At 64.2% G+C, this 56,317-nt stretch carries 52 protein-coding genes and 5 pseudogenes (2 of these 57 only partly in view); 16 read left to right on the forward strand and 41 right to left on the reverse strand.

The genetic code is table 11. From position 1 onward, the window contains the following. Positions 1-55, reverse strand: the beginning of a protein-coding gene (locus tag ACZ1JY_RS19975; RefSeq protein ID WP_004212701.1) for a group III truncated hemoglobin. The gene continues 383 nt to the left of window position 1, outside the view; the window shows 55 of its 438 coding nt (coding positions 1-55); its start codon is at positions 53-55; its stop codon lies off the left edge, out of view. 109 nt (positions 56-164) lie between these two features. On the opposite strand from ACZ1JY_RS19975, the gene ACZ1JY_RS19980 reads away from it, so the two are divergent. The 3 genes from ACZ1JY_RS19980 (at position 165) to ACZ1JY_RS19990 (ending at position 3,691) form a co-directional block, all read left to right on the forward strand. Then, the gene (locus ACZ1JY_RS19980; protein ID WP_004212699.1) at positions 165-623 is read left to right on the forward strand and encodes an Rrf2 family transcriptional regulator; all 459 of its coding nucleotides are present in this window, start codon (positions 165-167) and stop codon (positions 621-623) included. A 257-nt stretch (positions 624-880) separates the two neighbouring features. Then, a complete protein-coding gene (locus ACZ1JY_RS19985; RefSeq protein WP_004212697.1) occupies positions 881-1,345 on the forward strand; it encodes a cupin domain-containing protein in 465 nt (154 codons plus the stop codon). A 78-nt stretch (positions 1,346-1,423) separates the two neighbouring features. Then, positions 1,424-3,691, forward strand: a complete 2,268-nt coding sequence (locus ACZ1JY_RS19990) for a nitric-oxide reductase large subunit (protein ID WP_025549136.1) — start codon at positions 1,424-1,426, stop codon at positions 3,689-3,691. A 709-nt stretch (positions 3,692-4,400) separates the two neighbouring features. Here the strand turns inward: ACZ1JY_RS19990 and ACZ1JY_RS19995 are convergent. The 24 genes and pseudogenes from ACZ1JY_RS19995 to ACZ1JY_RS20110 form a co-directional block, all read right to left on the reverse strand. Continuing rightward, complete coding sequence (locus ACZ1JY_RS19995) at positions 4,401-4,859, reverse strand: TonB-dependent receptor domain-containing protein (RefSeq protein WP_162274424.1); 459 nt, start codon at positions 4,857-4,859, stop codon at positions 4,401-4,403. A gap of 171 nt (positions 4,860-5,030) precedes the next feature. Continuing rightward, positions 5,031-5,759, reverse strand: coding sequence for an IS21-like element helper ATPase IstB (istB, locus tag ACZ1JY_RS20000; protein WP_025549137.1), 729 nt, complete (start codon positions 5,757-5,759; stop codon positions 5,031-5,033). Further along, positions 5,746-6,440, reverse strand: a pseudogene (locus ACZ1JY_RS20005) (Mu transposase domain-containing protein); the annotation flags it as partial. The pseudogene ACZ1JY_RS20005 and the gene istB, both read right to left, overlap by 14 nt. 401 nt (positions 6,441-6,841) lie before the next feature. Further along, entirely contained in the window at positions 6,842-7,123 is a 282-nt protein-coding gene (locus ACZ1JY_RS20010) for a type II toxin-antitoxin system YafQ family toxin (protein WP_004212690.1), read from the reverse strand. Next, on the reverse strand, positions 7,110-7,373 hold the full coding sequence (locus tag ACZ1JY_RS20015; protein ID WP_004212689.1) for a type II toxin-antitoxin system RelB/DinJ family antitoxin: 264 nt from the start codon (positions 7,371-7,373) through the stop codon (positions 7,110-7,112). The genes ACZ1JY_RS20010 and ACZ1JY_RS20015 overlap by 14 nt, the downstream gene beginning before the upstream one ends. 383 nt (positions 7,374-7,756) lie before the next feature. Beyond that, positions 7,757-8,194: a DUF411 domain-containing protein gene (locus ACZ1JY_RS20020; protein ID WP_007683347.1), complete on the reverse strand. Its 438-nt coding sequence runs from the start codon at positions 8,192-8,194 to the stop codon at positions 7,757-7,759. Between the two features lie 79 nt (positions 8,195-8,273). Beyond that, positions 8,274-9,515: an MFS transporter gene (locus ACZ1JY_RS20025; RefSeq protein WP_007683345.1), complete on the reverse strand. Its 1,242-nt coding sequence runs from the start codon at positions 9,513-9,515 to the stop codon at positions 8,274-8,276. Then, positions 9,509-10,495 carry a copper resistance protein B gene (locus ACZ1JY_RS20030; RefSeq protein ID WP_004212678.1) on the reverse strand — a complete coding sequence of 329 codons (987 nt, stop codon included), beginning with the start codon at positions 10,493-10,495 and terminating at the stop codon, positions 9,509-9,511. Before ACZ1JY_RS20030 ends, ACZ1JY_RS20025 begins: the two co-directional genes overlap by 7 nt. Beyond that, positions 10,492-12,198: a copper resistance system multicopper oxidase gene (locus ACZ1JY_RS20035; protein ID WP_062343367.1), complete on the reverse strand. Its 1,707-nt coding sequence runs from the start codon at positions 12,196-12,198 to the stop codon at positions 10,492-10,494. Before ACZ1JY_RS20035 ends, ACZ1JY_RS20030 begins: the two co-directional genes overlap by 4 nt. A gap of 25 nt (positions 12,199-12,223) precedes the next feature. After that, the gene (gene adhP / locus ACZ1JY_RS20040; RefSeq protein WP_004212676.1) at positions 12,224-13,249 is read right to left on the reverse strand and encodes an alcohol dehydrogenase AdhP; all 1,026 of its coding nucleotides are present in this window, start codon (positions 13,247-13,249) and stop codon (positions 12,224-12,226) included. A gap of 25 nt (positions 13,250-13,274) precedes the next feature. After that, positions 13,275-14,795: an aldehyde dehydrogenase family protein gene (locus tag ACZ1JY_RS20045; protein WP_015449264.1), complete on the reverse strand. Its 1,521-nt coding sequence runs from the start codon at positions 14,793-14,795 to the stop codon at positions 13,275-13,277. A gap of 252 nt (positions 14,796-15,047) precedes the next feature. After that, positions 15,048-15,376: pseudogene (locus ACZ1JY_RS20050) on the reverse strand (hypothetical protein). 147 nt (positions 15,377-15,523) lie between these two features. Continuing rightward, positions 15,524-15,925: a hypothetical protein gene (locus ACZ1JY_RS20055; protein WP_015449265.1), complete on the reverse strand. Its 402-nt coding sequence runs from the start codon at positions 15,923-15,925 to the stop codon at positions 15,524-15,526. A 318-nt stretch (positions 15,926-16,243) separates the two neighbouring features. Next, positions 16,244-16,534, reverse strand: a complete 291-nt coding sequence (locus tag ACZ1JY_RS20060; protein WP_007406388.1) for a hypothetical protein — start codon at positions 16,532-16,534, stop codon at positions 16,244-16,246. A 228-nt stretch (positions 16,535-16,762) separates the two neighbouring features. Next, a complete protein-coding gene (locus ACZ1JY_RS20065) occupies positions 16,763-18,064 on the reverse strand; it encodes a glycoside hydrolase family 130 protein (RefSeq protein ID WP_438830636.1) in 1,302 nt (433 codons plus the stop codon). Positions 18,065-18,318: 254 nt separating this feature from the next. Continuing rightward, positions 18,319-18,759: a four-helix bundle copper-binding protein gene (locus ACZ1JY_RS20070; RefSeq protein ID WP_015449267.1), complete on the reverse strand. Its 441-nt coding sequence runs from the start codon at positions 18,757-18,759 to the stop codon at positions 18,319-18,321. A gap of 14 nt (positions 18,760-18,773) precedes the next feature. Then, positions 18,774-19,217 carry a DUF1622 domain-containing protein gene (locus ACZ1JY_RS20075; protein ID WP_007406411.1) on the reverse strand — a complete coding sequence of 148 codons (444 nt, stop codon included), beginning with the start codon at positions 19,215-19,217 and terminating at the stop codon, positions 18,774-18,776. Then, positions 19,204-19,926 carry a hypothetical protein gene (locus tag ACZ1JY_RS20080; RefSeq protein ID WP_007406380.1) on the reverse strand — a complete coding sequence of 241 codons (723 nt, stop codon included), beginning with the start codon at positions 19,924-19,926 and terminating at the stop codon, positions 19,204-19,206. Before ACZ1JY_RS20080 ends, ACZ1JY_RS20075 begins: the two co-directional genes overlap by 14 nt. Next, complete coding sequence (locus ACZ1JY_RS20085) at positions 19,923-20,651, reverse strand: hypothetical protein (protein ID WP_126001929.1); 729 nt, start codon at positions 20,649-20,651, stop codon at positions 19,923-19,925. The genes ACZ1JY_RS20080 and ACZ1JY_RS20085 overlap by 4 nt, the downstream gene beginning before the upstream one ends. Further along, on the reverse strand, positions 20,651-22,561 hold the full coding sequence (locus tag ACZ1JY_RS20090; RefSeq protein WP_030089529.1) for a 2Fe-2S iron-sulfur cluster-binding protein: 1,911 nt from the start codon (positions 22,559-22,561) through the stop codon (positions 20,651-20,653). Before ACZ1JY_RS20090 ends, ACZ1JY_RS20085 begins: the two co-directional genes overlap by 1 nt. Before the next feature lie 23 nt (positions 22,562-22,584). Then, on the reverse strand, positions 22,585-22,905 hold the full coding sequence (locus tag ACZ1JY_RS20095) for a hypothetical protein (RefSeq protein ID WP_007406382.1): 321 nt from the start codon (positions 22,903-22,905) through the stop codon (positions 22,585-22,587). A 59-nt stretch (positions 22,906-22,964) separates the two neighbouring features. Then, the gene (locus ACZ1JY_RS20100; RefSeq protein WP_007406426.1) at positions 22,965-23,186 is read right to left on the reverse strand and encodes a hypothetical protein; all 222 of its coding nucleotides are present in this window, start codon (positions 23,184-23,186) and stop codon (positions 22,965-22,967) included. Next, positions 23,183-23,662 (reverse strand): heavy metal-responsive transcriptional regulator, encoded by a 480-nt coding sequence (locus ACZ1JY_RS20105; protein WP_007406417.1) that lies wholly within the window; start codon positions 23,660-23,662, stop codon positions 23,183-23,185. The genes ACZ1JY_RS20100 and ACZ1JY_RS20105 overlap by 4 nt, the downstream gene beginning before the upstream one ends. A gap of 140 nt (positions 23,663-23,802) precedes the next feature. Beyond that, positions 23,803-24,159 (reverse strand): hypothetical protein, encoded by a 357-nt coding sequence (locus ACZ1JY_RS20110; protein WP_004212653.1) that lies wholly within the window; start codon positions 24,157-24,159, stop codon positions 23,803-23,805. A 243-nt stretch (positions 24,160-24,402) separates the two neighbouring features. Here ACZ1JY_RS20110 and ACZ1JY_RS20115 point away from each other — a divergent pair, with 243 nt between their 5' ends. From ACZ1JY_RS20115 to ACZ1JY_RS20145, 7 genes and pseudogenes are all read left to right on the forward strand, one after another. Then, positions 24,403-24,765 (forward strand): hypothetical protein, encoded by a 363-nt coding sequence (locus ACZ1JY_RS20115; RefSeq protein WP_007406428.1) that lies wholly within the window; start codon positions 24,403-24,405, stop codon positions 24,763-24,765. A 77-nt stretch (positions 24,766-24,842) separates the two neighbouring features. After that, positions 24,843-25,100: a hypothetical protein gene (locus ACZ1JY_RS20120; RefSeq protein ID WP_007683334.1), complete on the forward strand. Its 258-nt coding sequence runs from the start codon at positions 24,843-24,845 to the stop codon at positions 25,098-25,100. A 63-nt stretch (positions 25,101-25,163) separates the two neighbouring features. After that, a complete protein-coding gene (locus tag ACZ1JY_RS20125; protein WP_013039107.1) occupies positions 25,164-26,426 on the forward strand; it encodes a TolC family protein in 1,263 nt (420 codons plus the stop codon). Further along, a pseudogene (locus ACZ1JY_RS20130) lies at positions 26,423-27,912 on the forward strand (efflux RND transporter periplasmic adaptor subunit). The gene ACZ1JY_RS20125 and the pseudogene ACZ1JY_RS20130 overlap by 4 nt, the downstream one beginning before the upstream one ends. Further along, positions 27,909-31,052, forward strand: a complete 3,144-nt coding sequence (locus ACZ1JY_RS20135) for an efflux RND transporter permease subunit (protein WP_007406408.1) — start codon at positions 27,909-27,911, stop codon at positions 31,050-31,052. The pseudogene ACZ1JY_RS20130 and the gene ACZ1JY_RS20135 overlap by 4 nt, the downstream one beginning before the upstream one ends. Before the next feature lie 11 nt (positions 31,053-31,063). Beyond that, positions 31,064-31,453, forward strand: a complete 390-nt coding sequence (locus ACZ1JY_RS20140; RefSeq protein WP_007683329.1) for a copper-binding protein — start codon at positions 31,064-31,066, stop codon at positions 31,451-31,453. A 248-nt stretch (positions 31,454-31,701) separates the two neighbouring features. Continuing rightward, positions 31,702-32,997 carry a hypothetical protein gene (locus ACZ1JY_RS20145; RefSeq protein WP_013039108.1) on the forward strand — a complete coding sequence of 432 codons (1,296 nt, stop codon included), beginning with the start codon at positions 31,702-31,704 and terminating at the stop codon, positions 32,995-32,997. A 66-nt stretch (positions 32,998-33,063) separates the two neighbouring features. Here ACZ1JY_RS20145 and ACZ1JY_RS20150 read toward each other — a convergent pair whose 3' ends face one another. Further along, on the reverse strand, positions 33,064-33,594 hold the full coding sequence (locus tag ACZ1JY_RS20150) for an N-acetyltransferase family protein (protein WP_465131592.1): 531 nt from the start codon (positions 33,592-33,594) through the stop codon (positions 33,064-33,066). Continuing rightward, on the reverse strand, positions 33,591-34,211 hold the full coding sequence (locus tag ACZ1JY_RS20155) for a recombinase family protein (RefSeq protein ID WP_008832583.1): 621 nt from the start codon (positions 34,209-34,211) through the stop codon (positions 33,591-33,593). Before ACZ1JY_RS20155 ends, ACZ1JY_RS20150 begins: the two co-directional genes overlap by 4 nt. 125 nt (positions 34,212-34,336) lie before the next feature. Between ACZ1JY_RS20155 and ACZ1JY_RS20160 the strand changes: the two are divergent. After that, positions 34,337-36,838 (forward strand): annotated as a pseudogene (locus tag ACZ1JY_RS20160) (Tn3 family transposase); the annotation flags it as partial. Between the two features lie 62 nt (positions 36,839-36,900). On the opposite strand, the gene ACZ1JY_RS20165 reads toward ACZ1JY_RS20160, so the two are convergent. Beyond that, positions 36,901-37,461 carry a recombinase family protein gene (locus tag ACZ1JY_RS20165; protein ID WP_004213255.1) on the reverse strand — a complete coding sequence of 187 codons (561 nt, stop codon included), beginning with the start codon at positions 37,459-37,461 and terminating at the stop codon, positions 36,901-36,903. A 170-nt stretch (positions 37,462-37,631) separates the two neighbouring features. Next, positions 37,632-38,054 (reverse strand): MerR family transcriptional regulator, encoded by a 423-nt coding sequence (locus tag ACZ1JY_RS20170; RefSeq protein ID WP_014072603.1) that lies wholly within the window; start codon positions 38,052-38,054, stop codon positions 37,632-37,634. 76 nt (positions 38,055-38,130) lie between these two features. Here ACZ1JY_RS20170 and ACZ1JY_RS20175 point away from each other — a divergent pair, with 76 nt between their 5' ends. The 5 genes and pseudogenes from ACZ1JY_RS20175 to ACZ1JY_RS20195 form a co-directional block, all read left to right on the forward strand. Further along, positions 38,131-38,526 (forward strand): mercuric transporter MerT family protein, encoded by a 396-nt coding sequence (locus ACZ1JY_RS20175; RefSeq protein WP_014072602.1) that lies wholly within the window; start codon positions 38,131-38,133, stop codon positions 38,524-38,526. A gap of 12 nt (positions 38,527-38,538) precedes the next feature. Then, complete coding sequence (locus ACZ1JY_RS20180) at positions 38,539-38,868, forward strand: heavy-metal-associated domain-containing protein (RefSeq protein ID WP_004213249.1); 330 nt, start codon at positions 38,539-38,541, stop codon at positions 38,866-38,868. A gap of 37 nt (positions 38,869-38,905) precedes the next feature. Further along, complete coding sequence (merA, locus tag ACZ1JY_RS20185; RefSeq protein WP_465131575.1) at positions 38,906-40,324, forward strand: mercury(II) reductase; 1,419 nt, start codon at positions 38,906-38,908, stop codon at positions 40,322-40,324. 91 nt (positions 40,325-40,415) lie between these two features. Beyond that, the gene (locus ACZ1JY_RS20190) at positions 40,416-43,385 is read left to right on the forward strand and encodes a Tn3 family transposase (RefSeq protein ID WP_014072601.1); all 2,970 of its coding nucleotides are present in this window, start codon (positions 40,416-40,418) and stop codon (positions 43,383-43,385) included. A gap of 56 nt (positions 43,386-43,441) precedes the next feature. Further along, positions 43,442-43,840: pseudogene (locus tag ACZ1JY_RS20195) on the forward strand (Tn3 family transposase); the annotation flags it as partial. A gap of 196 nt (positions 43,841-44,036) precedes the next feature. Here the strand turns inward: ACZ1JY_RS20195 and ACZ1JY_RS20200 are convergent. The 12 genes from ACZ1JY_RS20200 to ACZ1JY_RS20255 form a co-directional block, all read right to left on the reverse strand. Beyond that, positions 44,037-44,786, reverse strand: coding sequence for an HAD-IIB family hydrolase (locus tag ACZ1JY_RS20200; protein ID WP_004212890.1), 750 nt, complete (start codon positions 44,784-44,786; stop codon positions 44,037-44,039). Beyond that, a complete protein-coding gene (locus ACZ1JY_RS20205; RefSeq protein WP_004212886.1) occupies positions 44,783-47,284 on the reverse strand; it encodes a heavy metal translocating P-type ATPase in 2,502 nt (833 codons plus the stop codon). Before ACZ1JY_RS20205 ends, ACZ1JY_RS20200 begins: the two co-directional genes overlap by 4 nt. Further along, positions 47,281-47,889 carry a cation efflux transmembrane domain-containing protein gene (locus ACZ1JY_RS20210; RefSeq protein ID WP_004212885.1) on the reverse strand — a complete coding sequence of 203 codons (609 nt, stop codon included), beginning with the start codon at positions 47,887-47,889 and terminating at the stop codon, positions 47,281-47,283. Before ACZ1JY_RS20210 ends, ACZ1JY_RS20205 begins: the two co-directional genes overlap by 4 nt. After that, positions 47,886-48,572: a ZIP family metal transporter gene (locus ACZ1JY_RS20215; protein WP_004212882.1), complete on the reverse strand. Its 687-nt coding sequence runs from the start codon at positions 48,570-48,572 to the stop codon at positions 47,886-47,888. Before ACZ1JY_RS20215 ends, ACZ1JY_RS20210 begins: the two co-directional genes overlap by 4 nt. Before the next feature lie 3 nt (positions 48,573-48,575). Then, positions 48,576-48,989: a hypothetical protein gene (locus ACZ1JY_RS20220; RefSeq protein ID WP_004212881.1), complete on the reverse strand. Its 414-nt coding sequence runs from the start codon at positions 48,987-48,989 to the stop codon at positions 48,576-48,578. Positions 48,990-49,036: 47 nt separating this feature from the next. Next, positions 49,037-49,414, reverse strand: coding sequence for a hypothetical protein (locus tag ACZ1JY_RS20225; protein ID WP_009824022.1), 378 nt, complete (start codon positions 49,412-49,414; stop codon positions 49,037-49,039). Next, a complete protein-coding gene (locus tag ACZ1JY_RS20230) occupies positions 49,411-49,899 on the reverse strand; it encodes an SRPBCC domain-containing protein (RefSeq protein ID WP_004212879.1) in 489 nt (162 codons plus the stop codon). The genes ACZ1JY_RS20225 and ACZ1JY_RS20230 overlap by 4 nt, the downstream gene beginning before the upstream one ends. Positions 49,900-49,952: 53 nt before the next feature. Then, the gene (locus ACZ1JY_RS20235) at positions 49,953-53,198 is read right to left on the reverse strand and encodes an efflux RND transporter permease subunit (RefSeq protein ID WP_004212878.1); all 3,246 of its coding nucleotides are present in this window, start codon (positions 53,196-53,198) and stop codon (positions 49,953-49,955) included. A 3-nt stretch (positions 53,199-53,201) separates the two neighbouring features. Further along, complete coding sequence (locus ACZ1JY_RS20240; RefSeq protein ID WP_004212877.1) at positions 53,202-54,380, reverse strand: efflux RND transporter periplasmic adaptor subunit; 1,179 nt, start codon at positions 54,378-54,380, stop codon at positions 53,202-53,204. Then, a complete protein-coding gene (locus tag ACZ1JY_RS20245; RefSeq protein WP_037486870.1) occupies positions 54,380-55,657 on the reverse strand; it encodes a TolC family protein in 1,278 nt (425 codons plus the stop codon). Before ACZ1JY_RS20245 ends, ACZ1JY_RS20240 begins: the two co-directional genes overlap by 1 nt. 60 nt (positions 55,658-55,717) lie before the next feature. Beyond that, positions 55,718-56,014: a hypothetical protein gene (locus tag ACZ1JY_RS20250; protein WP_007406840.1), complete on the reverse strand. Its 297-nt coding sequence runs from the start codon at positions 56,012-56,014 to the stop codon at positions 55,718-55,720. Between the two features lie 73 nt (positions 56,015-56,087). Beyond that, a protein-coding gene (locus ACZ1JY_RS20255) for a cytochrome c/FTR1 family iron permease (RefSeq protein WP_004212871.1) crosses the window boundary here: on the reverse strand, positions 56,088-56,317 show its 3' end. Its footprint extends 1,738 nt past the window's final position; 230 of the gene's 1,968 nt are visible here — the last part of the coding sequence; its start codon lies beyond the right edge, outside the window; it ends in the stop codon at positions 56,088-56,090.

Genomic DNA, 56,317 nt, shown 5'->3' on the forward strand with positions numbered 1-56,317 from the left:
AGAAGGCGTCGACAAGCTGCTTGAGCGCCTCATCCTTCAGTTCCAGCTCGGTCATTCGCCCGACTCCAATCATGTATCCCGAATGCATCTATACTTTTCCCTGAAAACATGCAAGATGAATACATCTTAATGCGACGAGCTGAGGAAGAGAGTGGGAACGCCCCATGAAACTGACCCTGTTCACCGACTATTCGATGCGCGTGCTGCTCTATCTGGGCGCGCGGCCTGACCGCCTGTGCTCGATCGGTGAGGTCGCGCAGGCCTACGGAATCTCGCAGAATCACTTGATGAAGGTGGTGAACCAACTCGCACGCAGTGGTGATGTGGAGAGTGTGCGTGGACGGTCGGGCGGCATCCGCCTGGGGCGGCCGCCCGAAGAGATCAACATCGGCGCACTCATACGCCAGACCGAGGACGGCTTCGATCTCGTTGACTGCGGCGGATGCGTGGTCGCGCCTGCATGTGGGCTGACGGGCGTGCTGAAGGAGGCGCTCGGCGCGTTCCTGGCGGTACTTGACCGCTATACGCTTGCCGACCTGCTGACGAAGCGGCGAGATCTCGCGTCGCTCTTCGAGCGTAACGCGGCCGATCGGTTCGAAACCCCTGCGGCGCCAGATGGATGATTGACGTCTTGGCGCATCGAAGCCGAAAAGGAGGAACGTGACATGTTCTGTCCAGAATGTGGTGAACCGGTCGATCCCGCTCCCTTTGACGGTCGTCGCCGCGCGTCGCGGTCATGGATCGCCGCAGGACTCCAAATCGGCGCGCGATGGGTAAAGGTATTGCGCGCTGGACGCTCCAAGCCGGACCGCACGCGGCAGTCCGCTTGCCCGTCTTGCTCCAATCATAAAACCACGAACACGGAAAGGAATTGAACGATATGGCCCTTCACCACGCAGCGCCCGGAGAAGTCGTCGATCTCTTGCCCGAGAACGTGACGACACATGAAGAACATTCCACAGCGATCGTGAAGGCGGACCATTTCGAAACCATCCGGCTGGTGATCCCGAGCGGCACCGAAATGCGCCAGCATCAGGTGCCGGGCAGCATCATGCTGCATTGCCTCGAGGGCCATGTGAAAGTCGAGCTCAGCGCAAGCTCGATCGAACTGCGGCGTAACCAGTGGGTCTATCTCGAAGGAGGCGCGCCGCACTCGGTCAAGGGCGCGGAAAACTCTGTGCTGCTTCTGACGATCCTCTTTCCGCCTGTAGAAGGATCACAGGCAAAAGCCGGCGCCGAGACCTTGGCGGTCGATGCCTATGACGATTGCGACTGTGTCGACCGGTGGGAAGCGGAAGGCGGTCCGGTCGTTCAATCGGATCAGCCTGCCCCCAGGAAGAATTGATCACGGGCGGCATGATGGCACGGCGCGCAGCGCGCTAGTCGCTTTGCTGTACCGCCTCGTAGCCCATAGGGGAGAACCATGGATCGAACACGTCAGCTCTGGATTTGGCTTCTATCATTGCTGGCAGTCTCTTTTGCCGTCCTGCTTCTGGTTGGCCGCGACATCAGCATTCAGGCGCCGCCGCTTCCCGCCAAGGTCGTGACCGCAAACGGCGAAACCGTCTTCACCCGTGCCGAGATGCAGCGTGGCCGCCAGGTCTGGCAATCTATGGGCGGCATGCAACTGGGCTCGATCTGGGGACACGGCGGCTACGTAGCGCCCGATTGGTCAGCCGACTGGTTGCACCGGGAATCACTGGCACTTCTCGATCTCTGGGCACAGCGGGATCTGGGCGGCGCCTTTGAGAGTTTAAACGAGGAACACAAGGCGCTCCTCCAGCGGCGGCTGCAAACGGAAATGCGCCGAAACACGTTTGAAGCGAGCACGGATACCATCACGATCAGCAACGATCGCGCGGTGGCAATCGAGCGGGTGGCAAAGCACTACGTCAATCTGTTCGGCAACGACCCCGCCACGGCCGAGCTGCGCGAAAACTATGCCATGAAGAACGATACGGTCCCCGACGCAGGGCACCGAGCCGCCATGACCTCCTTCTTCTGGTGGACGGCCTGGGCGGCCACAACGGAACGACAAGGGCGGACGACAACGTATACGAACAACTGGCCGAGCGAGCCGCTGGTCGGGAATCGCCCACCATCAAGTACATTCATCTGGTCGGCCTTCAGCGTCACCTTCCTGCTTGCCGGCATCGCGCTGTTGGGTTGGCACCATGCGGTGACGCACGGACGAAGGGAGAAGGAGCACGACCTCCCCGCGAAAGATCCGCTGCGCGAGATCGCGGTGACGCCTTCGATGCGGGCGACAGCCAAATATTTCTGGGTCGTTCTCGCACTGTTTCTCGCGCAGATCATGCTGGGTGCAATGACGGCCCACTATCAGGTCGAGGGGCAGCTGGTTTATGGCTATGAAGCGGCCGAGATCCTGCCCTATTCGATCACCCGCACCTGGCACACGCAGCTTGCCGTGCTGTGGATCGCGACAGCCTGGCTGGGAACGGGCCTCTACATAGCTCCTGCGATCTCGGGCCATGAACCGAGGTTCCAGGCTCTGGGTGCCAACATCCTCTGGGCCTGCCTCCTGATTATCGTCGTGGGCTCCTTTGCCGGGCAATGGCTCGCGGTGATGCAGAAACTGGGACTGGAGAGGAACTTCTGGTTCGGACACCAGGGCTGGGAATATGTCGATATGGGGCGCTTCTGGCAGTGGTTTCTCTTCATCGGCCTGATGCTCTGGCTTGTGCTCGTCGGCCGGGCGCTCTGGCCTGCGCTCAAAGAGAAGTCCGAATCCCGCCACATCACGATGCTGTTTTTCCTATCCGCCGTAGCCATCGGACTCTTCTACGGTGCCGGGCTGTTCTGGAATGAGCATACAGCGCTCTCCATGATTGAATATTGGCGTTGGTGGGTGGTCCATCTGTGGGTCGAAGGCTTTTTCGAGGTGTTCGCCACCGCGGTCATCGCCTTCCTCTTCACGCGCCTCGGCCTCATTCCGACACCCACCGCCACGGTCGCCGTCTTGTTTGCCACGATCATCTTCATGGCAGGCGGAGTGCTGGGAACGTTGCACCATCTCTACTTCGCGGGAACCTCGATCGCGGTGCTGGCGCTTGGCGCGAGCTTCTCAGCGCTCGAGGTCGTGCCGCTCGCCTATATTGGCTTCGAAGCTTATGAACACTGGAAGCTGAGCAGCGCGACACCCTGGATGCAGCGTTATAAATGGCCCGTCATGTTCTTCCTGGCGGTATCCTTCTGGAATCTCGTCGGAGCAGGCCTGTTCGGCTTCCTCATCAATCCGCCGCTGTCGCTCTATTACATGCAGGGTCTCAATCTGACGCCGCTGCACGGACACACCGCATTGTTCGGCGTATACGGCATGTTGGGCGTCGGGCTCGTCCTGTTCTGCCTGCGTGGCATGTTGCCGAACCTGATCTGGAACGAAGGCGTGCTGAAGACGAGCTTTTGGTGCTTCAACATCGGCCTTGCGTTGATGGCGCTCCTGACCTTGCTGCCACTTGGTACGCTTCAGCTGACCGCCGCGATTGACAAGGGCTACTGGTACGCTCGCTCGGCCGAGTTCATGCAGCAACCGGTGGTCGATCTGCTGGTGTGGCTGAGGGTTCCTGGAGATATCGTCTTTTCTGCCGGGGCGGTAGCGCTCGCCTGGTTTGTCGCCAGTCTTTGGCTCAGACCCCGGTCTGACGACAGCGAGGCGCAAATTGCACAGTGATCGATCGAGGAGTCCGATGCCGCGCAGTCCCAGCCAACCCTTGCTCGTGGGCTAGCCACGTTCTGTCGACAAACGCCACACTTGGATGCGAGTTTCGGTGAACCTTTTGTCCATGCGCACCAAACTTCTGTTCGCAGGTCTGGCAGCCGGGTCGATGGCTGCTCTATCCTCGCCCGCGATTGCTCAGATGCCGCCCGGCTCACGGGACTGTTCATTCCAGTCGCTATCGCCGGAGGAAAAGTCTCGGTACCAATCCCGTTACCGGCGCCGCGTGCGCGTCGATGGGCAAGCTTTTGCCGATAATGGCTGTATGAACAGGTGTGCATGACAGCCTCTGAGCGCAAAGCCCTCCGGCGTCCCCGCAAGGGCAAAAACTGCCGCGCCGTTTCGCGCCCCGTCACCAGCTTGGACGGATCCATGACAGTTGGCATCGGGCGCAAATGCGACTGACGCGCTCGATGCCGCACATGGCGATCATGGTGCGTTTCCAGGAGGGGACCAAATCCTACGCTAAGAATTTTGGCCAGCGATATTCTTCGCCGGTCAGGGTTATGTGCTCCCACCCCGCTCCTTACGGAGATCGAATCCACTGATCACTGAATTCTGACTTTAGAAACGTTTCTTGAATCGGGATCCATGGATGAAAAGGGGCCGACTCTCTGCATTCAGCGAATATTCGAACGCGAAGGCAGAAGGCCGGCCTGATCGATCAGAAGCTGATCGTTGCCGTGCCCCAAAAGCGGCGCCCTTCATCGAGCATCCAGCTGCCGTCGAGACCATCAAACCGGCCGCGGTCATCGACCGGCACGATCTTGTCGGTGACGTTGAGCACCGCCGCCCTCAGCGCGAAATTCTCATTGATCGTGAAATTGATGCCGACATCGAAGGTCGTGCTCCCTTCACGGGTGCGGGTGTTGAGCGCGCCGTTGCGGAACCCGCTGAAAGTCTGCTTGCCCGAGTAGTAGCCGAGCACATAGGCCGCGATCTGCTCGGTCGCTTGCCAGTCCAGGCGAACGTTGGCCATGTGCCTGGGCGTCTTGTCGAGCGGCGTTCCGTCAAGCGAACTGCCGTCGAAAGCGGGCTCGCCGCCACCCTTCCGGACGGAATCGGTGTAGGTATAATTCGCGGTCAGCAGCAATGCCGGGGTGATCGGCAGTCTGCCATTCACTTTGTCAAACGGCGCGCAAACGGGACCCCGTATAGGCGTTGAAGGGGGACCCCCTTTTCGAGATTGAGCGGAGGGTTGATGCCCTGCGCTGTGTGCGGCGGAGGTCGGGCGTAGCCCGGCCGGAGGCGTACACAGCGCAAGTTCGTTTTGAAGCTGGGGTGAGAGTGGCGGCTAACTGCGGTTTTTGAAGCGCCAGCTGTCGTTGCCGGTCTCGACGATATCGCAGTGATGAGTGACGCGGTCGAGCAGAGCCGTGGTCATTTTGGGATCCCCGAACACGGTAGGCCATTCGCCGAAGGCGAGGTTGGTCGTGATAACGACGCTGGTGCGTTCGTAGAGCTTGCTGATCAGGTGGAACAGGAGCTGGCCACCAGAGCGCGCGAACGGCAGATATCCCAACTCATCGAGCACCACCAGGTCGAGCCGTGAGAGCTGTCCCGCCAGGGTCCCGCCCTTGCCGATCCGGGCCTCCTCTTCGAGGCGTGTCACCAGATCGACGGTGTTGAAGTATCGTGCCCGAGCCCCTTTGCGCACGACGTTGGCGGTAATCGCGATGGCGAGGTGGGTCTTGCCGGTGCCCGTGCCGCCGACGAGCACGATGTTGCGACGCGCCGGTAGGAAGGAGCCATCATGCAGGGAGCGGATCAGTCCCTCGTTGATCGGCGTCCCTTCGAAGCTGAACCGCTCCAGGTCCTTCACCACCGGCAGCCGCGCGGCCGTCATGCGATATCGGATCGAGGCGGCGTCGCGATGGGTGGCTTCCGCGCGGAGCAGATCGGTCAGGATCTCCATGGTGGTGCGCTGGCGCTGGAGGCCGGTGGTGACGGCCTCGTCGAACGCGGCCACCATGCCCTTGAGGCCCAGGCCGCGCATTGTGTCGATCATCTCATGCCGCTGCATCATAGCCTCGCAGTCGGTCATAGCTGGCACAGTCGGCGATCGGCGGGTGACTCAGCATCCGGTCTTCCGAAGTGACGATGCTATGGGGCGTCGCGGGCTCGCGGCGACGGGAGAGGATGTTGAGGATCAGGTCGTCGCTGACCGTTCCGCTCGCCAGCGCTTCGCGCACCGCCGCCTCGACCTGCTCCAGCCATCGGTGAGCACGGCCGAGAGCACCCGCACGAACCTGCGATCCGCCTCATCCCCGTGCCCCAGCCTGCGTCGCAGGCGATGGAGGGATGGCGGCAACTCCCAGTCCTGGAACGGCGCGCCGTTGCGCAGGGCACCGGGCTTGTGGGCCAGAACCGGCAGATAATGCCAGGGATCGTAAATGGTGCGGTTCCGCCCGAAGTGACGCTCATGTTCCCCGACGATCTCTTCGCCGCAGCGGATGACGATCCGGCCCGCATAGGCGCGCACCTGCACCGTGCGCCGCGCCGCCCTGGACATGACCGAGTAGCGGTTGCGGTCGAAGCTGATGAGGCAGGTGCCGGTGACGGCATGCTCGCTCTCATGGAAGCCATCGAAGGGCGCCAGGATCGGCTGCAGGACAGGCCGCTCCATCTCCAGCGCCTAGGCCACGGTGATATCGCCGCGCTCGGGATGGGTGTGGTGCTCGGCCCAGCGCCGGCACTCCGCCTTCCTTCTCACGATCTGGCTTTTGAGCCATTCGAGCATGGAATCTTTTGCCATCATGGGCGTCGTCGTCGCTCTCGGCAGCATCGTCTACCGGGCCAGCATCCGCCGGTCATCAACGTAGGGGTCACGACGGTGGAGCGAGCGGTCGGCTCTTCAAGCCCAACGCGATCGGCTCATTTCTCGCTCACCAGTCGTGAACTAACGGCAAATTTGTCAGAATTTGAGGGTGAAAGTGATTTATGGCCCTCATTTTTGTTTCAAGCAGCGCCTGCCGAATGCATCTCTGCGATTGATGTCTTCTGCAAAAGCTTGTTGGCATCGGATGCTCGCTGATCACACCTAACCCGTAATCGTGCCTCTGGCTGACATACCCGACAAACGTATAAGCTCGCCATGCGCGGGCGTCACCAACCCAATTCCGCGTGCGATCCCAAGCGCACAAGCTGCAAGGTGTCGTCATCGGGCTTGCGGTAAATCAGCACGAGGTCGGGCTTTATGTGGCAATCGCGATGGTCGCGCCAGTCGCCGGTCAGCGCATGGTCGCGGTGGCGCGGTTCAAGCGGCTCGTCGGATGCCAGCGCCTCGATGATCGGGATCAGGTCAGCGTCCAGCGTCTTGGCGTGCTGCCCCTTCTTCTCCCGCTTGTAGTCGCGCTTGAACCGCCCGAAGCGTTCAATCGTCCGCATTGAGGTCGGCCATCAGGTCGACCACCGTGGCGAACCGCTTGCCCTTTCCCTCGCGCGCTTCCTTCATGGCCTCGATCGTCTCGGCATTGGGCACCAGCGGTTCAAACGGCAAGGCCTTGTCGCGGGCAACGCGGGTCAGCATCAGGCGCACGGCATCGGAGACGGTCAGCCCCATAGCAGCCAGCACGGTCGCGGCTTCCTCCTTCACCGCTCCGTCGATCCGGGTCTGCACAAGAGCGTTTGCGGCCATGTCGATTTCCTTTCTGCATGACGATGTAATGCAAGCGAACGCAAAGTGCAATCAGGCAAAGCCCCGGCTATCGACATGGCGACCGGGCTTCGCGTTTTTCACCTTCAATGCTGTGAGTGCCATCGGTTCGGGGCCCTGATCGGGAATGTTGGGGCCGTTCTCACACTTTCGGTGGGCAAACGGTCCCACAATCGTTCCACATTTTGGGCCAAATTCAGGCAAATCAGGGAGACGACCGCGAACAACTTACAAGACAAATCGTTGCTTTTTCAGTGTAGGTAGGGGTAGGGACGCCATCAGCTCGCTTGACACAAGGTTCTACACTCGACAGCGGGGTCCTCTACCACCGGGCAATTCTGCAGGATGCTGCAAACCGCGCGATATCAATGGCGGGCGAAAATTCGCTGACCGGCGCTGCCGAAGGCCACCACCGTATAGGGTTGGCGGGCAGCGCCTGCCACTTCCATGCCCTCCGAACCGATCGGCATCCCCGCAACCGCAATGCCTTTGACGCCCGCAGGACGGGTCGCCAGCAAGCGCTTGACGTCGGATATCGGGACATGGCCCTCGATCATATAGCCATCGACGATCGCGCTGTGGCAAGATGCCAGCGTCCGGGGCATGCCGGCCTTGCGCTGAAGCTCGCTGCGCGACGCATCGTCACGCATGACGACCTTGCGTCCCAGCTTCGCGCGCACGGCCTGCGCCCACTTCTCGCAACATCCACATCCCGGATCCCGGTGGACGACGATATCACTGGCCGCAAGCGCTACGCCGGGCATGGCGAGGAACAGCAAGGCGACGAATAGGCGGGTCTTCATGAAATGACTCCCGGAAGAACGATAAGCATGGGGCAGAGGCCCCTTCTTTTCTATACGCATCAATGCGCCCCTCCCCTCATCACGCAGATGATTTTACGATGGCGGGCGGCCTCCAGGCTAGCGGCAGGGACACAAGCAGCGCTAGCGATAGACCACCAATCCCCCACAGAACGAGCGGCTGCGCCCCGGGAGCGACGATGGCTATCGCCAGCGGCGCGAGCGCCTGCCCGATGCTGGCGGCGGAATGCTGGAAACCGAGCTTCACGCCTGAAGGGGCCCCGCCGCCGCTGATCCAGAAGCTGGTGACCAATCGAAGGGTTGCCGAGCTCCAGCCGGCAGCAACGATGATCCCACTGAGCTCGGCCATACTCGCGGCGACAGGAAACATGAAAAGTGCCACAGCCAGCAGGCCCAGCGTCAATCCGGCAAGCCGCCTCGGCACAGTGACCAGCCAATCCAGCTTTGCATGGAAGATCTGTGCCGCCAGCATGCCCAATCCGCAGAGACTGAGCATCCAGGCGATCTCTTCGCGGCTCAGCGAAATGGCGCTCCGCGTCACCAGGAGATTGACATGCATCGCCGCCAGCCCGCCGCCCGCGACGATCGTGATAAAAAGCAGGATCAACGTCGCGCCGAGCGTAGGCGCGGGCAGGTCTCCGCCATCGATGCAAGGTGCACACCAGCGCGGCAGACGCACGGCGCAAAGCGCCGCCCCGACGGCACCGATGCCGAGAGCGAGGATCATGAGGGGAGCGCGGGGCAGGATCGCGGCCGAGACCTCCGCCACCAGCGGACCGGCGAGATCGCCCAGAAACACGAAGGCGGTCAGCCAGGTGAAGCGGCGCGCCTGGTCCGCGCGCCCGCTTGCGGCAAAGCTCGCGCAGAGCAAGCCCAACGGTATGATGGCGGCCGACGCCATCCCCGCCACCAGACGCAATGCATAAAGCTCAGGCAACCCGACGAGGCCGATCGGCGCGGTCACCAGCGCGAGGATGACCAGCGCTGCGCGCAACATCGCCCGATAGTCGACCCGGTCCGCGATCCAGCCCCAGAGCGGCGCCGCCAGCAAGGCTGCCAGGGGATGGACCGCGGTCAGGCTCGCGACGTGAAAATCATGAGCGCTTGACGATAGCGCGCCACGAGCCGGGTCGACCAGTGCCGGAAGGAAGGCGAGAATGGCCGTCTGTCCCGCCGACGCCGCAGCCGCCGCGAGCAACAAGACGAAAAAGGAGGCCGGCCAGCGACCGTTGGCTTGCGATCCAGCCTTGTCACGCGGCGCGTTCGCGGTCGATCCCTCGAGTGGCCATCCGCGGATCACCACCAGGCGCGCAAGCCGATCACCAGCCTGTGTTCGGAAGGCCCTTCCCTGCGCAGGCGACGGAAATCGGCCGTGCCGTCAAATGCGCGCTCCCAGACGAAGCCGATATAGGGCGCGAACTTGCGCGACACCTCGTAGCGCAACCGTCCGCTCAGCTCGACATTGCTGAAGCCGCTGCCGAGCTGCCGATCGCTCGACCGCTTCGAATAGATATTGGTTTCCACCTGCGGCGTAAGGATCAACCGATTGGTGAACAGGACCTCATAGGAGGCCTTGGCGCGCGCCGCGAGACGCCCATCGGTCCCTACATAGCCGGTGAGCTGGACGTCGAACCAATAAGGCGCCAGTCCCTCGACGCCGGCGGCCAGCCATGTCGTCGCGCCCTTGCCGAGATCCTGCCTGACCCCGAGCAGCGTGCCCCAGAACGGGTTCTTGCTGTGCCACCACAGCGCCTCGACGCTGCTCTCCGGATCGAGACGTTGGTCGCGGGAGTTCTTGAGGCCCTGGCTGCGCAGCCAGAGCTTGTCATTGTCCTGACCCTTGGTGACGAGCACGGTCCAACCCACGCCCTGACCCTCGTTGCCGCTGGCGAATTCGAGCTCATCGACAAGTATCTTGGGGATCGAGAGCTTGTCGGCCATCTCATAGCCCGGCAGCGTCGAGTTGCGATAGCCGTCGGCATAATCGTCCGAGTTGCGCGCGTCCGGCGGGGCCTTGCCACCCTGCATCGAGCCCATGTCCATCGTGGCGCCGTTACCGGACGCCTTCGTGTCGGTCATATCCATGCCCGGCATGTCCATGCCCGCATGGTCCTGAGAGCCTTGCGCGGAAGGGGTGTGCTGAGCGGGAGTGGCCGTTTGGGCAGGGGTGGCGGCGGGCGACGGGGGCGAGGCATCCTGCGCGAGGGCGGGAGCCGTGATCGCCGGCGCCAGGAAGAGGGCAGCGCCAAGAGCGATGCCGCGCGAGGGGAAAATCCGGATCATGCGACCACCACCTCCCGGAACATGCCGGCCGCCATGTGATAGAGCAGATGGCAGTGGAAGGCCCATCGGCCCATGGCGTCGGCGGTGACGCGGAAGCTCACCCGCTGGGCGGGCTGGACCACGACCGTATGCTTGCGGACCTGGAAGGCGCCGTCCGGGCCTTCGACATCGCTCCACATGCCGTGCAGATGCATCGGATGCGCCATCATCGTGTCGTTGACGAAGGTGACGCGCAGCCGCTCGTTTGGCTTGAAATGAAGCGGCCTGGAATCGTTGAGCTTGATGCCGTCGAGCGACCAGATGAACCGTTCCATATTGCCCGTCAGATGCAGCTCGATGTCGCGCTCGGGCTCGCGCGGGTCGGGATCGCCGCCCGGCGTGCGCAGATCGGCCAGCGTCAGCACGCGCCAGCCGCGCCCGCGCAGCCCGGCGCCGGGATCGTCGAGATTGGTGCGCGGATAGTCGACGCGCATGTCGGTATTGGCGCCATATTCGGTGCGGGCGTGCCGTGCCCTGGCCGGCATCTCGGTCATGCCGTGCCCGGCATGCGCGTCGCCTCCCATTGCGCCCATCGTCGCCATCGCGCCCATCATGTCGACCGGCTCGAGCCAGGTCCGGGCATCGAGCGGCGGCACGGCTGCCGCCATGCCCGGGGCCGGTGCGATCGTGCCACGCGCATAGCCGCTCCGATCGATCGCCTGCGCGAAGATGGTGCGGGCGCCGCCCTCGGGCATGGTGAACTCGACGTCGTAGGTCTCGCCCGGGCCGATCCGGAATTCCTCGACCGTGACCGGCTCGACCGGCTGCCCGTCGGTCGATACGACCGTCAGCTCGACCCCGGGGATCCGCACGTCGAAGAACGTCGCCGTCCCCGCGCCGACGAAGCGCAGGCGCACGCGCTCGCCGGGCGCGGCGATACCGGTCCAGTTGCCGGCGGGCGGCGCGCCGTTCATCAGATAGGTGTAGGTCGCGGCAGAGACATCGCTGTAGTCGGTCGGGTTCATCCGCGAGCTGTTCCACATCCGCCGCCGCTCGAGCGCCTTGCCCAAGCCCATGGTGCCGACATCCTTGAGGAAATCGCCGGCGGTCGGCTGCGCAAAATTATAGTAGCTGCTCTGCTTCTTGAGATTGAGGAAGATCTGCAGCGGCGGCTCGTCCGACCAGTCGCTGAGCACGATGCAATAGTCGCGATCGGGCGCCCGCGCCGCCGGCGCCTGTTTCGGCTCCACGATGATCGCTCCATAGAGTCCCGTCTGCTCGGCGAGCGTGTGAGCGTGATACCAGTAGGTTCCGCTCTGGCGGACCTCGAAGCGATAGGTGAAGGTCTCGCCCGGCGCGATGCCGGCAAAGCTGATGCCGGGCACGCCGTCCATCTCCGCCGGCACGATGATGCCGTGCCAATGGATGCTCGACATCTCCTTGAGGCCGTTGCGCACACGGAGCGTGACCGTGTCGCCTTCGCGCAGGCGCAGGACCGGCGCGGGCACGCTGCCGTTCACGGCGGTCGCGATACGGCGTTTGCCGGTGAAGTTGACTGGCAGCTCGGCGATCTCGAGGTCGAACTCGGTCCCGCTAAGCTCGGCGGGCGAGACTGGGGCGGATCGCGCGAGAAGCGCCGGGGCGAAGCCGGCAACCGCGCCGCCGATCGCCAGCCCCTGGACGAAACGGCGCCGCGCGATCGGCCGGATATGTAAGGGAGACATGAACTGTACTTTCGCGAAGTCGGCTTCAGGCGAGGTCGAGGACGATCCGGCCCTCGATGTCGCCATGATGCATGCGGGAGAAGACGTCGTTGATGTTCTCCAGCTTGTCTGCATGGACCGTGGCCTTGACCTTGCCCTCGCCGGCGAACGCCAGTGCCTCGAGCAGATCGAGCCGCGTGCCGACGATCGAGCCGCGCACGGTAATGCCGTTCAGCACGGTGTCGAAGATCGACAACGGGAAGTCGCCCGGCGGCAGGCCGTTGAGCGCGACCGTGCCGCCGCGCCGGACCATGCCGAGCGCCTGCTGGAACGCCTTGGGCGAAACGGCGGTCACCAGCGCCCCGTGCGCGCCGCCAATGGCTTTCTTGAGCGCTGCCGAAGGGTCCTCGTTGCGCGCGTTGACCGTCAGTGTGGCGCCAAGGCGTGTAGCGAGGTCGAGCTTGCTATCGTCGATGTCGACCGCGGCCACATTGAGACCCATGGCTCGGGCATATTGCACCGCCATGTGGCCGAGCCCGCCAATGCCGGAGACGACCACCCACTCGCCGGGTCGGGCCTCGGTGGCCTTCAATCCCTTGTAGACGGTGACGCCCGCGCAGAGGATCGGCGCAATGTCGAGGAAGTCGACATTGTCGGGAAGGTGACCAACATAGTTGGGATCGGCGAGGACATATTCGGCAAAGCTGCCATTGACCGAATAGCCGGTGTTCTGCTGTTCGTGGCAAAGCGTCTCCCAGCCACCCAGGCAATGCACGCAGTGCCCGCAGGCGGTGTAGAGCCAGGGCACACCGACCCGGTCGCCTTCCTTCACATGGGTGACGCCGGCACCAACGGCGGCGACATGCCCGACGCCCTCATGGCCAGGAATGAAGGGCGGGTTGGGCTTGACCGGCCAGTCCCCTTCTGCCGCGTGCAGGTCGGTATGGCACACGCCGGTTGCCGCAATCTTGACCAGGACCTGCCCGGGGCCGACCGTCGGGATCGGCGCGTCCTCGATGACCAGGGGCTTGCCAAATTCGCGGACGACCGCCGCCTTCATGGTTTTCGCCATGTCCGTTTCTCCTTTGAGCGAGGGGTCAGAATAGGCCGAGCGCGTGCTCGTCATAGGAGACGAGCAGATTCTTGGTCTGCTGATAATGATCGAGCATCATCCGGTGGTTTTCACGCCCGAAGCCCGATGCCTTGTATCCGCCGAAGGCGGCATGGGCGGGGTACTGATGATAGCAGTTGGTCCAGACCCGCCCGGCCTCGATCGCGCGGCCGAGCCGGTAGGCGGTGTTGCCGCTCCGGGTCCAGACGCCCGCGCCAAGACCGTAGGCGGTGTCATTGGCAAGTGCGATCGCCTCCTCGACCGTCTTGAACGTGGTGACCGACAGGACGGGACCGAAGATCTCCTCCTGGAAGATGCGCATGTGGTTCTGACCCACGAACACGGTCGGCTGCACGAAATAGCCCTGGTCGAGCGCACCGCCCGGCAGCGCCCTGGCGCCACCGACCAGACACTGCGCGCCCTCGGCCTTGCCGATATCGATATAGCCCAGGATCTTGTGGAGCTGGTCCTCCGACGCCTGCGCGCCGACCTGGACCGACGGGTCGAGCGGATCGCCCTGGCGGATCGCGGCGACGCGCGCCACGGCGCGCTCGATGAAGCGGTCGAAGATCGACTCATGGATCAGGGCGCGCGACGGGCAGGTACAGACCTCGCCCTTGTTGAAGGCGAACAAAGTAAAGCCTTCGAGCGCCTTGTCGAAGAAGGCATCGTCCTCGTCGAGCACGTCCGCCATGAAGATGTTGGGCGACTTGCCGCCAAGCTCCATCGTCTGGGGGATCAGATGGTCCGCCGCGGCGTGCATGATCTGCTTGCCGGTGACGGTCTCGCCGGTGAACGAGACCTTGGCGATGCGCGGATTGGCGGCGATCGCCTGGCCAACGGTCCGTCCCGGGCCGGTAACGACATTGAGCACGCCGGGCGGCAGGATGTCGGCGGTGAGCTCGGCGAACATCAGCAAGGTGAGCGGCGTCTGGGATGCGGGCTTGATGACGGTGCAGTTGCCCGCCGCCAGCGCCGGGGCGATCTTCCACGCCGCCATCAGCAGCGGGAAGTTCCACGGGATGATCTGGCCGACGACGCCGAGCGGCTCGCGGAAATGATAGGCGATGGTGTCGGCATCGATCGTCGAGATGCCGCCTTCCTCCGCCCGGATGCAGCCGGCGAAGTAGCGGAAATGGTCGATTGCAAGCGGCACGTCGGCAGCGCGGGTCTCGCGGATCGGCTTGCCATTGTCGATCGTCTCGGCAAGTGCCAGCAACTCCAGATTGTCTTCGAGCCGGTCGGCGACGCGATTGAGAATCCTGGCGCGTTCGGCGGGCGCGATCCTTGCCCATTGATCCTTGGCGGCGTGCGCCGCATCGAGCGCGCGCTCGACATCTTCCGGCGTCGACAGCGCGAACTCTGCGATCTGGGCGCCATTGATCGGGCTCGTGTCGGCGAAATACTCGCCGCCCGCAGGAGCGCTCCAGCGGCCTCCGATGAAATTATCATAGCGGTGTCGGAAGGAGGCCGCCGCGTTAATGGTCCCGATCGCCTTCTCGAACATAACCTGACTCCATCTCTATCGATGGCCTGACGGAGTAATCTCTTTGCCCGGGTGGCCTATAAGTAAGTTCCGCAGAAGGTAGTCTGGTATCGGGGTCGCGGGCTTGAGGGTCAGACACGCCAACAGAGCCGATGACTATTCATCGACTCCTGAACGTATTCGCGCACGCCTGATCGGAATTATGCCGAGACAGGCGTTACTCGGCCGAGTCTTCTTTTGGCGAGGGCGGCGCTTGGCATTCCAATTCTGGCGTTACGCCCGGACGCGCTTTAGGCTCACCCAATCGCCTTTCTGAAGCGTCCCGTCCCTCACGCGGAAATGAGCATAATGGTCGTCGAAAATCTGGTCGACTTCGACATGACCGACAAGACGGCGGTGGCGCGGCGTTGCGTGATAGACTTCGAGTATCTGCCCGATGTGCGCGCCATCGGCCTTACCCAGGCAGGCCACTGTGCCGCCCGCATCCATACGGACGATCTTGCCGCGCATGAACAAGCTATGGCCGATACCCTGTGCGAGGAGCGGCGTGCTGCCAAAGAGCAGAAGCCAACAGCAGCACCGACGCCAAGATGTTTTCGCATCGCTGTTTCCTCTGTCAAGTCAGACGCTCGGACCCGGTTTTGAAAGCTGGGAGCACGGGGCGACGCTGGGCATCGTCAAAGAACTGGCCCGCCGCGGGGGAACGGCGGGCCCTCAGCCCCTGGGGTCTGTTCTCGGGGCTGGAAACCTCACATGTCGCTCATCGGCTTGTCGGCCATGGGCTTGGCGGTCTTCTTCTTCGCCGCCGGCTTGGCCTTCTTCATCGGCATCTTGCAGCAGCCACTCTTCGCCTTACCGGCCATGCCCGAGCCGTTCGATGCAGGCGAGCCGCCGGACATGCCGGCCATCCCCGACATGCCCTGTTGATCCTGCTGGGCCGGTTGCCCCTGCTGCTTCTGCGCGCCGGCCTGATGATCCTTCATCATCTGATCGTGCATCTGCTGCCCGCCATGATCCATGCCCTGCTGGTGGGCATGGGCCGGCGCAGCCTGCGCGGGCGCGGGCGTCGACTGGGCGAGAGCGGTGCCGGCGGCGAAGGTTAGCGTCGCGAAGAGGCTGACGGGCGCCGCGAGAAATGTCGTCTGTCGCATTGAGGGTCTCCGAGTGTTCTTCCTGTTGCCCGATCGACGTTCCGATCCCGGCAATTCCGAAGCTTCAATGCTGCTAGCGAGACGCTGTCTGTATACGTAAGTTACGAATCGAAATCCGATCGGCCGTGTGCCTGCTGGAGCAGGCGCGTAAAATGATGATCCGGGATCGATCAAAAATGTGACCCGGCCTGGTTTTCTCGTCCTGAGACCGGCCAGAAAAGCGATTGGCCCGCCGTGGGAACGGCGGACCAAGGCTTCGGTTGAAAGCGGCCATGATCTTGTCCGTCAACCTTGTCGTCTGATGGAATGATGGCAGGGTCAGCAACCACCGTCCGACCTGTGTGACATGCCGGAGGCGCCGTCCTGGTCCTGCGAATCCCGCATCGCCATTCGATGGCCCTGCATCATCTGGCCGTGCATCTGCTCCTTACCGTGAGCCATGCCCTGCATGTGGGCAGGATCGGGCTGGGCAGGCGCCGGCCTGGCCTTGAGGGTCTCCTCAAGATCGGGCATGCCCGGCGGCATCCCGTCCGCCAGCACCGGTCCGGCACTGACGGCGAGGAAGCCGAGAGCTGCGAGCGAAGCGATCATTGCCGTCTTCTTGCGCAAGTATCCATTCCTTCAAGTCTGGGTTTCCCGTTCGATCGAGCATATGCCCGGTCGATTGTCGCCCCTTCCGGAGCTTGCCCGTGAAATGGTGTCACCTTCCGCCTTGCTGTATACGTAATGTGCGAAGTCCGTCTCTGAGATGGCCATAAATTATCGCACTGGCATCGTTGTTGTGCCGATGTGTAACTATGGTTCGGACTCGAGAGCAGGACAGGTCGGCAACAGTGACTAATCCATGGCGGCCAGCAGACGCTCGAGAGGAATAGTGGCAAAAGTGGTGAAGCTGTCAGCAATGGCATAAGGCAGTACCAGCACCCGATTATGTACCATCGCGCCGCAGCTGTAGGCTACGTTTGGCACATAACCTTCGCGCTCATCCATGTCCGACCGCAAAAGCGGTAGCTTCGTCCGCGCCAGCAGCTTCGAGGGATCGTCACGGTCCAGCAGGCACGCCCCGATGCAATAGTTCCGAACGGCGCCGACTCCATGAGTTACGACCAGCCAGCCTTCGTCGATCTCGATCGGCGATCCGCAATTACCGATCTGGACAAACTCCCAAGGCCAGCGAGGTTCGATGGCTTTCGCTCCGCCACTCCAGTCGTGAATGTCCGCGGACGTCAGGAACCAGATATTTTCGTTATCCTCGCGCCCAAGCATGGCAAAGTGCCCGGCAATGCGTCGGGGGAAAAGCGCCATGCCCTTGCTACCGGTGGCATCCCCACGCAGCGGTCTGAGTTCGAATGTCCGGAAGTCCGGCGTGGACAACAACTCCTGCCGGACGGACTGGCCGCTAAATGCCGTATATGTACCGAAATAGGTGGCTCGGCCATCGTCGTCCAGGAAGCGGACCAAGCGAAGGTCTTCGATGCCACCACGCTGGCTGGGGGTTGTCGGAAAGATCACGATCTCCGAGAGATCGTGGCTGCCATCGCACTTGATCCGAATGCCCGCGTCCGGCCCGTCCTCGCCGGAGATGTTTTCAGTCTCCAGCACGAGCGGCATGGGGCTCGGAGGATTGATTGCTATGGTTCCGTCCGCGGCGCAAAACCCGGTGCGAAAGGTGACGGAGGAGATATGCCCCTCGCCCACGCCTCGCAGGGAAAGAATGAATCGGAGAGAGTTTTCAGGTACAGCAGACTGATCAGGATGCAGGACGATGCTCGGATTGAAAAGCGCTGCTGCCTCATAGGAATATTCGTTGCAAAAATGGGCACCGATCAAGAGCGCCTGTTCATGGGTGACCTCGCAATCACAGACGATGATGCCATCAACCTCGTGGAACCGCCGCAAAAACAGGGACGGAACCTCACGATGCCTTCCCGAGAAATCATCAAGAATGCGTTGCAACTCATCGTGGAGCGATGCTGGGTCGAGCGCCAGGACGCGGTCGGCGATGCGCTGCGCACGTGGCTGATCCGGTACCGCATATTTATAGGTTTCCGTCGACGGCATATAGGGTCTGATCACTACCCTTGCTGGATTGGGGCGGAGCAATTCGGGTAGCCGGTTGACAAATTCGGCGGTTGACACTGACTTCTCCAATACAGATCGACCGTGGAGCGTTCACGCAATCGTAAAGATGGTGCTCGGCATTACCCGACTATCGGGTGGCGGCACGGAAGGCTCCGGCGATGGCGGGTGCGATGATTTCCGCCGTTGCCGGATACTCGGACTTTGTGCCACGTGCCATGATCGCTGTCCTGGCGTAGTTGTCGGACACACAAGCTGTGACCGGGGGCTCTGGCCTGAACGTGACTATGTGGGGCACGTGCGAAGCGCGCCGCTCAGCTCGACATGTCCGCCATCGTTCGGCAGCTCGCCGCGCATTTCTTGCAGGTGGCCGAGCAACGCGCGATCCGCTGGTCCGCGCTATGGCGTCCGCATTCCTCGGCGCAGCGCTCGCAAGCGTCGGCGCAGGCGCGGCAGACGATGCGGTGCAGGGCAGATTCCCGCAGCATCGAGTTGGCGGTCGCCTGGCACAGTTCCGCACAGTCGTTCAGCATGGCGATCAGCGACGCCGTAGCTGACGCGCCGCCTTGCTTCGTCAGCCAAGCGGCGGTTTCCAGGCACATGCGGTGCGAAGCCACGCAATCGTCGATGCAGTCCGTCATCGACATCGCCATCCCTTCCATTCGATGCTGCTGCGCCGCCGCCGGCACAGCCAGCGTTCCGGCGGCGGCAAGGCCGGCGCCGGCCATCAGCAATTCGCGTCTCTCGATCATCATGCACCTCCCATCTGCTATCCCTTGAGCGCTGTGCCGCATCCGGCGGCCTCAGCCGTCGCAGGCGACCCATCCGACGCCGCACGCGCCTTCTCCCGCGCCATCCGGGTTTCCTCCCAGGGCCAGTGGCCGTTGATCTCGACCCCGAGCGAGATGCTCAGGAAGGTCCGCACCAGCACCAGCCCGGCCAGAACGATGAGATCGTCGAGCGTTGGGTTGATCACCAGCGACTTGACGATGTCGCCGGCGACCAGAAATTCCAGGCCGAGCAGGATGCTGCGGCCGAGCGCCGAGCGGAACGCGCTATAGGCCTCGGTTCGGTCGCCCGCCCTCGCCCGCCGCGCAAACAGAAAGGTTGCGAGCCCCGCGCCGACCAGGATGGTCAGCGTGCCCGCCAGTTCCAGGCCGATCACCGCGAGCCGGAAGAAGGCGCTCAGCCAGTCGGCCTCAATGGTGATCATACCAGCCTCGCTTGCGGATATTGTTGAAGCTGTCGGTGGCGTGACAGGCATAGCATTGGTCGACGCGCGCCTTCGATCCGGCTGCGCGCTGCGAGACCATGCTGAAATGCTCCATGAAGTGACTCGGCGGCGCCTTGTGGCACTCGGCGCACTGCGTCGAATTGACCGATGGATGGCGGTAATTGGCGATCTTCCAGCTGTCGGTCTTGTGGCAGCTCGCGCAGTCGGTGCCGAACAGGCCCTGGTGCGGATCGCGGAACGCATGGCAGCTCGCGCAATTGAGCGCGGTCTCGGGGGTCAGGCTTCGAGTGTTTGTCGACATGCCCGCCAAAGGCTGCCGCCACTTCGCCATGTCGAGCAACGCGGCGTGATCCATGCGGATGATGCCGCGCTCTCCCTCATGTTCGACGTGGCAGGAGGTGCACTGCGTCGCTTTCGCGTGGAACTGCGTCGACTGCTTCGTCCCGAAATCGGTGCCCGCATGGCAGGTGAGACAGGTCCGGGTTTCGACGCCCTTGCCCGGCGTGTGGCAGGCCGTGCATTGGCCGGCAAAGGACTGGTGCGCGCTCGAGAGCGGGCCGGGCGAGACGAGCTGCGCCACCAGGCCGGCATCCCTCGGCGCGTCCGATCGCATCCGGATCGCGACCGCGGCGACCATCACCAGCAGGGCTGCGATGAAGACGGCGTAGGAAAGACGCTGCCAGCTCATAGCCAGCGCAGCCCGTAATAGATCGCCGCGCCGACGTGGAGCGCGAGCAGCGCGAAGATGAGACAGCCCAGCAGGATGTGCAGGAACCGCCACCGCGCGAACAGGGTGTTGGTTGCCTCTTCGGCACGGATCGCGAATTCGGTATCGGCCAGCGCTGCGGCGATCCCCGCCTTGTCCTGGGGGCGCTGGCCCGCGGACGCATCCCCGGCGACGAACAGATAGCGCTTCCAGCCCGACAGCGGCGGGGCTGCGGTATCGGCCTGCGTCGGCGCCGCCGGCTCCTCGAGGAAGGCGGCGCGAAGCGAGGCCAGTTCTGACCTGCGTCCGCGCAGCGCCCGACCAAGCTGGGCAAGCAGGTAGCGGCCGATGAAGCCGGTGATGACCGTCATCAGCAGGAGGACGGTCAGAAGCAGGCCGACCGGGCTTTCGAGCTTGTGCGCGGCGTGGACCAGACCCAGGATCGGCGCCAGCACGCCGGCATAGACGTGGATGGCGAGCAGGGTTGGCTTGCTGACGACCCGGGAGAGCGCCTTGTCGACCCAGGCGATGTGCTTGGCCGCGACATAAGGAAGCGTCAGCAGCATCAGCACGAGCGCTGCGATCCCGATGATCCCGCCGGCCAGGCTACCCGGAAAGCGGGGCGACACATGCACGAGATAGCCGAACGGGAACAGCAGCAGGAACGCGACCAGCAGGCCCACGGCAATGTCGCTGCGTTCGCGCATCAGGCTTCGACCACGAGCGGCGTGCCCGTCCCCTTCGCCTGGCACGCGAGCACATAGCCTTGCGCCTTGTCGGCGGGCGCAAGGCCGGATTCGACCTCCATCGTCACTTCGCCCTGCAGCAGCTTGACCACGCAGGCGCCGCATGTGCCCGCACGGCATGCATAGGGGATCTCGACGCCCGCGCCCTCGGCCGCCTCCAGCACGGTCTCGTCCGCGGGCAAGGCCGCCGACACCCCCGACACGGAGAAGGTCACCGTGCTCGGCGCCACCTCGGCGCTCGGGGCCGGCTTATCCGCTGGCGGGGGCGCGGGCTTGACCTCGAGATCCTCGTGGTCGGCCGGCAGCGAGGCCGGACCGAACGCCTCGGTGTGCAGCTGCGCTTCGGGGACGCCGAGTTCCGCCAGCACGCCGCGCATCGCGCCCATCATCGCCGGCGGGCCGCACATATGGATGCGCCGGCTCGCGATCTCCGGCACCGCGGCCAGGATCATCTCGCGCGTGATCGGCCCTTCGGGGCCCATCCAGACGGTGCCGGGCGCGCGCTGCATCGCGGCGACGACATGGAGGTTGGGAAAACGGCGTTCGAGCCGCTCGAGCTCGTCGCGGAACACGAATTCCTCGGTCGACCGTGCGCCGTAGAAGAAGAAGATATCACCCTTCCACGCGGTGTCGGTGAGATAGCGCAGCACCGACATCATCGGGGTGATGCCGACCCCGCCCGCGATCAGCACGATGCTCTGGGCATCCGTTCCCGTGAAGGTGAAGGCGCCGAACGGTCCGCTGACCTTCAGCAGATCGTCGGCGACGACCTTGTCGTGCAGGTATCGCGAGACCACGCCCTGCTCCTCGCGCTTGACCGTCAGTTCGACATAGGCCCGCTGGGTCGGCGAAGAGGCGATCGTGTAGGAACGGCGCGCGGTCTTGCCCGCTTCGGGCTCTACCTCGACCTGCAGGAACTGGCCCGGCAGGAAGTCGAACGGCAGCCGGTCGGCGGTCGGGTCCGCGAGCCGGAAGGTCAGCACGCTCGGCGTCTCTCGCACGATCTGGACCACGCGCAGCTGCCCCGCCCAGCTTTTGGGCTTGCGCAGCGACGCCCCAGCGGGTGCGGCCGCATTGCTCGGCGCGAGCCCGGCGCTGTCGGCAACGGGTGCAGGCGCGGGCGCAACCCTGGTAGCGGGAGGGGCAGCCTTCGGCTCCGGCTTTGCTGGAACCTTGGCGGTGGCGACACCGCCGGCGATCGCCCCGATCCGCCGCAGGCGGAAGATCTGCAGCGCGATAAGCGTGGCGCTCACCAGCCCCAGGAACAGCATGAGAAGGAGGTGCGAGGGCGAGATGCCGAACCAGTGATCGGCATGGCCGGGCGCGGCCTGGTCGATGTCGAGCTGATCGCGCAGCCAGGCAAGCCCGACCTCCCGGGGCGGCTGCAAGCCCCCGATCGCGCCCTGCGCGGCGGTGCCGGAGCGGAACAGGTCGGTTCCCTCGCGCAGGCGCCGCGCCGCATCGAGCCGGGCCGAGACCGTGGTCGCACGCGCGCCGTCGGCCGAGGCGGCGTTGATCATCGCCAGACCCGTGCTTACCCGTTCGCCGGCCTGCGCAGCGACCCGCTGCCTTGCCGCTTCGTCAAGCGCGGGAAAGGCGAGCAGCTGCGAGATGAAGCCGGTCCGGCGCGATTCGTGGCCGTGCTCATTCTCCCCTTCCCCATTGATCATGCGATCCATCATGGGGTTCATCATCTTCGCCATGTCCGACGACCCCGGCTCTGCCGGTGCGGACATGCCCCCGCCGGCCGGCATGCCTGCGCCATGATGCGCGGCATGATCCTCGCCCTCCTGCGCGCCCGCGCTCGCGGACAGGCTGAGAGCGATTGCGCAGCCGAGGCTCAAGCGTCGAAGGCTGATCCGCCTGGACATCCTCATCCCCTTAGTGTGCGAGCCTACATATCCTTCATCGGCATCGCCGCATTGCCCGGCGCGGGATCGGGTGCCGGCGCGGTCTGGTTGCCGGCCCCGGCGCGCATCGCGTCATGGTCCATCGCCTGACGGTGATGCCGCTCCATCTCGGCCTGGTTGCTCATCGCGTCCATCGGCGCCGCGTCTGCAGCGTTGCCGCTGTCGGTCAGGACCGGGGTGGCGGCGACGCTGTTCGCCGCGGGCGGCACCGTCTGGTCGGCCTGGCGGTCGCAGCCCGAAAGCGCGAGCGCCAGCAACAGGCTTCCGCCGACAAGTGGAAGGGCTTTCTTCGCATGGTCGATCATGGCTTTGCTCCTTGGCTTGAAAACTGTGTCCGGGCGCCATCCCTGGCGTCCGGACCGGCTCATTGCGCGCTGCGCAGAATCCGGAGACACCGGTCGTGCGAGAGGTTCATCGGGTTGCGCCCCTGCCCCTTCATCTCGCCATGATCATGCGGCGTCTGGAGACCCATATTGCCCTCCATCGCCCGGCAACTCTCGACCTGCGCCGAGGTCGGCCGCGTGGTCACACAGGCGCCTAGAAGCAGCGCCGGCGTGAGGACGGCGATCAAACGCATTTTCTTCATGACAAAACCCCTTTCGCTCGTGGTGATCGTTCGTCCTGCGCTGCCTGATGTTTCTTGTTATGCTGCTGGTCTTTCCGCCGCGCCGTCAGGAAGGCGAGGATCGGGCAATCGGAGACCGGCACTTCGCCCGGGCATTCGTCGGCGAGCATCCGCAGCATGTCGCGGATATCCGACAGGCGCTCGAGCCGGGCTTCGGCGTCCGCGATCTTGGCAAGCGTGATATCGAGCACGGCCTGGGCATGCGCGGTGTCCGACGCCCTGAGCGCCAGCAGCTGCCGGGCCTGTTCGAGTGTGAAACCAAGCTCCTGCGCCGAGCGGATGAAATTGACGCGCTCGAGGTCGGTCGCGTCGTAGAGCCTGTAGCCCGCTGCCGTGCGCGCGGGCTCGCGCAGCAGGCCCATCCGCTCATAATAGCGGATCGTATCCCGCCCCACGCCTGCGGCCGCGGCCAGTTCGCCGATCTTGAAATTGCCCATGTCATCCGCTCGATCATGCCGGTTGGACCATGGTCCAGGGTCAAGCGGTTTCGCTTTGACCCCGAACGGTCTCCTCGTCGCCGGCGGCCCGCTGCCCCGACGCGTCGCAGGGCAGCCCGTGCCGCCGGGCCACCGGCTTGTCAGTTCTTGCGAAGCTCGACGATGTCGTGCCTGGCAGGCGTGCCGTCGGCGACGGACACGTGCGCGAAGTGATCGTCAAAGATATGGTCGATCGTCACATGGCCGACGAGCTGGCGGTGATAGGTCGGCGCCACGCCCTTGGACGGACCCGGATGGGTCACGACGCGATAGACCTCGAGCTTCTGGCCGACCTCGGCGCCATCGGCCTTGCCGATGCAGACGACCGTGCCGTTGCTGCCCGTGTCGACGATCGAGCCGCGCATGAACAGGCTGTGCCCGATGCCCTGGGCCATAGCGGGGACGGCAGCAAGCATCGAAATGCCGGCAAGCGCGACCATGAGAGTTTTTCTGACCATATTCACCTCCTTGGATGGTAAGCCACCGCCCGGACTTTGCCGAGGGGAAGAGCGTCTCTTCAGGCTTGGGACTACGGTCCCGGGTCCAGCCTCGATATACGTAGAGGCCGCAGCCGATCTTCTTCCCCGGGCCGGATCTTTATTGACGCGGAGTTGACGGAATCAGCCGTCAGCACTTCAAAATCCGCGCGGCGCGAGACTTTGGTTGGCTGCGCCCGCGAAACCCGCTAGATATCGAGGCCCGTGAAACGCCTGCTCGCCCTCCTGCTCGTCATCGGAGCGCTGTCCGGTCTCTTCGGAGCCCAGATGGCGGCCGCGCACAGCGTGCCGCAGGCGGCAGGCGCGCCGCTGGCCAAGGGCATGGATGCGGACTGCATGGCGATGATGGCCAAGCAGCAGCCTGCGCCCAGCGAAAAGCCCTGCAAGGGCCTGACGCTCGATTGCATCGCCGCGATGGGGTGCGTGATCCCGCTGGTCGCAGCGGACCTGGCAGGCGGCGTTGCGCCTGCGCGTCTCTACGACGCGCCCAGCTTCTGGACGACCGACACGATATTGACCGGCAAGGCGGTTGCGCCCGAGCCGGATCCTCCCACCAGCCTTGCCTGATTGAACGAGCACGGGCTGCGCGCATCGATCGATGCGTGCGCGCCCGGTTTCCTTCTTTTCAGTCAAAGGTTTTCGTGATGATCAAACTGCTTCCGGCCGCCCTTGTGGCGGCCCTCAGTCTCGCCGCGCCTGCGCTTGCAACCGACGCGAGCCGCACGCCGCAAGGCCATTGGGAATGGCGGTCGGCGCCGCAATATGGTCCGCGGGCGACTGGCCCTGCGCGTGTCCGCATATGGGTGCCCGACAGCCGGGACATGGCCAGCTGCGATTGCGCGATGATGCAGGCAAGCGCCGCCGACTGCATGCGCGGCGCAGTCAGGTCGGACAAGGGCTAAACCCGCTCCGGAGCGGCGCGTCACATCTTGGCGCGCCGCATCTGTCATGAGGGGATGATATCCATGATCATGATGCCGAGGCGCGCTGTGCGACGCCTGTTGCTCTCTATCGGTGCGACGCTTGCGAGCGCCTGGGCCGTGCCGGTGTCGGCCGGCCCGCTCACCTACGAGCAGGCCGTGAGGCTCGCTGCCGCCAACGCGCCAAGCCTCAAGGCGCGCGCGGCGGCGACAGCCGGCGCCCGCTCTTCGGCGGTCGCGGCCGATCGCCTGCCCGATCCGACGCTCGACCTGGGCCTGCAGAACTTCCCGGTGAGCGGCCCCAATGCCGGCAGCTTCACGCGCGACGATTTCACTATGGCGACGATCGGGTTCAGCCAGACCTTCCCCAATCTCGCCAAGCGCCATGCACGCGCCGCGCGCGCCGCGGCCGATATCGGTATCGCCGAGGCGGGCGAGCTGGTCGAAGGCCGCAACGTGCGGCTCGAGACCGCCCTCGCCTGGGTCGATCTCTATTATGGAGAACGCCGGCTCCGGCAGCTCGACCTGCTCGATGCCAGCCTCGACGACCTGCAGAAGACCGTGACCGCACGCCTGGCGTCGGGCAGCGCGCGCCCGAGCCAGGCGCTCGAGCCCGACCAGCTCCGCGCCGCCATCGCCGATCGCCGCGCCGAGATGGCTGCGGTGGTGGCGCAGGCGCGGGCCCGGCTCGCGCGCTATACCGGCGACCCCGACCCGCAGGCGACGGGCGACCCGCCGATGCTCGATGTCGATCCGATCCGGCTACGGGCCGGGATCGATGCGCTTCCCGCCCTGCGCGCGCAGGACGCGCGGATCGCAGTCGCCGAAGCGGACGTGCGTCTCGCGCGCGCCGACAAGCGCCCCGACTGGAAGGTCGGCGTCACCTATGGCCGGCGCGATCCCATGTACGGCGACATGGCCTCGGTCGGCGTGTCGATCGACCTGCCGCTGTTCGCCGGCAAGCGCCAGAACCCCAGGATCGCTGCAAGCGAGAGCCTTGCGCAAGGGGGTCGGTTCGACCGCGAGGCGATCCGCCGCGAGCTGGTGGCGCAGCTCGACGCCGATCTCGCAGACCATGCCATGCATCTCTCCCGGTTGCGCAATGCCCGCGAGACGCTGGTGCCACTCGCCAGGCACCGCGCCGAGCTCGACCGCGACAGCTATGGCGCCGGCAAGCTCGACCTTGGCGCCGCGCTGCTCACGACGCTCGGGCTCGCGGAGGCCGAGGTCGAGGCGCTCAACCGCGAAGCCGACGTCGCGCGCGACGCGGTCCGCATCACTATCACCTATGGGGAGGAGCGGCCATGACGCTCGATAAATCCGCGCTGCGCTGGGGCGCATCGATCCTGGCTGTCGCGCTGCTGGCCGGCGGCACAGGCTATTGGGCTGGCCATCGCCAGGCACCGCAATCGGAGGCGACCACGCCCGCCGGGGCAGGCAAAGTCCTTTACTGGTACGATCCGATGTTCCCCAACCAGAAGTTCGACAAGCCCGGCAAGTCGCCCTTCATGGATATGCAGCTCGTGCCGCGATACGCGGACGGAGGAAGCGCCGGCGCGGCCCCCACGGTCGCCGTCGATCCCGCCGCGCGGCAGAGCCTGGGATTGCGGGTCGTCGCGGCGAAGATGGGCAGCCTTGCCTCGGCCCTCGAGGTCACCGGCACGATCGACTTCAACCAGCGCGACGTCGCCGTCATCCAGGCGCGTTCGGGCGGGTTCGTGAGCCGCGTCTATGCGCGAGCGCCCGGGGACGTGGTCCGCGCCGGCGCGCCGATCGCGGACCTGCTCCTGCCCGAATGGGGCGGCGCGCAGACCGAATATCTGAGCGTCAGGCGGCTCGGCAAGCCCGACCTCACCGCGGCCGCGCGCCAGCGACTGCGGCTGATGGGCATGTCCGACGGCCTCATCGCCAGCGTCGAGCGGAGCGGACGCCCGAACGGCGTGGTGACGATCACGACGCCGATCTCGGGCACGATCCAGACGCTCGACGCCCGTGCCGGCGTGACGCTCGCCATGGGCCAGACGCTCGCCCAGGTAAGCGGGCTCGGCACCGTCTGGCTCAATGCCGCGGTGCCCGAAGCGCGCGCGGGCGATGTCCGGGTCGGCCAGAATGCCAGCACCACGCTGGCGGGCTTCCCCGGCGAGCGCTTCGCCGGCCGGGTGATCGCGATCCTGCCGACCACGCAGGCCGACAGCCGCACGCTCACCGTGCGGATCGAGCTGCCCAACCGGGACGGCCGGTTGCGGCCGGGCATGTTCGCCAGCGTCGCGCTTGGCGGCGATGCCAAGCCGGCGCTGCTGGTGCCGAGCGAAGCGGTGATCCGCACGGGCAGGCGCACGCTCGTCATGCTGGCCGCAGGCGACGGGCGCTATCATCCCGCCGAGGTCCGCATCGGCCGCGAGGCAGGCGGCGAGACCGAGATCCTTGCCGGCCTGTCGCCCGGCGAGAACGTCGTCGTCTCGGGGCAGTTCCTGATCGATTCCGAGGCGAGCCTGTCGGGAATCGAGGCGCGGCCGATCGGCGGCGGTGCGGCATCGGCGACCATCGCCGCGCCGGCGTCGAAAGCCACGCTGTACGAGACGACGGGCAAGATCGAGCGGATCACGGCCAATTCGGTGACGCTCAGCCACGAGCCCGTTCCCGCGCTCGACTGCCGGCGATGACGATGACCTTCGCGCTCGCCAATCCGGGCATCGCGCGCGGCTTCAAGGCGGGTGACCGGGTCCGGTTCGGGTTCGACCGGCCCCCGGCGGGACCGACGCTGCGGCATATGGCGAAGGTGGCGGGCCAGTGATCGCCCATCTCATCCGCTGGTCGGTGAGGAACCGCTTCTTCGTCGTGCTCGGCATGCTCGCGCTGGTCGGCGCGGGCCTGTGGGCGGTGCGCTCGACCCCGATCGACGCGCTGCCCGATCTTTCCGACGTGCAGGTCGTGATCCGCACTTCCTATCCGGGTCAGGCGCCGCAGATCGTCGAGAACCAGATCACCTATCCGCTCACCACCACCATGCTGTCGGTGCCCGGCGCCAAGACGGTGCGCGGCTATAGCTTCTTCGGCGACAGCTTCGTCTATGTGATCTTCGAGGACGGCACCGATCTCTACTGGGCGCGCAGCCGCGTGCTCGAATATCTCAACCAGGTCCAGGGTCGGTTGCCGGCCAGCGCCCGCAGCGCGCTCGGGCCGGACGCGACCGGGGTCGGCTGGGTCTATGAATATGCGCTGGTCGACCGCACCGGCCGGCACGATCTCTCGCAGCTTCGCGGGTTGCAGGACTGGTTCCTGCGCTACGAGCTGAAGACCGTGACCGGCGTGGCCGAAGTCGCCAGCATCGGCGGCATGGTCAAGCAGTACCAGGTGCTGCTCGATCCGGTGAAGCTCGCGGCCTACGGCGTAACCCACGCCCAGGCAGTGCAGGCGATCAGCCAAGCCAATCAGGAAGCCGGCGGCTCGGTGCTGGAAATGGCCGAGGCCGAATATATGGTCCGCGCCTCGGGCTATCTGAAAACGCTCGACGATTTCCGGGCAATCCCGCTCAAGACTGCGGCGGGCGGCGTGCCCGTCCGGCTCGGCGATGTCGCCACGATCCAGGTCGGCCCCGAGATGCGGCGCGGCATCGCCGAACTGAACGGCGAAGGCGAGGTCGCCGGCGGCGTCGTTATTCTTCGGTCAGGCAAGAACGCCCGTGAGACCATCGCGGCGGTCAAGGACAAGCTCGCCGATCTCAGGAAAAGCCTGCCGCCGGGCGTCGAGGTGGTCACGGTCTATGACCGCTCGCAGCTGATCGATCGCGCGGTCGAGAACCTCACCCGCAAGCTGGTCGAGGAGTTCATCGTCGTCGCATTGGTCTGCGCCCTGTTCCTCTGGCACGTCCGCTCGGCGCTGGTCGCGATCCTGACCTTGCCGCTCGGTGTGCTGGCCGCGTTCGTCGTAATGCGGTTCCAGGGGGTGAACGCCAACATCATGTCGCTGGGCGGCATCGCCATCGCCATCGGCGCGATGGTGGATGCGGCGGTCGTCATGATCGAGAACGCCCACAAGAGGATCGAACGCTGGGAGCAGGATCACCCGGACAGACATCTCGATGGCGAGATGCGCTGGATCGTCGTCACCGAGGCGGCGGCCGAGGTCGGGCCGGCGCTGTTCTTCAGCCTGCTGATCATCACGCTGTCGTTCATTCCGGTCTTCACCCTGGAGGCGCAGGAAGGCCGGCTGTTCGCGCCGCTCGCCTTCACCAAGACCTATGCGATGGGCGCGGCCGCGATCCTGTCGGTGACCCTGGTGCCGATCCTGATGGGATGGCTGATCCGGGGCCGCATTCCGGCCGAGCAGGCCAATCCGGTCAATCGCTGGCTCACCAATATCTACCGGCCCGCGATCGACTGGACGATGAAGCGGCCCAAGGCAGTGCTGCTGATCGCGGCTCTGGTGTTCGCCACCACGGCCTGGCCGCTCAGCCGGCTCGGCGGCGAGTTCATGCCCAATCTCGACGAGGGCGACCTGCTCTACATGCCCTCGGCGCTGCCGGGCCTCTCGGCCGCCAAGGCGAGTGAGCTGCTCCAGCAGACCGACCGCCTGATCAAGACCGTGCCCGAAGTCGAAAGCGTGTTCGGCAAGGCCGGCCGCGCCGAGACCGCGACCGATCCCGCGCCGCTCGAAATGTTCGAGACGACAATCCAATTCAAGCCCCGCGACCAGTGGCGGTCGGGCATGACGCCCGAACGCCTTGTCGACGAGCTCGATCGCCGGGTGAAGCTTCCGGGTCTCGCCAATATCTGGGTGCCGCCGATCCGCAACCGCATCGACATGCTCGCGACGGGCATCAAGAGCCCGATCGGGGTCAAGGTGTCGGGCAGTGACCTCGCCGAGCTCGACCGCATCGCGCATGATGTCGAGACCGTGGCCAGGAGCGTGCCCGGCGTCAGCTCGGCGCTCGCCGAGCGGCTGACCGGCGGACGCTATGTCGATGTCGACATAGACCGCGCCGCCGCCGCGCGGTTCGGGCTCAACATCGCCGACGTCCAGGCCATCGTCTCCGGCGCGATCGGCGGCGAGACGATCGGCGAGACGGTCGAGGGCCTCGCCCGCTATCCGATCAGCGTGCGCTATCCGCGCGAATTGCGCGACAGCCTCGAAAGGCTGCGGGCGCTACCGATCCTGACGCCCGCGGGCCAGCAGATCACCTTGGGCACCGTGGCAAACGTCTCGATCGCCGAGGGACCGCCGATGCTCAAGACCGAGAATGCCCGGCCTTCGACCTGGGTCTACGTCGATGTGCGCGGGCGCGATCTTGCCTCGGTGGTCGGCGATCTGCAGCGTGCGGTGGCGAAACAGGTCAGGCTCTCGCCTGGGGTCAGCATCGCTTACTCTGGCCAGTTCGAATATCTCGAGCGCGCGGTCGACCGCTTGAAGCTGGTCGTGCCCGCGACGCTGCTGATCATCTTCGTGCTGCTCTACCTCATCTTCGGCCGCTTCGACGAGGCGGCGCTGATCATGGGGACGCTGCCGTTTGCGCTGACCGGCGGCATCTGGACGCTTTATCTGCTGGGGTTCAACCAGTCGATCGCCACCGGGGTCGGGTTCATCGCGCTCGCCGGCGTCTCCGCCGAGTTCGGGGTGGTGATGCTGATCTATCTCAAGAACGCGCTGGCCGAGCGCGGCGCACATCCGGACGCTGCCGAGGTCGAGGCCGCCGTGCGCGAAGGCGCGCTGCTGCGCGTCCGTCCCAAGGCGATGACGGTGGCGGTGATCCTGGCCGGCCTGCTGCCGATCCTGCTGGGATCAGGCGCGGGTTCGGAGGTCATGAGCCGGATTGCCGCGCCGATGATCGGCGGCATGCTGACCGCGCCCTTGCTCTCAATGTTCGTCCTGCCCGCCGCCTACCTGCTGTTGCGCCGGCCCAAGACCGATCCCATCCCTCAACCCGTTTCATCATGAAGGAGAAGACGATGAACCATGCACGACTGACCATTGCCCTCGGCCTCGCCGCCCTGACTGCCGCGTGCGGCAAGAAGGCGGAGGCCCCCGTTGCGACTGAGACCAACGAGGCGGCGCCCGCCGCGACCATGAGCGGCGACATGGGCAACATGTCGATGGCGCCTGACGCGAACGCCGCGATCAAGGCCAAGGGCCATGGCACCGTCACCGCGATCGACAAGGCGGCAGGCACGATCACGCTCGATCATGGTCCGATCCCGGAGGCCAAGTGGCCCGCGATGACGATGGCGTTCAAGGCCGCGCCGTCGATCACCGATGCGGTCAAGGTCGGCGACAAGGTCGATTTCGACCTCTCGCTCAAGGGCAGCGATGGCGAGGTCACCGCGATCGCAAAGCAGTGATCCGCTAAGTTCGACCGGAAAAAGCTGGTTGCGTCGCCGCTCCCGGGCGGCGACGCCCGTGCCGGCCGTCTGCCTGGCTGTGCGCCCGGTCGACGGTTGCGACCGGCAACGCCCAATGCCAGCGGCGTTTCCCTGCGCGATCACCGACAATTTGAGCACGCTTCGCGGATCGCACATTGAACGTGCAAGCCGCCCTTGCTCGCGATAGCCTGAACGGCAAGGAGCCCAGTTTAGATGACCCAGCCAGTATGACCTTGTTACCCGCGACACATCATGATCTCGTGAGCGAGCTTGTCCGTCGTTGGCGAGACGATCCCGGCGCCACCTATCGCTCCTGGTTTCTGTGGGACGAACGGCTGAAAAACTTCCGCTCCATCCGTCGCGGGCTGCAGCAGGTGGTCGCAGAAATCGAAAGTGGGCGGTTCGGCGTCGCCTATCGCGGCTCGTCACTGGAAACGGTTGTCCACTCGATCGCCGAACAGCGGCAGATCTTCAAGGGCGCCGACCATGCCTGGCTGTGGAAGCCCAAGCTGCGCATTCCAGACATCTACGAAAGCCCGGACAACCAGCGGGCGTTCGGTCGCCTGCTCGACAATTGCTCGTGCTGCGATACCGCCGAGGAGATCATCAGCCACATCCGCAGCATAGACGCGCTCAAGATCAAGGGGCTGGGGCCGGCGGCGGCCAACCTGCTCTATTTCCTTCACCCGACGCTGGTGCCGCCCTTCAATACCGCGATCGTCAAGGGCTACAATGCCGTCACCGGCGCCAAGGTGAAGCTCGGGTCATGGGATCATTTTCTCGCCATGCGCGCCGGCATCCTCGACCTCAACGACCGTTACCGCGAGTTGCTCTCCAACGATCTCGGCGCGATCGGCGGACTGTTGTTCGACATTGGCTCGGGCCGCTATCCCGCGCCACCGCTGGAGGATGACGCAACGGCGGCCGACGACTGGCTCGGCAGATTGGAACATGCCAGAGCGGAGGCAAGCCGGCTCGACAAGACAGCCGCCGCGCAGGGCGAAACCGATCGCACGCACGCCGAAATCCAGGCCTGGCTGCGCGACCTCGGCCATGCCCTCGGTTACGATGTGTGGATCGCCGCCAATGACCGCGGTCGACTTCACGCTGGCTGCCCGCTTGGACAGGGATGCCTCGAGCGCCTTCCAGACGCCATTGCGACCTCTCCCGGAGCGGACTCGATCCGCCTCATCGACGTGTTGTGGCTGGCGAAGGGTGGCGACGGCGTCGCCGCCGCGTTCGAGGTTGAACATTCGACCTCGATCTACTCGGGGATCGTGCGCATGCTCGATCTGGCGCTGTCGGGGAGCGATCTGCACGCTGCCGCCGGGCTATTCCTGGTCGCACCGAATGCGCGCGAGCAGGACGTTCGCGCGCAACTCCGTCGCCCGGCTTTCAGCCGTATTGCCGATCTCGACTTCGCCTATCTGCCCTATGGCGAGCTGGAGAGAAACAGGGACGCGATCGCTCGTTTTGGAACGGGATTGAAGGCCATCAAGGCGATCTCAAGCCCCCTTCCCTGAAAGGGGGCGTTTGCGGGAGGGGGCGGAATCCTACGCCAAGCTCGCCCAGATAGCCGGCGCGAGATCTTACTTGTTGCTGCCTTCTACGGTCGCGCCAGAAAGGCGACGGCTCAGTTCTATCCGGCGATGGCTACGCATTTTGAAGGTGTCTGGCCCAACGCGCCGATACTCAATGAAGCCGAGAGAACGCCAAAATCGCTCTGCCGCTTCATTCGCTTCCAGCACGGCCAACCGAATCTCTGTGGCACCTCTCGCAGCGGCCCAGCTTTCGACCGTCGAGTAAATTGAGCGTCCGACGCCACGACCACGCTGTGCGGCATCTACGATCATGAAGCCGAGATACCATGTGCCATCACGCGGATAATCGCGGAGGATGGCCGCGATTGCAAATAGGCCGCCAGGCCCCTTCCATCCCAGGACAGCTTGATTGTGGGCGCTCTTTTCGGGCGGCACATCGGAGAAAAGCTCGCGAGCATCGTCCAGCGTGGGCGCGGCCCCGTCCTGCAACAGGAAATAGTCGCTGCAACGGTTGTACAGGTCTGCAACGTCTGCGGCGTCCGCTTGGGTAAGTTTGATCGGGGCTCCCGTCATCATCATCGCGTTTTGGCAGCAAGCACGCGCTGACCGTAATCCCGGAGTTCCCCGTTGGGACCGACATAGCGGTAGAGAGTGACGCGCTCGATCCCGAGTTCCTTGCAGAGGTCGGAAACGGACGTGTCGCGTTGGGCCATAGCAGCCTGAGCGAGCCGCACCTGGGCCTTGGAGAGGGCGAACTTGCGGCCACCCTTGCGTCCCCGCGCGCGGGCAGCGGCCAGGCCAGCCATGGTGCGCTCGCGGATCATATCCCGCTCAAACTCCGCCAGTGTGGCAAAAATGCCGAACACCATCCGGCCCGATGGCGTCGTGGTGTCGATCTGCGCGCCCTTGCCGGTGAGCACCCGCAGACCGATACCGCGATCCGACAGATTCTGCACCGTGCTGACCAGGTGGGTGAGCGTTCGGCCGAGCCGGTCGAGCTTCCAAACGATGAGGACATCGCCGTCGCGCAACGATTTCAGGCAGGCGGCAAGACCGGGGCGATCATCACGGCTACCGGATGCACGATCATCATAGATATTGCCTGGCTCGACACCGGCAGCGCGAAGGGCATCGTGCTGCAGGTCGAGCGACTGCGAGCCGTCGGCTTTGGACACGCGGGCGTAGCCGATCAGCATGGATCACAAACGAAGGTTTGAGGCGGTGACGAACATGAGCACATAAGATTGGGCTATTGTGTATCTTAACCAGCATCTCAATCAAGCTATCTCAAACCGTAGCTCGGAAAGAATAAGGAGCATGTATGCCGCGTCGCGTGACCCTGACCGATCGACAGCGCGAGGCGCTGCTTCACTTGCCGGTCGATCAAGGTGAGCTGCTGCGGCACTATACCCTCAGCGATGAGGATCTCGGGCATATCCGCCAGCGCCGGCGCGCCCACAATCGTTTTGGCTTCGCGCTGCAACTGTGCGTCCTGCGCTACCCGGGCCGGGTGCTCGCTCCTGGCGAGTTGATCCCGGCGCAGGTATCGGATTTCATCGCGGCCCAGCTCGGCCTGACCAGCGACGATCTACTCCTCTATGCCGCGCGCGAGGAGACCCGGCACGAGCATCTGGCGGACCTTCGCCGAATCTACGGCTATCGCTCCTTTTCGGGGCGGGGCGCACGGGATTTGCGCGAATGGATCGCTCGGGAAGCCGAGGCGGCGACATCGAATGAGGATCTTGCCCGTCGCTTCGTTGCGGAGTGTCGCCGCACCCGCACGATCCTTCCCGGCTCCTCGACGATCGAGCGCCTTTGCGCCGATGCGCTGGTTGAGGCCGAGCGCCGGATCGAGGATCTTATCGCCCATCGCATCACGCCAACCCTGAGCGAGAATTTGGCTCACCTGTTGGAGGATACGGTGGATGGTCGCGTCACGCGCTTCGTATGGCTGCGACAGTTCGAGGTTGGCGCAAATTCAGCAGCCGCTAACCGGCTGATGGATCGACTGGAATATCTTCAAAGGTTCGATCTTCCGGCGGATTTGCTGGACGGCGTGCCGGCGCATCGTGTGACCCGGCTTCGCCGGCAGGGCGAGCGCTATTACGCCGACGGCATGCGTGATCTGCCCGAAGACAGGCGGCTTGCGATCCTCGCTGTCTGCACCCTGGAATGGCGGTCATCGCTGGCCGATGTCATCGTGGAGACCCACGATCGCATCGTAGGCCGTCTCTATCGGGCCTCCGAACGCCTTTGCAACACCAGGATCGCCGACGCAAAGGCGGCCGTTCGGGACACGCTGAAGTCCTTTGCCGAAATCGGTGGTGCTTTGCTTGGAGCGCAGGACGATGGCACGGCCCTGGACGGGATAATCGCCACCGGGCCTGGCTGGGAACGGTTCAGAACCCTTGTCGCCACGGCCTCCGCACTGACCAACGTGCTCGCGGCCGACCCGCTCAGCCGTGTGCTGGACGGCTATCACCGTTTCCGCCTCTACGCGCCCAGGATGCTGCGCCTGCTCGACATGCAGGCGGCGCCGATCGCCACGCCTCTTCTGGCGGCCGTTGCGATGCTGCGTAACGGGATCAAGGTCGATCCGCCGGTGGATTTTCTACGTCCCAACTTGAAATGGCATCGTCATCTTCGCGCTGAGCCCAGCGGCGACCACCGGCTTTGGGAAATCGCGGTGCTGTTCCACATCCGCGACGCCTTCCGGTCCGGTGACATATGGTTGGCGGGATCGCGCCGCTATGGCGACCTCAAGCAGCTTCTGGTCCCGCCACAGGCGATAGAGCAGACCGCGCGGCTCGCCGTGCCGCTGCGACCCGGCGAATGGCTGGCCGAGCGCAGGGCTCGACTGGATACACGGCTGAAGGAGTTTGGCCGCGCGGCGCGAACCGGCACGATCCCAGGCGGCATCATCGAGAACGGCAAGCTGCACATCGACAAGCTGAGGGCCGACACGCCCGAAGGGGCCGAGGATCTCGTGCTCGATCTCTATCAACAGCTCCCGCCCGCGAGGATCACCGATCTGTTGCTGGAAGTCGATGAGCGAACCGGATTTTCCGAGGCGTTCACGCATCTGCGCACCGGCGCGCCCTGCAGCGACCGGATCGGCCTGATGAACGTGTTGCTGGCGGAAGGCGTCAATCTCGGTTTGCGCAAGATGGCGGCGGCGACCAACACGCACAGCTTCTGGGAATTGCTGCGGATCGCGCGCTGGCATGTCGAAGGCAGCGCCTATGATCGGGCGCTCGCCATGATCGTGGAGGCCCACGCCGCCCTGCCCATGGCCGCCTTCTGGGGACAAGGGCAATCGGCATCCAGCGACGGGCAGTTCTTCCTTGCTACCGAGCAGGGCGAGGCGATGAATCTGATCAACGCGAAATATGGCAACGTCCCGGGCCTCAAGGGATACAGCCATGTGTCCGATCAATATGCGCCGTTCGCAACCCAGGTGATCCCGGCAACGGTCAGCGAGGCTCCCTATATCCTGGACGGGCTGCTCATGAATGACGCGGGCCGCCGCGTTCGCCAGCATTTTGCCGACACGGGCGGCTTCACCGATCATGTGTTCGCCGCCTGCGCCTTGCTCGGCTACAGGTTCGCCCCCCGTATCCGCGATCTCCCTCAGAAAAGACTCTATGCCTTCACGCCCAACGCGACGCCGGCCAATGTGCGAGCGCTGGTCGGAGGTAAGATCAATGAACCGCTCATCGAGCGCAACTGGCCCGACATCCTGCGCATCATGGCGACGATCGCAGCGGGGATCGTCGCCCCCAGCCAGATTCTTCGCAAGCTCGCCTCTTACCCGCGCCAGAATGGCGTCACCTCAAGCTTTGTACGCTGAACAACGATTTTCCGGACATAATGTGAACATTGGTGTCAGGCAGCGGCGCGAAGGTACTGGTAGAGGGTTTCGCGGCTGATGCCCATGTCGCGCGCTATGGTCGCCTTGCGTTCACCGGCGGCAACGCGGCGGTGCAGATCGGCAATCATCTCATCCGAGAGCGACCGTTTCCGCCCCCGATAGGCGCCGCGCTGCCGAGCGATCGCAATGCCTTCGCGTTGCCGTTCGCGGATCAGAGCGCGCTCGAACTCAGCAAACGCACCCATGACCGAGAGCATCAGATTGGCCATCGGGGAGTCCTCCCCCGAGAAGGACAGGCTTTCCTTCTCAAACTCGATCCGGATACCTCGCTTGGTGAGGCCCTGGACCAGCTTGCGCAGGTCATCCAGATTGCGGGCCAACCGATCCATGCTGTGGACGACGACGGTATCGCCTTCGCGGGCGAAAGTGAGCAGAGCCTCAAGCTGGGGGCGGTTGACGTCCTTGCCCGATGCCTTGTCGGTGAAGGTCCGATCGAGCGACTGACCTTCCAATTGGCGATCCACATTCTGATCGAACGTGCTGACCCGGACATAGCCGATCCGTTGCCCCTTCACTGCGCACTCTCTCCATCAAAATGTCAGGTTGAAATCTATGATACGTAACGAAATTCGTCAACAAATTCCGTTTATCACCCTAATCTGACAGAAACCGCAGTACCGCCCTGACGTCCAGTTAGGCTATACTCCAAGCTGACATCACAAAATCAAATCCCTCAAAGATGGCGTCAATTGCCTTGATGGGGTAAAAACTGGAGTGCTTCCAGGATGGGACATTCGGCAACGTCATCTCCAGTGCATCTGGCTAACGTGGTCGCCAGCGTCACCTCTATCTTCTGCAAATCTGCAATGCGGCGGCGGACATCTTCAAGGTGGAGTTCGGTTCTCGCCATAACCTCCGCGCAGGTTTGTGCACCGGTATCGGTGAGCGACAACAATGACCGTATCTCATCCATTGCATAGCCAAGGTCGCGCGCGCGCAGGATGAACTGCAACCTTTGCACCAGTTCCGGCGAATAGACGCGGTAGCCGTTGGAACTGCGAGGCGGCCCCGGCAGCAATCCCACCTTCTCGTAATAGCGGATGGTTTCGAGATTGCAGCCTGTTTTCCGGGCAAGCTGGGCACGCAAGATGCCGACCTGTTGCTCCATGAAAATACCTCTTGAGTCTGTAGTGGCTACAGAGCCTACACTGCGAATCACTCAGTTGGAACAAGGGATTCAAGCCATGGTCTCAACGCCGGAAGCGGGACAGCCAGCCCTCACCGAAAACCACGAGCCGAAGCAGGCAAACTGGGTTGCGGCGGGCGCATTGATCGGCGCGGGGCTCGCCTCGGCTTGCTGCGTCGTCCCGCTACTGTTGGTTATGCTCGGAATTTCCGGCGCGTGGATCGCCAACCTGACGGCGCTCGAACCTTACAAGCCCTATGTCGCAGGCGTAACGCTCGCGCTGCTCGGCTACGGCTTCTGGCATGTCTATTTCAAGCCGAAACCGCCCTGTGAAGACGGTTCCTACTGCGCTCGTCCACAATCGGCTTGGACCACCAAGGCGGTGCTGTGGCTGGGCCTTGCCGTCGCCATCCTGGCGCTTACCATCGACTGGTGGGCACCCTGGTTCTATTGAAAGGAAATACCCATGAAAAAGACAGTATGTATCGCTATGGCCGTGCTGGCTATGGCTGGCGGCGGGGTCGCCTATGCAGTTAGTGGCACGGCGCAAGATCGCCCCGCGGCTACCGCAACCGCTCAGAAGCAAACCACCTTTGCCATAGAGAACATGACCTGCGCCACCTGCCCGATCACCGTGAAGAAGGCGATGGAAGGCGTCGCCGGGGTAACGGCGGTCACGGTCGATTTCGCAGCCAAGACCGCGCGCGCAACCTATAACCCGCGCCGCACCAATGCTGCTGCGATTGCCGCTGCATCAACCAACGCGGGTTATCCGGCGCGCGCTATTCAAAACTGAGCGGGGCGCCGCCAGCGCCTCAAGAAAGCGATAAGCAATGAACGACTGTTGCAACCGCCCCGGGCAGGAAGGATTTGACGTGGCCGTCATCGGCGCGGGTTCTGCCGGGTTCTCCGCCGCGATCGCCGCTGCCGATCTGGGCGCGAAAGTGGCGCTCGTCGGTCACGGCACGATTGGCGGCACCTGTGTCAATGTTGGCTGCGTTCCTTCCAAGACGCTGATCCGCGCCGCCGAAGCGGTGCATGGTGGGCTTGCCGCCGCGCGCTTTCCCGGCCTTGGGGGCGCTGTCCAGATGGATGACTGGTCCGTATTGGCGGCGTCGAAGAACGATCTTGTCACGACGCTGCGCCAAAAAAAATATGTCGATCTGCTGCCCGCCTATGACGGTGTGAGCTATATCGAGGGCAAGGCACGCTTTGCCGATGGTGCGCTGATTGTCGGCGATGCGCCCATGAAGGTCGGCAAGGTCATATTGGCGATGGGTGCGCACGCCGCCGTGCCGCCGATTCCGGGGATGGACAGCGTGCCCTACCTAACCAGCACATCGGCGCTGGCGCTGGATCGCTTGCCCAAATCGCTGCTGGTGATCGGTGGCGGGGTGATCGGGGTAGAACTGGGACAGATGTTTTCGCGTCTGGGCGTTGATGTCACCATCTGCTGCCGAAGCCGCCTGCTCCCCGAAATGGACCCGGAAGTGAGTGCCGCGCTGAAAAACTATTTGGAAGCCGAGGGCGTGCGGGTTTGCGCAGGTGTCGGCTATCAGCGTATCGCCCAAACACAGAGCGGGGTCGAATTGACCTGCGAGGGGCATTGTGACACCGTCGCGGCGGAACAGGTGCTCATCGCCACCGGACGCCGACCCAATAGCGACGGGCTTGGGCTGGAGGAGCGCGGCATAGTGCTTGCCCGTAATGGTGGAATCGTCGTCGATGACCACCTCGAAACGTCGGTTCCAGGCATTTACGCGGCGGGCGATGTAACGGGACGGGACCAGTTCGTCTACATGGCCGCCTATGGCGCAAAACTGGCCGCGCGCAACGCGGTGACGGGCAACCAATACCGCTACGACAATTCCTCCATGCCATCCGTCGTCTTCACCGACCCGCAAGTCGCCAGCGCCGGCCTCACTGAAACGACAGCACGGGCGCAAGGCCTGGACATCAAGGTTTCGCTGCTCCCGCTCGATGCTGTGCCAAGGGCACTGGCAGCACGCGATACGCGGGGTCTCATCAAACTGATTGCCGACAAGGCGAACGACCGTTTGCTGGGCGGCCAGATCATGGCACCCGAAGGCGCGGATTCGATCCAGACACTGGTGCTGGCGATCAAACACGGCATGACCACCCTGGAATTGGGTGCAACGATATTTCCTTACCTGACCACTGTGGAAGGCCTCAAACTGGCGGCCCAAACGTTTGATAAGGATGTCGCCAAACTGTCTTGCTGCGCCGGGTGATTGCTCGGGGATCAACCGGCAACGAATGGCCTCCCTCCAGTGCAAGCCGCTTTGGTGTCAATTTTGTTATTCGCCTCAGCGGGAGAGCAAAATGGCACGACGCCGACTTCTGACCGGAGACGAGCGCCGGCGCCTGTTCGATCCTCCTGTCCAAGAAACCGCGATCATTGGGCATTATACCCTTTCTGCGGAAGATGTTGAATTGGTTGGGCGCCGCTATGGTCCAGCAAATCGCCTCGGTCTGGCTGCACAAATCGCTTTGATGCGACATCCCGGCTTTGGTCTGCAACCCGAGATCGGGCTTCCCGACGTCATTCTTCAGTACCTCGCGGCACAGTTATTCGTCGATCCTTCCTCCTTCTCTGCATATGGTCAGCGCGCGCAAACCCGTACCGATCATGCCGATCTCGTGGCGCGTTATCTTGGCATACGCCCGTTTCGACGCGGCGACCTGGCACTTGCCCTGAATCTTGCCGCGCAAGCCGCCGAGTATACAGACAGAGGTGAACCGATTGTTCGCGCCCTCATGGTTGGCCTGAAGGGTGAGCGGTTCATTCTTCCGTCAGGCGACACACTGGAACGCGCCGGTCTTGCTGGCCGGGCACGCGCACGCAAAGCTGCCGCAGCCGCAATCGTCGAAGGCCTCAGCTCTGCTGAACTGACACGGCTAGACGAACTCGTAATCAACAACCCGGATTTCGGCATGACACCGCTGGCGTGGTTGCGTAATTTCGAAGAAGCCCCGACTGCGGCCAATATCAATGGCTTGCTTGAGCGCCTGCGCTATGTTCGCGGCATAGGTATCCACCCGGTAGTTGGGGGCGCCATTCCGGAATTCCGCTTTGCCCAATTTGTCCGCGAGGGCGGCGTGGCACCGGCATTCCTGCTTTCGGATTACAGCGTCAATCGCAGGCGGGCGACGTTGACGGCCGCAGTGATCGACCTTGAGGCCAGACTTGCCGATGCCGCGATCCAAATGTTTGACCGACTTATCGGCGGCATGTTCACGCGCGCGCGGCGTGGGCGCGAGCGTCGCTACCAAGATAGTATTCAGTCGGTGGGGCAACTCATGCGGCTGTTTGGCGCCACGATTACAGCACTTGATGAGGCTGTCCAGAATGGCGGCGATCCGCTCGAATTGATTGACGAAGCGGTGGGCTGGCACCGGCTTGTTGCGGCAAAGGCCCAAGTAGATGCCCTTGCTGATCTTGCCGGCGAGGACGCACTGGTAACGGCAACCGAGCGTTACGCCACGCTACGGCGTTTCAGCCCGGCATTTCTGGACGCCTTCACCTTCAAGGCGTCTGGAACAGGGACGGCACTGATCAAAGCCATCGATGTCATTCGCGATGCGAACACACGAAAGTCGCGCGACCTTCCCGATGGCGTTCCACTGCCATTCCCCAATCGGCAGTGGAAGCGTCTCATCACCGAAAGCGGCCGTATCGACCGCCGACGTTATGAAATTGCGATCATGGCAACCTTGCGTGATCGTTTGCGCGCCGGTGATGTATGGATCGAGGGAACCCGCAACTATCAGCGCTTCGATGCCTATTTGCTGGGTCGGCGCGACGCCGCCAAAGTGGCGGATGTGCTTCCGTTCGATTCAAATGCTGCATCCTACCTCGCTGACCGGGCACGAAATCTTGACTGGCGGCTGCGCCGATTTGCCAAGCAGTTGAAAACAAACAAGCTTGAGGGAGTGTCGCTCGAACGAGACCGGCTCAAGCTTCAGCAAATGCCGCCTGTCACCCCACCGGAAGCTGAAGCCCTCGATCGCAAGCTCGATACCCTGCTTCCCCGCGTGCGCATCACCGAGCTGCTGCTTGAAGTCGCCGAACGCACTGGTTTTTTGAACGCATTCCGTGACCTGCGCTCAGGCAAGGAGCACGACAACCCCAGCACGGTACTCGCCGCAATTCTGGCTGATGGCACCAACCTCGGGCTGGAGCGGATGGCCAATGCCAGCGAAGGCGTCAGCTATGCCCAACTCGCATGGACCCACAACTGGTATCTTTCACCCGAGAACTATCAGGCCGCGCTGGCCATGATCATCTCAGCCCATCACGAATTACCCTTCGCGCGGCATTGGGGCGCTGGCACCAGTTCGTCGTCCGATGGCCAGTTCTTCCGGTCGGGGCGGAGCCGTTCAGGGGCGGCGGACGTCAATGCCAAATATGGCGCCGAACCTGGCGTGAAAATCTATTCTCACCTTTCCGATCACTTCGCATCATTCGGATCACGGATCATGTCCGCGACGGCAGGTGAAGCGCCTTACGTGCTCGACGGGCTTGTCCTGGGCGCCGGCAACCTTCCGTTGCATGAGCACTATACCGATACCGGCGGCGCCACCGATCATGTTTTCGCACTCTGCCACCTACTCGGGTTCCGCTTCGCGCCCCGGCTGCGCGATATTGGCGACCGCAAGCTGGGTTCGATCGCTGCGCCATCGACATACAAGGGCATCGAAAATCTGATGGGCCGCACCATCAAAACGGCAGCGATCGAGGCCGATTGGGATGACATCGTCAGGATTGTCGCCTCAATCAAGGATGGCACGGTGGCGCCGTCAGTAATCTTGCGAAAACTTGCCGCCTACAAACGCCAGAACAGGCTGGATTTTGCATTGGCTGAACTGGGCCGTATCGAGCGCACTTTGTTCACGCTCGATTGGCTTGAACAACCGGAACTGCGACGTGCCTGTCAGGCCGGTCTCAACAAAGGCGAGGCGAGGCACACGCTTGCCGCCGCCATCTATACCAACCGGCAGGGTCGGTTCACCGATCGCTCGCTGGAAAATCAGGAATTTCGCGCATCTGGGCTGAACCTGCTGATTGCGGCGATTTCCTACTGGAACACGGTCTATCTCGACCGGGCCGCCCAGCACCTCAACGCTGTCGGCACGACGTTCGATGCGGCACTGCTTGCGCACCTTTCTCCGATGGGCTGGGCGCACATCAGTCTGACCGGCGATTACCTCTGGGAGCAGGCCAGGCGACTTCCAGCAGGTGAATTCCACCCACTCAACGAGCCAATGGCGCGGTTGAAGCGTGTAGCGTAGCCCATGTTCCGCTTATGTCCGAGAAATCGTTGTCTGGCGAACAAACCTTGAGGTGACGCCAGAATGAGCTGGCCCTCGCATTGCGAGAGGTGGGCCGCATCGAGCGAACCCTGTTCATGATCGACTGGATTCTTGATGCCGGCCTCCAGCGCCAGGCTCAGATCGGCCTCAACAAGGGTGAGGCCCACCACGCCCTAAAGCGCGCCATCAGCTTCCACCGCCGAGGTGAAATCCGGGATCGATCCGGCGAAGGCCAGCACTATCGCATCGCCGGAATGAACCTGCTCGCCGCCATCATCATATTCTGGAACACCATGAAGCTCGGCGAGGTCGTCAATACCCGGGCCGCCAGCGGTACCCATATCGCGCCTGATCTACTCGCCCACGTCTCGCCGTTGGGATGGGAACACATCAATCTAACCGGGGAATATCGCTGGCCCAAATCCTTAGCGTAGGATTCCGCCCCCTCCCGCAAACGCCCCCTACGATTGAGAAGCGCGGCGGAATCTCTTAGATTGATCGCTGGAGGCTTTGTTCGCGGAGACGCGCACATTGCCTTCTTTTCGTTTTAGGAAGCGCTGCCCTAAGCGACAGAAGCCAGAGCTTTGACAATGCGGCATTCCGCGATGGAGCCGACCATGTATCTTGATCCTATCGGTGCAGACACGCGATGATGGCGGTCACGACGGCGGTGGTTTCCGCGACGTCGCGCACCCTCACTGTGTCGAGGCCGATTTCAGCAGCGGGATAGTCATTCCCACCGGGGAATATCGCATCCCCAATGAACAGCATCCCGTCGAGCGGGACACCGCTCTCGGCACTCAGGCGCTTCAGGCCATAGCCCTTGTCGATCCCTGCTCTGGTCACGTCGATCGATGTCGTGCCACCGAGATTGATCGAGAGCTCCGGCAGCTTCGCGCGCAACGTGGCCTGCAACGCGGTCCTCTTCTTTCGGTCAGGATCCCACGCTTCCTTTTCCTTCAGCGGCGCTGCCTGCCCCAGGCCCGAAAAGGTGATCTGGCTGCCCCGGTCCTCGATCCGTTCGCCCCAGATACGTTCGTCGGCGAGACCGGCATCGGTCAGCGCCTGATCGAAGGCCGTGCGGATCTTCGCCTTCTCCGCGTCGTCGAACAGTTCGGCATAGACCGCGCGCCAAGCGCCATTGATGAACCGATAGAGTTTCGTGCCTGTGGTCGGCATCAACCAGAGACGGTCGAGCGCGACGCCGGCAGGAAGGCGCGAGGCGATCTGCTTTTCGAACTGCGGCCAGTCCCCGCCCGAGATCACCGCCACATCCGTGATGGCGAGCAATCGGGCGAGGATTGCGGCCATATCCTCCGATAACGGCCGCTTGCTCTCGGCAAGCGTGCCGTCGAGGTCGAAGGCGATCAGCCACTTCATGCCGCCTTCCCTGCCGGATCGCGGTAGGCGAGCAGCCTGAGCGCATTGATGACGACGAGCAGCGTCGATCCCTCATGAACCGCCACCGCTGGCCCAATGCCGAGGCCGAGGATGGTAGCAGGCACCAGGAAGGCGACGACACCCAGGCTGACGAAGACGTTCTGCCGGATGATTCCACGGGTATGGCGGCTAAGACCGACTGCGAATGGCAGGTGCGCCAGATCGTCGGCCATCAGCGCCACGTCGGCTGTCTCCAGCGCAACGTCCGACCCCGCCGCGCCCATCGCGATGCCGACCGTGGCGCTTGCCATCGCCGGCGCATCGTTCACGCCGTCGCCCACCATCGCGACCTTGTCTTCGCCGGCGAGCTTCTTGATCGCGGCAACCTTGTCTTCGGGCATGAGGTCGCCCCACGCTTCGTCGATCCCGACTTCGTCGGCGATCGCTTCGGCGACTTTCTGGTGATCGCCGGAGATCATTATCATCCGCGACACGCCCATCTCGTGCAGCCGACGCAACGCGGTCTTGGCAGCTTCGCGAGGCGTGTCCATCAGGCCGATCGCGCCCAGGTCGCGGTCCCCCTTGCGGACCACCATTGTCGTGCGGCCGTTCTCGCGCAGCTTCGCGATTGCGTCCTGCGCGCCCTGCCCCAGCGCCGGAATGCCCTCACTTCCGAACATCTCGGCCTTGCCGATCCACACCGTCTCGCCATCCACGCTCGCGGTGACGCCCCGACCGGTCAGGCTCTTGAGGTCGCCGGCAGTCGGCACGGCACGATCGTTCAGACGTTCGCGGCCGTCCTTGACGATCGCTTGGGCCAGGGGATGGTCGCTCAACGCTTCGACGGCGACAGCCAGCGCCAGCAACTCGCCTTCATCGGCGCCATCGACGGGCACGACATCAGTGATGCGCGGACGACCTTCGGTCAGCGTGCCCGTCTTGTCGAAAGCGATCGCTTTGAGCGACCCGAGGTTTTCGAGCGGTGCACCGCCCTTCACGAGCACGCCGCCCCGCGCTGCACGGGCAACGCCCGACAGGACCGCGCTCGGCGTTGCGATCGCGAGCGCGCACGGGCTTGCCGCCACCAGCACCGCCATCGCGCGATAGAAGCTGTCGCGGAACGGCTCGTCGACGACCACCCATGCGAACAGCAGGAGCACTGACAGGACCAGGACGGCGGGCACGAAGATCCGTTCGAACCGGTCGGTGAAGCGCTGCGTCGGCGACTTCTGCGTCTCCGCTTCGCTCACCATCTTCACGACCTTGGCAAGCGCGCTTTCATTGGAACGGCGTGTCACCTCGATCTCGATCGCGCCGCCGCCGTTGATCGTACCAGCAAAAACCCGGCTTTCCGCGTCGACTGCATCGGGCTTGGCGCGTGCCGCTGCGGCATCTGCGACCGGCACCTTGTCGACCGGGATGCTTTCACCCGTGACCGGGGCCTGGTTGATCGCGCTGGTGCCCTTGATGACGAAGCCGTCGGCAGGCAGGCGCTCGTTCGGGCGGACGATGGCAATGTCCCCGACGACCATCTGCTCGACCGGGATTTCGCTGGTCTGCCCGCCGCGTCGCACGGTCGCGGTTTCGGGCGCGAGCTTCGCCAGCGCCTCGATCGCCTTCTTGGCGCGGCCCATTGCATAATGCTCAAGCGCATGGCCGAGGCTGAACAGGAACAGCAGCAGCGCACCTTCGGCCCATGCGCCCAGCGCAGCGGCGCCGGCCGCAGCGACCAACATCAGCGTGTCGATCTCGAACTTCTTCATCCGGAGGTTGTCGATCGCCTCGCGCAGCGTGAAGAATCCGCCGAAGAAATAGGCTGCGATATAGCAGGCGGTCGGCAGCCATTCGGGCGCGCCAGCGACCAGCCTCTCGATCGCGTAGCCGATCCCCAGCAGCGCGCCACAGGCGAGCGCGAAGATCAGCTCGGTATTGGGGCCGAGAAATTCGGCGTGGCTATGGTCGTGGCCATCGCCGGGGCCGTGCTTCTCTTCGCCCGCGCCGTGGCCCCCGGGGCCGTGGTCGTGGCCGGCATGTTCATCGGCAGCGACCCGCTTGCCCACCCTCACCTTCAGCTTGCGAAGCGCAGCGCGCACCTCCTCTTCGGTGGTTTCGCGGCGATCATATTCGACCCGGACAGACCCGCTGGTGCTGGCGCTTGCCTGGACCACGCCGGGCAAGGCGCACAGCGCATCGCTGACCGTGCGCGCCCGACGTTCGTGGTTGATCCCCGTCACCTGCCAGATCGCATGGCCGTAGCGCTCGGTGATTTCGGCACCTGCGGCGCGCACCATTTCGCGCAACCGTGGCAGCGGCAGCTTGGCGGCATCGAAATGGATGCACAGCGCCGCTGGCGTGTTGCCGTCGAGACAGATCACATGCGCCCGCTCGACACCTTCGCGCTTTGACAGGGTTGATACGAGACGGTCCAGGCAGGCATCGGCCGCGTCAGGAAGGTCCGGCAACAACACTGGAATGTCGAGTTCGAGCTTGTCGTTCATGACGACCTCCTTTCGCTTTTCTTGGTTTCGGCGCGCGCGTCGCGCAGGATTTCGACACCGCCCTTGATGGCGATGATGGCGGTGGCGAAGCCGACCAGCAGGTCCGGCCAATTGGTACCCAACCACAGCACCAGCACGCCGGCGATCAGGATGCCGCCGTTGGAAATGAAGTCGTTGAAGCTGAAGGTGGTTGCGGCCCGGAGATTGACGTCCGGATCCTTGAGGCGCTGGAGCAGCCGCAGGCAGAGGTAATTCACGACGCCGGCGATCGCGGACATGACCATCATGGTAGGTCCGATGGGCTCGCTGCCCTGCACGTAGCGCCGTCCGACATCGATCAAGATGCCGCCCGCGAAGATCAGCAGCATGACGCCCGAAGCGACCGCGGCGCGTGTCTTCCATGTCTGGCCCCGGGTGAGCGCCACAAGGCTCAGCGCATACACAGCCGTATCGGACAGGTTGTCGACGCCGTTGGCGATCAGCGCGCTCGAGTCCGCGAAGAAGCCGGAAACGAAGAAGCCCGCAGCGATCGCCGCGTTCAGCAGCAGGACGATCCACAGTGTGCGGCGCTCCTGCCCGCCATTGTTGTCGTTGCCCGGGATCATCCCATCATCTCCTCAAGTGTCAGCAGGGCCAGGAAGCCGACGAAAAACATCGAGCTGATGAGCGGGGTGTCGGGTTTCTCGTGCGCCTCGACCAGCAACTCCTCCGTGACGAGGTAGAGCAGCGCCATCAGCCCGAAGCTGAGGAAGCCGGCGATCATCACCGGCGACAGCGCGGCGACCGGCACGGCAGCGAGCGCGCCGATCGGCAGCAGCAGGGCCAATGCCGAGACGATCACGATGATGCGCAAGCGCGAGCGATAGGTTTCCGCCAGCTCGTCGGTCAGCGTCAGTCCCAGAAATAACACTTCCAGAGTGAGCGCGATCGTCAGCAGGAGACCTGCCTTCTCGCCCGCCACGAAAGCGAGGCCGAGCACCAGGCCGTCGACCAGAATGTCGATGCCGATCGCGGCGAGTAGCGCCATCGGCCCCTTGAAGCGGGCCTCAAGAGCCTTGAGCCCCAGCATGGTCGCGACGCCCGCCGCCCCGCCGATCAACGTCGCGCTGGGCGATGCCTCATGCTTGACCTGCGGCAGGATTTCGGTCGCTGCCGCCGCGAACACGACGCCGGCAGCGAGATGCTGTAGGCCCGCCACGAGGCCAGGTTTCAACTTGGTGCGGCTCGCGACAATCGCGCCGAGCACGACCGCCAGCACAGGCGCAAGCGTATAGAGCAGTGCCTGCATTTCCTAGGACTCCTCCGGGGTTCGGTGGCAGACGCGGATCTTCCCGCGTCGCGTGAACGCGATCGATCCGCCCGCCACGACAGCCCGCGAATGGTCGCCGCGAAACTCGTCACCGGTTCGCTGCGCGCGCAGGATCTCGGTCCTGCCCTTCGGCAGCCAGGTGACGGCCATTTTCAAGCCGTCATCGATGAAGTCGACATCGGCGCGTGTGCCGTCGTCGCAGTACATGATGCGCTGCGCGATTAGTTTCGACGTCAGATGCTTTTCATGCGCCGGCTCGGTAGGCTGGGTCGGCGCTGGATTACACGCCCCTATAACCGCCCCGGAGACGAGAACGACGCCGAGGCGCGCGATCGCCAGACCGGCCCGATTCAGGCCGCACAAGGTTGTCACATTTGAAATCGACGTGTCAGACATCGGTCTCTTCCGACGAAGCGCCCTGTGGCGTTCGAAGGCAGGGCAGTTCATCGCGTGCCTTCCTGCTCGCAGATCCGGGTACGGCCATCGCCTTCCACGATGGTGAGCTGCGACCCCTTGAAGGTCGCGGTGGCTGTTTCGCCGACATATTGCAGGCCCTGCGCTGGCGCGGTCAGCATCATCGGCGGTCCCCCGTTGGAGCGCCGCAAATCGATCTGCAGGCCGTTGTCCTTGTAATCGACGAACAGCGGTTCCCCGTCGGAACAGCGATATCTATGCCGCCCCATTTCCCCGGTCGCCACGGCGCTGTCGGACGAATGGATCTGCTGCTCCGTTGGCGGGGCTGGCGGCTTTCTTTCCGAGCACGCCGCGAGCCCGACAACGAGGATGACGGCGGGCAGCACCCGCTTACAGTGCATCATCATCGCGCCTTCCTCCTGTAGCGGAAGGGGACGCGCTGACGATTGATAGCCCGGGCAGGCTGACCTACCCGCCAGCGGAGATAGGTTGCGAGGCGATCGTCAGATTCGACCATCAGGGATCGCAGGCGGCGCAACATCATCGCCGCGAACGGCAGGGAGAGCGCCCCGCGCAGCGTGCAGCTATGCGTTAGCCTGGTGCCGCCATCGTCCCCCGCCAGCTCGTACCGCTCTTCGAGCGTGAACAGATAGGGGATGCCGCAGGACCAAGCGAAGGCGTGCGGTTTATCGAATCGATCAATCCGTGCTGGCGTCCGAATTGGCCGGGTGATGCCCTGGATCGCAAAGGTGCATTCTGTGTCGCCGAGCCGGGACGGATCATCGAGAAATACGAGCGGACTCCACGCCCGGCGATGATCCGGATCGGTGAGTGCCGACCAGATGCGCAGTGGCCCGCCGTGAAGCATCGAGCTGGTTATGGTGCGAGGCATATCCCCATCTCCCAGAGATGGGCGGGGCGATCGCGGATCGCCCTGCCCATCCATCAGGCCAAGTTGTTCACGAAGGTCTGACCGTGGTCGTCCCCTTCATGCTCCTCATTGTAGTGCTCGGGTTTCTCGATCACTTTCTGCCCGAACCGGGCATAGAGTGTCGGCAGCACGAACAGCGTAAGAAGCGTCGCCGAGATCAGACCGCCGATGACGACCGTCGCCAAAGGCTTTTGAACCTCTGCGCCGGCGCCTTCGCCCAGCGCCATCGGCACGAAGCCGAGGCTGGCGACTAGCGCGGTCATGATGACGGGTCGCAGACGCTGCATCGCGCCAACATGCGCGGCTTCCTCGCGGCTCATCCCTGATCGGATCAGATCTTGGATCGAGCTGACCATGACGAGGCCGTTGAGGACCGCGATGCCCGAGAGGGCGATGAAGCCCACTGCCGCCGAGATCGAGAAGTCCATGCCCCGCAGGAACAGCAACAGGACGCCGCCCACCAGCGCGAAAGGCACGCCGGTGAACACGATCGCGGCGTCGCGGACCGATCCCAACGCCCCGTAGAGGAGCAGCAGGATCAAGATGAAGCAAGCCGGAATGACCAGCTTCAGCCGTTCGCTTGCCGATTGGAGGTTCTCGAACTGGCCGCCCCATTCGAGATAGGTGCCGGCAGGCAGCCGGAGTTGGCTGCCGATCGCCGCCTGCGCATCCGCCACGACGGATCCGACGTCGCGGCCACGCACGTTGGCTTGCACCACCACGCGCCGCTTGCCGTTCTCGCGGCTGATCTGGTTCGGACCATCGACCACCTTGATCTCGGCGACGCTGGACAGCGGTACATAGCCGCCGCCTGCCACCGGCACCTGCACCTGTTGGAGCAGGCCGATGTCGGCACGCTGCGCCTCCGACAGGCGGATCACCACGGGGAAGCGACGGTCGCCCTCGAAGATCTGGCCCGATGTTCGCCCGCCGATCGTCGCAGTCACGGTGTCCTGCACATCCTGAGCCGTAACGCCCAACCGCGCCATCGCGTCGCGGTTGACGCGAATGTCGAGCATGGGAAGACCGGTCGTCTGCTCCACCTTCACGTCCGCTGCGCCTTGCGTTCTGCGCAGCACCGCCGCGATTTGCTCGGCCGTCCGGTTCATCTGGTTGAAGTCGTCCCCGAACACCTTCACCGCGATGTCGCCGCGCACGCCGGCGATCAGCTCGTTGAAGCGCATCTGGATGGGCTGGGTGATCTCGTAGGCATTTCCCGGAATCTTCGCGAGATTACCCTCGATCCGGCTGACCAGCTCCTCCTTGGGAAGCTCAGGATCCGGCCAATCCTTGCGCGGCTTCAGGATGACGAACATGTCGGTCGCGTTCGGCGGCATCGGGTCGGCCGCCAGCTCGGCGGTGCCCGTCTTGGAATAGACGAATTGCACCTCCGGCTGCTTCGACATCATCCGCTCGATCGGCACCTGCATCGCCTGGCTCTGCTGGACCGACGTTGCCGGAATGCGGAGCGACTGGATCAGCAAATCGCCTTCGTCGAGCTGCGGCAGGAACACCGAGCCGAGCGTAGTGAAAGCAAGCGCCGCCACCACAAGGCTTCCCACACCCGCACCGATCGTCAGCGTCGGGCGCTTCATGGCCCGGTCGAGACCGGGTTCGTAGCGCTTCTTCAGCCACGTGATGATGCGGCCGTCCTTCTCCTCGACCTTCTTCGACAGCCAGATCGCAATCATCGCCGGCACGAAGGTGAGAGAGAGGATGAAGGCGAAGGCGAGCGCGATGATGACGGTCAGCGCCATCGGTCCGAACGTTTTACCCTCCACGCCGGTCAGCGTGAGCAGCGGTACGTAGACGAGGATGATGATTGCCTGCCCGTACACAGAGGGACGGATCATCTCACGCGCAGCGGCTGCCACGGTCGCGAGCCGTTCCTTGACGCTGAGCAATCGGCCTTCATGATGCTGTTGCTCGGCAAGCCGGCGCAGCGCGTTTTCGACAATGATGACGGCGCCGTCGACGATCAGACCGAAGTCCAAAGCCCCAAGGCTCATCAGATTGGCCGAGACCCCAGCGCGCAGCATACCAAAGCCTGTCAGCATCATGGTGATCGGGATGACCAACGCCGCGATCAGGGCCGCACGGAAGTTGCCGAGCAGCAGGAAGAGCACGACGATGACCAGCACCGCGCCTTCGGACAGGTTTTTCGCGACCGTCTTGATCGTCGAATTGACCAGCTCGGTGCGGTTCAGCACCGGCTGAATTACGACGTCAGGAGGCAGCGAAGCGTTGATCGTCTTCAGTTTCTCAGCGACCGCGGTCGACACGATGCGGCTGTTCTCGCCGATCCGCATGATCGCCGTGCCGACGACGACTTCGGTACCGTTCTCCGATGCCGAACCCATGCGGATCGCCTGACCCGTCTTCACAGTCGCAACTTGTTCGACCGTGATCGGCACGCCGTTACGTGTCGCGATCACGGTCCTGGCCAACTCGCTGGCATTGCGAACGAGCGCATCCGAGCGAACAGCCAGACCTTCGCCATTGCGATTGACGAAGCCACCGCCGACGCTGGTGTTATTGCGCTCCAGCGCATTTCCCAGGTCCGTCAGCGTGATGCCGAGCGAGGCCAGCTTCTGCACGTCGGGCACGACGAGGAACTGCTTGGCGTAACCGCCAATCGAGTCGACACCGGCGAGGCCCGGTGTGGTCTTCAGAAGCGGCGTCACGATCCAGTCCTGCGCGGTGCGCAGGTAGGTCGCCTTGTCCTCTTCGGTCGTCAGTCGCTCGCCCTCTGGCGTGATGTAGCTGCCATCGGGCTGTTGGCCCGGTTCACCGGGCTTGTGCTTGTCGTCCTCGCGATGATCGAGACGAACGGTGTACATGTACACCTCGCCCAGGCCTGTCGCGATCGGACCCATTTCAGGGTTCACGCCGTCGGGCAGATTCTCTTGCACGCCCCGCAGACGCTCGCCCACCTGCTGGCGGGCGAAATAGATGTCCGTCGCGTCCGAAAAGACCGCCGTGATCTGCGCGAAGCCGTTGCGGCTCAACGAGCGCGTATATTCCAGGCCGGGGGTGCCGGCGAGCGCGGTTTCGATTGGAAACGACACCTGCTTCTCGACCAGCTCGGGCGAGAGGGCAGGCGCGCGGACGTTGATCTGGACCTGATTGTTGGTGATGTCCGGCACCGCGTCGATCGGTAGCCGGTAGAGGGAAAAGGCGCCGATGGCGGCGACGATGACGGTGAGGAGCAGGACTAGCCAGCGCTTCTCGACCGCCCAGGTTACGATACGGGCGATCATGGCTTAATCCTCGTGGCTCGCTTCGCCCTTGCCGATCTCGGCCTTGAGCGTGAAACTTCCGGTGGTGGCGATCTGTTCGTTGCCGGTCAGGCCCGACCGGACGATCACCGTGTCGCCCGACGCATCGCCGAGCTGGACCGGGGTCGCCTTGAAGCCGGTGGGCGTGCGCACGAACACGACCGACTTGCCCTCGAAACTCTGGACCGCCGTCGTCGGCACGCGGACCGCCCCGCTCCCGCCGCTGCCCGTGAGCTGCACGGCTGCCGTCACAGGCTCGCCGACCCGCCATTCGCCACCGCGATTGTCGAGGGTGGCGAGCGCAGGCACGAGCCGCGTCTGCGGATCAAGCGCCGGCGACACGAAGGTCACGCGGGCGGTCGCCTGACGGCCTGCCGCCTTCACCAGCACCGTATTGCCGGGACGCACCCGGCCCGCATCCTCGGGCTTGAGATTAAGCGCGATCGACACCTGGCTCAGGTTGGCGATGCGATAGAGTTCGGCATCCGCCGCGACCGTTTGTCCCAGCGTCACGGGGCGCGCAATGATCTGGCCCGAGATCGGCGCGGCAATGCCGAGCCGGTTGAGCCCGCCGCCGCCGACACCCGCCGCCGAAACCATGCTCTGCGCCTGCGTCAGGGCGATCCGCGCCTCCGTCGCCGCTGTGCGGGCGGCGATCAGATCCTGTTCAGGGGAGACTCTCTGCGCGAACAGCCGCTGTTCGCGCGCGAGGTTCGAATTAGCGAGCTGAAGCCGCGCCCGCGCCGCCTCGACCTCGCCCTTGATCTGCGCCGCCTCGCGGCTTTCGATGACCGCAATGGTCTGGCCGCGTCCGACCGATTGGCCGAGGTTACGGGTGAGCGCGACCACGCGTCCCGCAATTGCGGCCGAGACGACCTGCGTTCCCTGTGGGTCGCCCTCGATGATCGCGGGCAGCTCGATCGTCCCGGCCCCGCCGATGATCGGCCGTCCGACCTGGACGCCCGCTGTGGCGATCTGGTCGGCACCCAATGTGACGACGCCTTCACCGGCATGACCGCCTTCAGCACCGCCCTTTTCCGTGCCCGCTGCCGTCTCATTGGCAGCTGCGCCTTCGGCAGTTGCCTCGTTTCCGCCATCCTTGCCGCCGCAGGCAGCCAAGAGCAGGGCGAGCGACGCCGCGCCCGCGAGATAAAAGCTCTTCATCACTGATTCCCCCCATTGGGCGCACGAGCGGTCAGTCGCTCCACTTGCGCGCGGGCATTCTGGTAATTGGCAAGCGCGTCGATCGCGGCGACCCGCGTTTCGGCGAGCGTGCGTTCAGCATCGAGCAATTCGAGCTGGCCGAACTTGCCCTCGCGATAGCCGATCCGCGCGATGCGGGCGGCCTCCTGTGCAGCCGCCAGCGCCGGCCCCGACGCCGCACGAGCCGTCGTTGCGGCATTGGCCGCCTGCGCCTGCGCGTCCGTGATCGCCTGTTCGATGTCGAGCGCGGTCACGCGGCGCTGCGCATCCGCCTGGGTCCGCTGCGCGGTCGCCTGCGCAATCGCGGCGCGACCATTGTTGAACACCGGGATCGGGATCGACACGCTGAACACCGCCGCCATGTCGTTGGTCGCTTCCAGGCGGCGGATCGACGGCCCGACGTTCAGGTCAGGCACGCGATTGGCGCGCGCGAGCCGCACGCCGGCTTCGGCAATGGAGAAATCCGCGTTGGCTGCCGCCAGCGCGAGTGTGCCGGTCGTGTTGACCGGTGCCAACGGCCCATAGACGTTCACATCGGGAAGGCGATCGAGCAGCGTGTCATCGAGCAGGCCGTCGATCGGCCGTCCGATCCGACGCGCCAGATTGGCGCGGGCCGCCTCGGCCAAGCGAAGCTGCCGCTCCACATTGGCGTCGGCATTGATACGCGCGACATCCGCGCGCTGTTGCTCGAGTGGCGATGCCCGCCCTGCCTGCACGCGAACGCTCGCGGCCCGCAGCGCATCGCTGGCGATCCGGGCCTGATCGCGGGCTGTCATTACCCGGCGATCGGCCGCGACCGCTTCGACATAGAGCTGCGTTACCTGAAGCCGGACATCCGCCGCGATGATCGCGGCCTGGATCTCGGCCCGGGACAATTGCGCATTGGCGACCGCGACGCGGGCGCCGCGCTTGCCGCCTAGCTCGATCGGGATCGCAAAGCCGACCGTGGTTTCCGCGCTGCGGCCCCCCCGATACGGCCCGGAGCCGATGACATTCTCGACTTGGCCTTGAACCACCGGATTGGGCCGCAAGCCGGCGACTGTGCGACCTGCACGGGCCGCGTCGATTCCAGCTGTCGCCGCTTCCGCAGCAGGGGCCGAACCGCCCGCTGCACTGACCGCTTGGTCAAGCGTGTAGACCGGCGCATCCTGCGCAACAGGCGCGGACGGTCCGACCTGCGCCTGCGCCATCGTGGCGCAAGACGCTGCGGCCAGCATGGCCGCGAGGATACGATTCATGAAAATAGGACTCCTGACGATGATCGACAGGGGCGCGCCAACGCACGCCCAAATCGGACGTCAGGCTTGGGGGGGCCTCAAATGGACCATGCCGGTGCGGCCGTCGAGCGACGCAGAGGCGGAGATTGTCGGCTTGGGCACTGTGAGGACGGGGGTATATTCCATCGTCGTGCGCGCAGGCGCGCCGACGTCGTGTCCGTGACAATAATTGTGATGATGCGGGACATTCTTGTCCGAGTCCGATGGCACCTGATCGATGTCACCGGCGGTATGGACCGTGAACTCAACGCCCGCGATGCTTCCCCCCGCCAGATCGGCGGCATGGGCCATGCCGGAGAAGCTGGTCAGGACCAGCATCAGGCATGTCAGGAAAGGCAAAAAGGCTCGCACTAGCTTGCCTCTATCACGGAAGGGTTTTCATGTCATTGCACTAATTCGAACCAAGGGTCACTGAGCCGGAACCCGAGCGGGATCGGTCGCGCCCGTTCCAGGCGAACCCGACCGCAATGGCGACCGCCATCAGGAGTTGCGCCAGCACCGATTGCCAAGTGGGAAACACGCCGAGCATCGACAGCCGTGGCACGTCCGCGAGCGGTGCGATGTTGATAAGGCCGGCTTCCTGGAGCGCGGCGACGCCTTTACCCGCCAGCACGACGGTCA

This window comes from Novosphingobium sp. BL-A-41-Hi4B-X5A, from assembly GCF_055521705.1.

What these genes read in the sequence shown, in the direction of transcription:
- ACZ1JY_RS20045 (WP_015449264.1), bottom strand. Translation starts at nt 14,795, where the DNA reads ATGTTCGAGAAGGCGATCGGGACCATTAACGCGGCGGCCTCCTTCCGA.
- ACZ1JY_RS20010 (WP_004212690.1), bottom strand. Translation starts at nt 7,123, where the DNA reads ATGCGGACGATTGAACGCTTCGGGCGGTTCAAGCGCGACTACAAGCGG.
- ACZ1JY_RS19980 (WP_004212699.1), top strand. Translation starts at nt 165, where the DNA reads ATGAAACTGACCCTGTTCACCGACTATTCGATGCGCGTGCTGCTCTAT.
- ACZ1JY_RS20030 (WP_004212678.1), bottom strand. Translation starts at nt 10,495, where the DNA reads ATGATCCGGATTTTCCCCTCGCGCGGCATCGCTCTTGGCGCTGCCCTC.
- ACZ1JY_RS20055 (WP_015449265.1), bottom strand. Translation starts at nt 15,925, where the DNA reads ATGCGACAGACGACATTTCTCGCGGCGCCCGTCAGCCTCTTCGCGACG.
- ACZ1JY_RS20230 (WP_004212879.1), bottom strand. Translation starts at nt 49,899, where the DNA reads ATGCCTCGCACCATAACCAGCTCGATGCTTCACGGCGGGCCACTGCGC.
- ACZ1JY_RS20155 (WP_008832583.1), bottom strand. Translation starts at nt 34,211, where the DNA reads ATGCTGATCGGCTACGCCCGCGTGTCCAAAGCCGACGGCTCGCAGTCG.
- ACZ1JY_RS19990 (WP_025549136.1), top strand. Translation starts at nt 1,424, where the DNA reads ATGGATCGAACACGTCAGCTCTGGATTTGGCTTCTATCATTGCTGGCA.
- ACZ1JY_RS20120 (WP_007683334.1), top strand. Translation starts at nt 24,843, where the DNA reads ATGATCAAACTGCTTCCGGCCGCCCTTGTGGCGGCCCTCAGTCTCGCC.
- ACZ1JY_RS20145 (WP_013039108.1), top strand. Translation starts at nt 31,702, where the DNA reads ATGACCTTGTTACCCGCGACACATCATGATCTCGTGAGCGAGCTTGTC.
- ACZ1JY_RS20200 (WP_004212890.1), bottom strand. Translation starts at nt 44,786, where the DNA reads ATGAAGTGGCTGATCGCCTTCGACCTCGACGGCACGCTTGCCGAGAGC.
- ACZ1JY_RS20225 (WP_009824022.1), bottom strand. Translation starts at nt 49,414, where the DNA reads ATGATGATGCACTGTAAGCGGGTGCTGCCCGCCGTCATCCTCGTTGTC.
- ACZ1JY_RS20235 (WP_004212878.1), bottom strand. Translation starts at nt 53,198, where the DNA reads ATGATCGCCCGTATCGTAACCTGGGCGGTCGAGAAGCGCTGGCTAGTC.
- ACZ1JY_RS20190 (WP_014072601.1), top strand. Translation starts at nt 40,416, where the DNA reads ATGGCACGACGCCGACTTCTGACCGGAGACGAGCGCCGGCGCCTGTTC.
- ACZ1JY_RS20205 (WP_004212886.1), bottom strand. Translation starts at nt 47,284, where the DNA reads ATGAACGACAAGCTCGAACTCGACATTCCAGTGTTGTTGCCGGACCTT.
- ACZ1JY_RS20100 (WP_007406426.1), bottom strand. Translation starts at nt 23,186, where the DNA reads ATGAAGAAAATGCGTTTGATCGCCGTCCTCACGCCGGCGCTGCTTCTA.
- ACZ1JY_RS20240 (WP_004212877.1), bottom strand. Translation starts at nt 54,380, where the DNA reads ATGAAGAGCTTTTATCTCGCGGGCGCGGCGTCGCTCGCCCTGCTCTTG.
- ACZ1JY_RS20250 (WP_007406840.1), bottom strand. Translation starts at nt 56,014, where the DNA reads ATGCTGGTCCTGACCAGCTTCTCCGGCATGGCCCATGCCGCCGATCTG.
- ACZ1JY_RS20095 (WP_007406382.1), bottom strand. Translation starts at nt 22,905, where the DNA reads ATGATCGACCATGCGAAGAAAGCCCTTCCACTTGTCGGCGGAAGCCTG.
- ACZ1JY_RS20075 (WP_007406411.1), bottom strand. Translation starts at nt 19,217, where the DNA reads ATGATCACCATTGAGGCCGACTGGCTGAGCGCCTTCTTCCGGCTCGCG.
- ACZ1JY_RS20140 (WP_007683329.1), top strand. Translation starts at nt 31,064, where the DNA reads ATGAACCATGCACGACTGACCATTGCCCTCGGCCTCGCCGCCCTGACT.
- ACZ1JY_RS20080 (WP_007406380.1), bottom strand. Translation starts at nt 19,926, where the DNA reads ATGAGCTGGCAGCGTCTTTCCTACGCCGTCTTCATCGCAGCCCTGCTG.
- ACZ1JY_RS20125 (WP_013039107.1), top strand. Translation starts at nt 25,164, where the DNA reads ATGATCATGATGCCGAGGCGCGCTGTGCGACGCCTGTTGCTCTCTATC.
- ACZ1JY_RS19985 (WP_004212697.1), top strand. Translation starts at nt 881, where the DNA reads ATGGCCCTTCACCACGCAGCGCCCGGAGAAGTCGTCGATCTCTTGCCC.
- ACZ1JY_RS20180 (WP_004213249.1), top strand. Translation starts at nt 38,539, where the DNA reads ATGAAAAAGACAGTATGTATCGCTATGGCCGTGCTGGCTATGGCTGGC.
- merA (WP_465131575.1), top strand. Translation starts at nt 38,906, where the DNA reads ATGAACGACTGTTGCAACCGCCCCGGGCAGGAAGGATTTGACGTGGCC.
- ACZ1JY_RS20085 (WP_126001929.1), bottom strand. Translation starts at nt 20,651, where the DNA reads ATGCGCGAACGCAGCGACATTGCCGTGGGCCTGCTGGTCGCGTTCCTG.
- ACZ1JY_RS20175 (WP_014072602.1), top strand. Translation starts at nt 38,131, where the DNA reads ATGGTCTCAACGCCGGAAGCGGGACAGCCAGCCCTCACCGAAAACCAC.
- ACZ1JY_RS20245 (WP_037486870.1), bottom strand. Translation starts at nt 55,657, where the DNA reads ATGAATCGTATCCTCGCGGCCATGCTGGCCGCAGCGTCTTGCGCCACG.
- ACZ1JY_RS20110 (WP_004212653.1), bottom strand. Translation starts at nt 24,159, where the DNA reads ATGGTCAGAAAAACTCTCATGGTCGCGCTTGCCGGCATTTCGATGCTT.
- ACZ1JY_RS20150 (WP_465131592.1), bottom strand. Translation starts at nt 33,594, where the DNA reads ATGATGATGACGGGAGCCCCGATCAAACTTACCCAAGCGGACGCCGCA.
- ACZ1JY_RS20020 (WP_007683347.1), bottom strand. Translation starts at nt 8,194, where the DNA reads ATGAAGACCCGCCTATTCGTCGCCTTGCTGTTCCTCGCCATGCCCGGC.
- ACZ1JY_RS20070 (WP_015449267.1), bottom strand. Translation starts at nt 18,759, where the DNA reads ATGATGATCGAGAGACGCGAATTGCTGATGGCCGGCGCCGGCCTTGCC.
- ACZ1JY_RS20170 (WP_014072603.1), bottom strand. Translation starts at nt 38,054, where the DNA reads ATGGAGCAACAGGTCGGCATCTTGCGTGCCCAGCTTGCCCGGAAAACA.
- adhP (WP_004212676.1), bottom strand. Translation starts at nt 13,249, where the DNA reads ATGGCGAAAACCATGAAGGCGGCGGTCGTCCGCGAATTTGGCAAGCCC.
- istB (WP_025549137.1), bottom strand. Translation starts at nt 5,759, where the DNA reads ATGCAGCGGCATGAGATGATCGACACAATGCGCGGCCTGGGCCTCAAG.
- ACZ1JY_RS20215 (WP_004212882.1), bottom strand. Translation starts at nt 48,572, where the DNA reads ATGCAGGCACTGCTCTATACGCTTGCGCCTGTGCTGGCGGTCGTGCTC.
- ACZ1JY_RS20090 (WP_030089529.1), bottom strand. Translation starts at nt 22,561, where the DNA reads ATGTCCAGGCGGATCAGCCTTCGACGCTTGAGCCTCGGCTGCGCAATC.
- ACZ1JY_RS20220 (WP_004212881.1), bottom strand. Translation starts at nt 48,989, where the DNA reads ATGTCTGACACGTCGATTTCAAATGTGACAACCTTGTGCGGCCTGAAT.
- ACZ1JY_RS20210 (WP_004212885.1), bottom strand. Translation starts at nt 47,889, where the DNA reads ATGATCCCGGGCAACGACAACAATGGCGGGCAGGAGCGCCGCACACTG.
- ACZ1JY_RS20015 (WP_004212689.1), bottom strand. Translation starts at nt 7,373, where the DNA reads ATGGCCGCAAACGCTCTTGTGCAGACCCGGATCGACGGAGCGGTGAAG.
- ACZ1JY_RS20105 (WP_007406417.1), bottom strand. Translation starts at nt 23,662, where the DNA reads ATGGGCAATTTCAAGATCGGCGAACTGGCCGCGGCCGCAGGCGTGGGG.
- ACZ1JY_RS20035 (WP_062343367.1), bottom strand. Translation starts at nt 12,198, where the DNA reads ATGTCTCCCTTACATATCCGGCCGATCGCGCGGCGCCGTTTCGTCCAG.